At 69.8% G+C, this 54,975-nt stretch carries 53 protein-coding genes and 1 riboswitch; of the genes, 26 read left to right on the top strand and 27 right to left on the bottom strand.

The features are described from left to right. Positions 1-34: 34 nt before the first annotated feature. A complete protein-coding gene (locus IEW13_RS11635) occupies positions 35-442 on the top strand; it encodes a DUF2510 domain-containing protein (protein ID WP_188551095.1) in 408 nt (135 codons plus the stop codon). A 45-nt stretch (positions 443-487) separates the two neighbouring features. On the opposite strand, the gene IEW13_RS11630 is transcribed toward IEW13_RS11635, so the two are convergent. Next, entirely contained in the window at positions 488-1,030 is a 543-nt protein-coding gene (locus IEW13_RS11630; RefSeq protein ID WP_188551094.1) for a DUF1697 domain-containing protein, read from the bottom strand. A 145-nt stretch (positions 1,031-1,175) separates the two neighbouring features. Then, positions 1,176-1,859 carry a TetR/AcrR family transcriptional regulator gene (locus tag IEW13_RS11625; RefSeq protein WP_188551093.1) on the bottom strand — a complete coding sequence of 228 codons (684 nt, stop codon included), beginning with the start codon at positions 1,857-1,859 and terminating at the stop codon, positions 1,176-1,178. A 135-nt stretch (positions 1,860-1,994) separates the two neighbouring features. On the opposite strand from IEW13_RS11625, the gene IEW13_RS11620 reads away from it, so the two are divergent. Beyond that, complete coding sequence (locus tag IEW13_RS11620; protein ID WP_188551092.1) at positions 1,995-2,963, top strand: NAD-dependent epimerase/dehydratase family protein; 969 nt, start codon at positions 1,995-1,997, stop codon at positions 2,961-2,963. 251 nt (positions 2,964-3,214) lie between these two features. Further along, a complete protein-coding gene (locus tag IEW13_RS11615; RefSeq protein WP_188551091.1) occupies positions 3,215-4,588 on the top strand; it encodes an NAD(P)/FAD-dependent oxidoreductase in 1,374 nt (457 codons plus the stop codon). Positions 4,589-4,591: 3 nt separating this feature from the next. Here IEW13_RS11615 and IEW13_RS11610 read toward each other — a convergent pair whose 3' ends face one another. Next, entirely contained in the window at positions 4,592-5,134 is a 543-nt protein-coding gene (locus IEW13_RS11610) for an arsenate-mycothiol transferase ArsC (protein ID WP_188551090.1), read from the bottom strand. A 442-nt stretch (positions 5,135-5,576) separates the two neighbouring features. On the opposite strand from IEW13_RS11610, the gene IEW13_RS11605 reads away from it, so the two are divergent. Further along, the gene (locus IEW13_RS11605) at positions 5,577-7,271 is read left to right on the top strand and encodes an alanine/glycine:cation symporter family protein (protein WP_188551089.1); all 1,695 of its coding nucleotides are present in this window, start codon (positions 5,577-5,579) and stop codon (positions 7,269-7,271) included. A 299-nt stretch (positions 7,272-7,570) separates the two neighbouring features. Here the strand turns inward: IEW13_RS11605 and IEW13_RS11600 are convergent, their stop codons facing one another. Beyond that, positions 7,571-8,710 (bottom strand): zinc-binding dehydrogenase, encoded by a 1,140-nt coding sequence (locus IEW13_RS11600; RefSeq protein ID WP_229745111.1) that lies wholly within the window; start codon positions 8,708-8,710, stop codon positions 7,571-7,573. 284 nt (positions 8,711-8,994) lie between these two features. On the opposite strand from IEW13_RS11600, the gene IEW13_RS11595 reads away from it, so the two are divergent. From IEW13_RS11595 to IEW13_RS11575, 5 genes are all read left to right on the top strand, one after another. After that, a complete protein-coding gene (locus IEW13_RS11595) occupies positions 8,995-9,231 on the top strand; it encodes a hypothetical protein (RefSeq protein WP_188551088.1) in 237 nt (78 codons plus the stop codon). Next, complete coding sequence (locus IEW13_RS11590) at positions 9,228-10,715, top strand: purine-cytosine permease family protein (RefSeq protein ID WP_188551087.1); 1,488 nt, start codon at positions 9,228-9,230, stop codon at positions 10,713-10,715. The genes IEW13_RS11595 and IEW13_RS11590 overlap by 4 nt, the downstream gene beginning before the upstream one ends. Positions 10,716-10,847: 132 nt before the next feature. Then, the gene (locus tag IEW13_RS11585; protein ID WP_188551086.1) at positions 10,848-11,948 is read left to right on the top strand and encodes an alcohol dehydrogenase catalytic domain-containing protein; all 1,101 of its coding nucleotides are present in this window, start codon (positions 10,848-10,850) and stop codon (positions 11,946-11,948) included. Positions 11,949-12,025: 77 nt separating this feature from the next. Continuing rightward, positions 12,026-12,685, top strand: a complete 660-nt coding sequence (locus IEW13_RS11580; RefSeq protein WP_188551085.1) for a TetR/AcrR family transcriptional regulator — start codon at positions 12,026-12,028, stop codon at positions 12,683-12,685. 182 nt (positions 12,686-12,867) lie between these two features. Next, complete coding sequence (locus IEW13_RS11575; protein ID WP_188551084.1) at positions 12,868-13,587, top strand: type 1 glutamine amidotransferase; 720 nt, start codon at positions 12,868-12,870, stop codon at positions 13,585-13,587. A gap of 33 nt (positions 13,588-13,620) precedes the next feature. On the opposite strand, the gene IEW13_RS11570 is transcribed toward IEW13_RS11575, so the two are convergent. After that, on the bottom strand, positions 13,621-14,589 hold the full coding sequence (locus tag IEW13_RS11570; RefSeq protein ID WP_188551083.1) for a glutamate racemase: 969 nt from the start codon (positions 14,587-14,589) through the stop codon (positions 13,621-13,623). A gap of 265 nt (positions 14,590-14,854) precedes the next feature. Here IEW13_RS11570 and IEW13_RS11565 point away from each other — a divergent pair, with 265 nt between their 5' ends. Beyond that, entirely contained in the window at positions 14,855-15,268 is a 414-nt protein-coding gene (locus IEW13_RS11565; protein ID WP_188551082.1) for a hypothetical protein, read from the top strand. 235 nt (positions 15,269-15,503) lie between these two features. On the opposite strand, the gene IEW13_RS11560 is transcribed toward IEW13_RS11565, so the two are convergent. The 8 genes from IEW13_RS11560 to IEW13_RS11525 all read right to left on the bottom strand — a co-directional run bounded on the left by IEW13_RS11560 (position 15,504) and on the right by IEW13_RS11525 (position 24,789). Then, complete coding sequence (locus IEW13_RS11560) at positions 15,504-16,529, bottom strand: zinc-dependent alcohol dehydrogenase family protein (RefSeq protein ID WP_188551081.1); 1,026 nt, start codon at positions 16,527-16,529, stop codon at positions 15,504-15,506. A 127-nt stretch (positions 16,530-16,656) separates the two neighbouring features. Continuing rightward, complete coding sequence (locus IEW13_RS11555) at positions 16,657-17,676, bottom strand: sugar ABC transporter substrate-binding protein (RefSeq protein WP_188551080.1); 1,020 nt, start codon at positions 17,674-17,676, stop codon at positions 16,657-16,659. Between the two features lie 71 nt (positions 17,677-17,747). Beyond that, the gene (locus IEW13_RS11550) at positions 17,748-18,773 is read right to left on the bottom strand and encodes an ABC transporter permease (protein WP_188551079.1); all 1,026 of its coding nucleotides are present in this window, start codon (positions 18,771-18,773) and stop codon (positions 17,748-17,750) included. After that, positions 18,770-20,311 carry a sugar ABC transporter ATP-binding protein gene (locus tag IEW13_RS11545; RefSeq protein WP_188551078.1) on the bottom strand — a complete coding sequence of 514 codons (1,542 nt, stop codon included), beginning with the start codon at positions 20,309-20,311 and terminating at the stop codon, positions 18,770-18,772. Before IEW13_RS11545 ends, IEW13_RS11550 begins: the two co-directional genes overlap by 4 nt. Before the next feature lie 149 nt (positions 20,312-20,460). Then, entirely contained in the window at positions 20,461-21,522 is a 1,062-nt protein-coding gene (locus IEW13_RS11540) for a zinc-dependent alcohol dehydrogenase (RefSeq protein ID WP_188551077.1), read from the bottom strand. Further along, positions 21,519-22,499: a phosphotriesterase family protein gene (locus IEW13_RS11535; RefSeq protein WP_188551076.1), complete on the bottom strand. Its 981-nt coding sequence runs from the start codon at positions 22,497-22,499 to the stop codon at positions 21,519-21,521. The genes IEW13_RS11540 and IEW13_RS11535 overlap by 4 nt, the downstream gene beginning before the upstream one ends. Then, positions 22,496-24,067: a xylulokinase gene (gene xylB / locus IEW13_RS11530; protein ID WP_188551075.1), complete on the bottom strand. Its 1,572-nt coding sequence runs from the start codon at positions 24,065-24,067 to the stop codon at positions 22,496-22,498. Before xylB ends, IEW13_RS11535 begins: the two co-directional genes overlap by 4 nt. Continuing rightward, entirely contained in the window at positions 24,064-24,789 is a 726-nt protein-coding gene (locus IEW13_RS11525) for an SDR family oxidoreductase (protein WP_188551074.1), read from the bottom strand. The genes xylB and IEW13_RS11525 overlap by 4 nt, the downstream gene beginning before the upstream one ends. A 166-nt stretch (positions 24,790-24,955) precedes the next feature. Here IEW13_RS11525 and IEW13_RS11520 point away from each other — a divergent pair, with 166 nt between their 5' ends. The 5 genes from IEW13_RS11520 to IEW13_RS11500 are packed head-to-tail and all read left to right on the top strand — an operon-like array spanning position 24,956 to position 29,078. Next, the gene (locus IEW13_RS11520) at positions 24,956-25,567 is read left to right on the top strand and encodes a glucose-6-phosphate isomerase family protein (RefSeq protein ID WP_188551073.1); all 612 of its coding nucleotides are present in this window, start codon (positions 24,956-24,958) and stop codon (positions 25,565-25,567) included. Then, complete coding sequence (gene eda, locus IEW13_RS11515) at positions 25,564-26,241, top strand: bifunctional 4-hydroxy-2-oxoglutarate aldolase/2-dehydro-3-deoxy-phosphogluconate aldolase (protein ID WP_188551072.1); 678 nt, start codon at positions 25,564-25,566, stop codon at positions 26,239-26,241. Before IEW13_RS11520 ends, eda begins: the two co-directional genes overlap by 4 nt. After that, positions 26,238-27,203: a shikimate dehydrogenase family protein gene (locus IEW13_RS11510; protein ID WP_229745110.1), complete on the top strand. Its 966-nt coding sequence runs from the start codon at positions 26,238-26,240 to the stop codon at positions 27,201-27,203. Before eda ends, IEW13_RS11510 begins: the two co-directional genes overlap by 4 nt. Then, positions 27,200-28,132: an NAD(P)-dependent oxidoreductase gene (locus IEW13_RS11505; RefSeq protein WP_188551071.1), complete on the top strand. Its 933-nt coding sequence runs from the start codon at positions 27,200-27,202 to the stop codon at positions 28,130-28,132. Before IEW13_RS11510 ends, IEW13_RS11505 begins: the two co-directional genes overlap by 4 nt. A gap of 55 nt (positions 28,133-28,187) precedes the next feature. Further along, entirely contained in the window at positions 28,188-29,078 is an 891-nt protein-coding gene (locus IEW13_RS11500; protein WP_188551070.1) for an SIS domain-containing protein, read from the top strand. Between the two features lie 145 nt (positions 29,079-29,223). On the opposite strand, the gene IEW13_RS11495 is transcribed toward IEW13_RS11500, so the two are convergent. The 3 genes from IEW13_RS11495 to IEW13_RS11485 all read right to left on the bottom strand — a co-directional run bounded on the left by IEW13_RS11495 (position 29,224) and on the right by IEW13_RS11485 (position 32,457). Next, positions 29,224-30,687 carry an APC family permease gene (locus tag IEW13_RS11495; protein WP_188551069.1) on the bottom strand — a complete coding sequence of 488 codons (1,464 nt, stop codon included), beginning with the start codon at positions 30,685-30,687 and terminating at the stop codon, positions 29,224-29,226. A 381-nt stretch (positions 30,688-31,068) separates the two neighbouring features. Beyond that, a complete protein-coding gene (locus IEW13_RS11490; protein ID WP_188551068.1) occupies positions 31,069-31,509 on the bottom strand; it encodes a SufE family protein in 441 nt (146 codons plus the stop codon). Between the two features lie 45 nt (positions 31,510-31,554). Continuing rightward, positions 31,555-32,457 carry a sulfurtransferase gene (locus IEW13_RS11485; RefSeq protein ID WP_188551067.1) on the bottom strand — a complete coding sequence of 301 codons (903 nt, stop codon included), beginning with the start codon at positions 32,455-32,457 and terminating at the stop codon, positions 31,555-31,557. A 232-nt stretch (positions 32,458-32,689) separates the two neighbouring features. Here IEW13_RS11485 and IEW13_RS11480 point away from each other — a divergent pair, with 232 nt between their 5' ends. Continuing rightward, the gene (locus tag IEW13_RS11480; protein ID WP_188551066.1) at positions 32,690-33,931 is read left to right on the top strand and encodes an alpha/beta hydrolase; all 1,242 of its coding nucleotides are present in this window, start codon (positions 32,690-32,692) and stop codon (positions 33,929-33,931) included. Beyond that, positions 33,924-35,111, top strand: coding sequence for an MFS transporter (locus IEW13_RS11475; protein WP_188551065.1), 1,188 nt, complete (start codon positions 33,924-33,926; stop codon positions 35,109-35,111). Before IEW13_RS11480 ends, IEW13_RS11475 begins: the two co-directional genes overlap by 8 nt. A 21-nt stretch (positions 35,112-35,132) precedes the next feature. On the opposite strand, the gene IEW13_RS11470 is transcribed toward IEW13_RS11475, so the two are convergent. After that, positions 35,133-35,471: a P-II family nitrogen regulator gene (locus IEW13_RS11470; protein ID WP_188551064.1), complete on the bottom strand. Its 339-nt coding sequence runs from the start codon at positions 35,469-35,471 to the stop codon at positions 35,133-35,135. An 18-nt stretch (positions 35,472-35,489) separates the two neighbouring features. Then, a complete protein-coding gene (locus tag IEW13_RS11465) occupies positions 35,490-36,728 on the bottom strand; it encodes an ammonium transporter (RefSeq protein ID WP_188551063.1) in 1,239 nt (412 codons plus the stop codon). A 269-nt stretch (positions 36,729-36,997) separates the two neighbouring features. Between IEW13_RS11465 and IEW13_RS11460 the strand changes: the two genes are divergently transcribed. Both IEW13_RS11460 and IEW13_RS11455 read left to right on the top strand, forming a co-directional pair. Continuing rightward, positions 36,998-37,636 carry a hypothetical protein gene (locus tag IEW13_RS11460; RefSeq protein WP_188551062.1) on the top strand — a complete coding sequence of 213 codons (639 nt, stop codon included), beginning with the start codon at positions 36,998-37,000 and terminating at the stop codon, positions 37,634-37,636. A gap of 6 nt (positions 37,637-37,642) precedes the next feature. Continuing rightward, complete coding sequence (locus IEW13_RS11455) at positions 37,643-38,263, top strand: OmpA family protein (protein ID WP_188551061.1); 621 nt, start codon at positions 37,643-37,645, stop codon at positions 38,261-38,263. Positions 38,264-38,460: 197 nt separating this feature from the next. Here the strand turns inward: IEW13_RS11455 and IEW13_RS11450 are convergent, their stop codons facing one another. The 5 genes from IEW13_RS11450 to IEW13_RS11430 form a co-directional block, all read right to left on the bottom strand. Continuing rightward, positions 38,461-39,462, bottom strand: coding sequence for a glycine betaine ABC transporter substrate-binding protein (locus tag IEW13_RS11450; RefSeq protein WP_188551060.1), 1,002 nt, complete (start codon positions 39,460-39,462; stop codon positions 38,461-38,463). Between the two features lie 280 nt (positions 39,463-39,742). Beyond that, complete coding sequence (locus tag IEW13_RS11445; protein WP_188551059.1) at positions 39,743-40,750, bottom strand: glycine betaine ABC transporter substrate-binding protein; 1,008 nt, start codon at positions 40,748-40,750, stop codon at positions 39,743-39,745. A 90-nt stretch (positions 40,751-40,840) separates the two neighbouring features. Continuing rightward, positions 40,841-41,710 carry an ABC transporter permease gene (locus tag IEW13_RS11440; protein ID WP_188551058.1) on the bottom strand — a complete coding sequence of 290 codons (870 nt, stop codon included), beginning with the start codon at positions 41,708-41,710 and terminating at the stop codon, positions 40,841-40,843. Next, a complete protein-coding gene (locus tag IEW13_RS11435) occupies positions 41,707-43,119 on the bottom strand; it encodes a quaternary amine ABC transporter ATP-binding protein (RefSeq protein WP_188551057.1) in 1,413 nt (470 codons plus the stop codon). Before IEW13_RS11435 ends, IEW13_RS11440 begins: the two co-directional genes overlap by 4 nt. Positions 43,120-43,694: 575 nt before the next feature. Beyond that, on the bottom strand, positions 43,695-43,973 hold the full coding sequence (locus IEW13_RS11430) for a hypothetical protein (RefSeq protein ID WP_188551056.1): 279 nt from the start codon (positions 43,971-43,973) through the stop codon (positions 43,695-43,697). Between the two features lie 311 nt (positions 43,974-44,284). Here IEW13_RS11430 and IEW13_RS11425 point away from each other — a divergent pair, with 311 nt between their 5' ends. After that, a complete protein-coding gene (locus IEW13_RS11425; protein WP_229745109.1) occupies positions 44,285-44,782 on the top strand; it encodes a MarR family winged helix-turn-helix transcriptional regulator in 498 nt (165 codons plus the stop codon). Between the two features lie 114 nt (positions 44,783-44,896). On the opposite strand, the gene IEW13_RS11420 is transcribed toward IEW13_RS11425, so the two are convergent. Continuing rightward, entirely contained in the window at positions 44,897-45,187 is a 291-nt protein-coding gene (locus IEW13_RS11420) for a DUF4235 domain-containing protein (protein WP_188551054.1), read from the bottom strand. 214 nt (positions 45,188-45,401) lie between these two features. After that, positions 45,402-45,514, top strand: a riboswitch (TPP riboswitch). A 30-nt stretch (positions 45,515-45,544) separates the two neighbouring features. Here IEW13_RS11420 and IEW13_RS11415 point away from each other — a divergent pair. From IEW13_RS11415 to IEW13_RS11390, 6 genes are all read left to right on the top strand, one after another. After that, the gene (locus IEW13_RS11415; RefSeq protein ID WP_188551053.1) at positions 45,545-46,177 is read left to right on the top strand and encodes an ECF transporter S component; all 633 of its coding nucleotides are present in this window, start codon (positions 45,545-45,547) and stop codon (positions 46,175-46,177) included. A gap of 137 nt (positions 46,178-46,314) precedes the next feature. Then, on the top strand, positions 46,315-47,952 hold the full coding sequence (locus IEW13_RS11410; protein WP_188551052.1) for an ABC transporter ATP-binding protein: 1,638 nt from the start codon (positions 46,315-46,317) through the stop codon (positions 47,950-47,952). Continuing rightward, positions 47,949-48,809: an energy-coupling factor transporter transmembrane component T family protein gene (locus tag IEW13_RS11405; protein WP_229745108.1), complete on the top strand. Its 861-nt coding sequence runs from the start codon at positions 47,949-47,951 to the stop codon at positions 48,807-48,809. The genes IEW13_RS11410 and IEW13_RS11405 overlap by 4 nt, the downstream gene beginning before the upstream one ends. A 266-nt stretch (positions 48,810-49,075) precedes the next feature. After that, positions 49,076-50,383: an NtaA/DmoA family FMN-dependent monooxygenase gene (locus tag IEW13_RS11400; RefSeq protein ID WP_188551051.1), complete on the top strand. Its 1,308-nt coding sequence runs from the start codon at positions 49,076-49,078 to the stop codon at positions 50,381-50,383. 3 nt (positions 50,384-50,386) lie between these two features. Further along, on the top strand, positions 50,387-50,965 hold the full coding sequence (locus IEW13_RS11395) for an NADPH-dependent FMN reductase (RefSeq protein WP_188551050.1): 579 nt from the start codon (positions 50,387-50,389) through the stop codon (positions 50,963-50,965). Continuing rightward, positions 50,955-51,470, top strand: a complete 516-nt coding sequence (locus IEW13_RS11390; RefSeq protein WP_229745107.1) for a flavin reductase family protein — start codon at positions 50,955-50,957, stop codon at positions 51,468-51,470. Before IEW13_RS11395 ends, IEW13_RS11390 begins: the two co-directional genes overlap by 11 nt. Positions 51,471-51,580: 110 nt before the next feature. On the opposite strand, the gene IEW13_RS11385 is transcribed toward IEW13_RS11390, so the two are convergent. The 3 genes from IEW13_RS11385 to IEW13_RS11375 all read right to left on the bottom strand — a co-directional run. Beyond that, positions 51,581-52,741: a M24 family metallopeptidase gene (locus tag IEW13_RS11385; RefSeq protein ID WP_188551049.1), complete on the bottom strand. Its 1,161-nt coding sequence runs from the start codon at positions 52,739-52,741 to the stop codon at positions 51,581-51,583. Between the two features lie 75 nt (positions 52,742-52,816). After that, positions 52,817-54,007: an aminotransferase-like domain-containing protein gene (locus tag IEW13_RS11380; RefSeq protein ID WP_188551048.1), complete on the bottom strand. Its 1,191-nt coding sequence runs from the start codon at positions 54,005-54,007 to the stop codon at positions 52,817-52,819. Between the two features lie 86 nt (positions 54,008-54,093). After that, on the bottom strand, positions 54,094-54,975 hold an 882-nt coding region (locus IEW13_RS11375; RefSeq protein WP_188551047.1), incomplete at its 5' end, for a LysR family transcriptional regulator.

The raw sequence follows: 54,975 nt of genomic DNA, 5'->3' as shown, positions 1-54,975 counted from the left end.
CGGGGCGCCGGCACCCGGCTGGTACGACGTGGGCGTGCCCCGGCAACTGCGCTGGTGGGACGGGCAGGCGTGGACCGATCGATGGCAGGTACTCAGGCTCCCGGGCCGTACCTTCCAGCTGGGCGTGGAGGGGAGGTCGCCGGGACGTGCTCAGACCGGTGCCATCGTCGCGACCGTCGTCGCGGGGCTGTGCTTCGCCTTCGTGTTCTTCGGCGCGATCATCTCGTTTCTGAGCCCCACCGGGCTCGGTCCCGGTGCGTCTGCACCCCTCTGGACGCAGGTGAGTGGATACCTGGTCCTGGCCGTGCCGCTCTGCGCCGGGATTCTCTTCGGGTTCCTCGCGGTCGTCCTGTTCCTGGAGTTCCGCGCGGTGCGCATGCATGAACGCGCTCGTAGCTCCGCGCTGCCCGGCCCTCCTGATCCGCGCCGCCGGATGGGGTGAAGCGGAGGCGGCACGCGCCGGCGCGGTCATGGCCGGTCAGGCGGATCAGGCCTTCAGCAGCTTCTCGACGGTGCGCAGGTTGCGGTTGGTCGTCGTCGACCGGTATCTGGCCTTCGCCACGAGCTTGGCCACTGGAGTGTCCGTGCTGCCGCCTTTGGGCGCGCGCCAGTAGATGACGCCGCTGCCGCGGGCGAGGGCGTCCCGTTCCGAGCGCAGGGCCTGGGCCGAGGCATACAGCTCGTCCAGTACCGCCTCATCGGATCCGAAGACGAGGTACGGATGGTGCTCGTCGTCCTGCCGGGAGAAGGGGTAGTCGCCGGCTCGGGACGCGAGTTCGTCCTGCGTGAGGAGAACGATCCACGCCTCGTAGCCGAAGCGCTCACTCAGCGCCTGCTCGATGGTGCGTTTGAGCACGTCCCGGTCATCAGCGGTGGGAGGGGCGCTGGCATCGAAGACGACATTGCCGCTCGCCAGCACGGTGGCGACGGCGCCGAAGCCGAGCTCGCCGAAAAGCGCTCTCAGATCCGCGCTCTTGATCGTGATCCCGCCGACGTTCACGCCGCGCAATAGCGCCACCCACCGCGTCATGGCTCACGACGCTACCAGCACGGTGAGCCTCGGGTAAGCCGCCGGAGAACCCGGTGACCGCTTGATCCAGATCAGGAGGCGCTGGCAGAACGTGAGTGAACGCCGCCGGTCCCCGGTGCGCTCCGCGATGGCCTGGTAGGGCGGTTCAGCGCAGGCCGGCGGCGGTTGCGAGGGCGGCCAGCTGCTCCTCGAACAGTTCCTCCGGCGCGCGGAAGGTGTTCTCGCCGTACTGTCCGAACACCTCGAAGCTGACGGCCCCGAACAGGCCTGTCCAGGCGGTGACGGCGGCGGCGAGGCCGGCAGGCGGGAGTCCGAGGCGGTACTCTCGGGCGATCTCTTCCAGGTCGGCGAGAAGGGCGGGACCGGGTTCCCGTTGCGGTACGTCCAGGGCACCGGCCTGCCATGCTGCGTCGAAGATCCGCACCAGGGCGACGATGACCCTGGTGCCTGGGCCGGTCGTGAGTTCCGCCGGGGCGTGATATCCCGGCACCGGGGTGCCGAAGACGAGCGCGTACCGCGCCGGGTTGGCCAGGGCCCAGTGCCGTACCGCGTGTCCCGCCGCAGCGTACTGCTGCCGTGGATCCGGGGGCTCCGCGATGGCGCTCTCCACGGCCTGGCCCAGCTCCTGGTAGGCATCGACGATCAGCAGGGTCAGGAGTTCGTCGCGGCTGGCGACGTAGCGGTAGACCGCGGAGGAGACCATGCCGAGCCCGCGTGCGATCTCCCGGAGCGACAGCCGCGCGGGACCCACCTCGGCCAGCTGGTCCCGTCCGAGCGCGACGATCTTCTCCAGCGTGCGCGCATGAGCGCGTTCTCGTGCAGTGGCCACGCCCTCAGCGTATCAAAAACCGAGAGCGGTGCTCTTGCTTTTTCGAGACAGTGAGCGCATAGTGAACTTTCGAGAGCAGTGCTCTCGGTATGGGCCGCCACGAGCCCGCACTCGAATCCGAAGGACGCGATTCCCATGACTGAAGCCACCCAGCCCCTCCGGCACGCCGTGCTCGGTGCCGGAGCCATCGGCGCCACCCTGTCCCTCATGCTCGCCGCGCGGGGTCACGAGGTCACCCTCATGACCAGGAGCGGCTCCGGCCCGGAGCACCCCCGGATCAGACGTCTATCCGGGGACGCGTCCTCGGCCGGCGATGTGGAGCGTGCGATCGCCGGTGCTGCTGCCCTGCACTGCTGCGTGCACCCGGGCACGTACTCGGCCGCCGCCTGGCGGCGCGAGACCCCGCCGGTGCAGGCGGCGGTGCTCGCCGCTGCCGGCCGCGCGGGCATTCCCGTCGTCTTCACCGAGAGCCTGTACAGCATGGATCGCGGCGAGCAGCCGTTCACCGAACCCGACGGCGTGCCGGCACTACCGGAGGCGGGGCTGAGCCGGAAGGGAATGGTGCGGCGTCACCTGATCGAGGAGCGGATGGAGGCCAGGACCCGGGTCGTCAGCATGGTCGCCTCGGATTACTTCGGGCCGCATGCGCTGCAGAACGCCCACGCCGGGGAGCGCATGATGCTCCCCGCCATACAGGGCGGAACGGCGCGGCCCATCGGCTCGGCCGACCTGCCGCACTCGTTCACCTATCTGCCGGACCTCGCCGCGGCGATGATCCGCGCGGCGGAGATGCCCGAGGCCAGCGGCGTCCTGTTCGCTCCCACCGGCCCGCCGGTGACGCAGCGGGAGCTCATCGCCGCCTATTGCCGGGCAGCCGGCACTGAGATGCCCCGCCTGGCGCCCCTGCCCTCATGGGCCATGCGCGCGGGCCGGTTCGTGCCGCCCCTGGGCGAGTTCGCCGAAATGCTCTACCAGTGGGAGAACCCCTACGTCATGGACTCCTCCCGGACCGAGGGGCTCTTGGGTCTGCGTCCGACCCCCTTGCTCCAGGCGGTGGAGGAGACGGTGGCGTGGTGGCGCGAACGCCTCCAGGACGCCGCGTAGAACGCGGTTCTACGCTCTGCCGCTCTGCCGGGGTGCCGGGGGTGCCGGGCCGTCGGGGTGCCGGCCACATGCAGGCGGAGAGGGACAGGGTATCTTGCCGCACTTTCATGCCACCCGGAAGGGACGTGAGGAGGCATCCGCCCCGGCCGGCGCACCCCTGCCACGGGGCGCCGGGGACGAGGCGCTAGCCTGATCCCGAAGAGTGTGAGAGGCAGCTCACACCGGGCGCCCGTGGCACGAGGAGCAGCACGATGATCAATGGCGAGGTCTCCCACTGGTGGCGGCAGATCGGCGTACCGGAGTCCCGGCCCTCCCTGCCGGGCTCCACGAGCGCTGATGTCACCATCGTCGGCGGGGGCTACACCGGCCTGTGGACCGCCTACTACCTGAAGAAAGCGGCCCCGGAGAAACGCATCGTCGTCGTAGAGCAGCGCTTCGCCGGTTACGGCGCCTCCGGCCGGAACGGAGGCTGGCTGACCAACTCCATCACTGGAGGCCGGGAGCAGTTCGCCGCCAGTCACGGCCGTGCCGAGGCCGAACGTTTCCAGCGGGCCATGAACGACACCGTCGACGAGGTGATCCGCGTGGCCGGCGAAGAGGGCATCGACGCGGACATCCGCAAGGGCGGCGAGCTGAACGTCGCCTACACGCCCGCGCAGGAGTCCCGCCTGAAGGAGTTCGCCGCCGCGGAACGCGGCTGGCGGAGCACCGATGCGGAACTGCTGGACGCCGCCGCGGCCACAGCCCGGGTGCGGGTCGAGGGAGTCCGCGCCGCCCTCTGGCATCCGCACGCCGCGCGCATCCACCCGGCCAAGCTGGCGCGAGGCCTGGCAGAGGCCGCCGAACGCGCCGGGGTGGAGATCTACGAGGGCACCCGTGCCCTCGAGATCCAGCCGCACCTGGTGCGCACCGGGCACGGAGACATCGACTCCGGCTACATCGTCCGCGCCACCGAGGGCTTTACCGCGCAGCTCAAGGGCCTGCGGCGCGCCTGGCTCCCGATGAACTCCTCCATGATCGTGACGGAGCCGCTACCGGCGTGGATGTGGGAGCAGATCGGCTGGGAGGGGCGGGAGGTGCTCGGCGATCTGGCGCACGTGTACATGTACGCTCAGCGCACCGCCGACGACCGGATCGCCTTCGGCGGCAGGGGAGTGCCGTACAAGTACGGTTCGCGCACCGACCTGGATGGACGGACGCCCGAGTCCACGGTCCGGCAGCTCGGCGCGCTGCTTCACCGGTTCTTCCCGTGCACCTCGACGGCGAAGATCGATCACGTGTGGTCCGGCGTGCTCGGCGTACCACGCGACTGGACGGCCACCGTCGGCCTGGACCACCGGACGCGGATCGCCTGGGCCGGCGGCTACGTGGGCACGGGCGTGAGTACGACGAACCTCGCCGGCCGCACCATCGCCGACCTCATCACCGGCACGGACAGCGAACTGATCACGCTTCCCTGGGTGGACCGCCGGGTGCGGAAATGGGAACCGGAACCGCTGCGCTGGCTCGCCACGCACGGACTCTACAAGGCCTACGGGATCGCCGATGCGAGCGAGATCGCAGGACGCGAGCGCACCTCGCCCCTGGCCCGGGTCGCCGATGTCATCACTGGACGGGCCCACTGAGCGTCACCGGGCGGCACTGAGCCCGCCGCCTCCCAGCAGGCGCGCGGCGAGATCCTTCACCCGCGCGTGGATGTCGTCCCGGATGAGCTCCATGCGCTCGCGGCCCTCGACGCCGCGCAGGCTCGGCTCGTCCGTCTCCCATCGCTCCACGGTCACGCCCTCGGGAGGCTCCACCTGCGCCTCGGACCCCAGGACCACCACATGGCCGAGTGCCCGCATGCGCTCGGCGGTCAGCTGTGAAGGGCGTTCCGCGGTGATGTCCACACCCATCTCGCTGAGCACTTCCGCCGAGAGCGCGTTGAGGGCGCTCCCCGGCGCGGTGCCCGCGGAATCCACGCGAACCGCCTCTGCGGCCCCGGCCGCGGCGAGCTCGTGCCGCATGAGCCCGGCCGCCATCTGGGATTTGCCGCCGTTGCGCACGCAGACGAAGAGCACCCCCGGGTTATCAGCGGACCTGGCCGCAGGAGCGATCTCCTCCTCGGCGGCACGCACGGGCTGACCGGACGTTCCTTTGTCCGGATGAGCCGGATCAGTCTGAGCGGTCATCTCGGGACACTCCTTCACGTTTTCCGTGCCGGCGGTCCGCGGGGCCGATCCACCGGTGTTCGCTGCGTTCGGCAGCAGACGTGCCGGGCCGTCGTCGCCGATGCGGTTCCGGCGTGCTTTCGGGCCGGCGGCCCGCTGTGATCCTATCGTCACGCCAGCGGCGGGCAATGGCCGATTTCCTGCCTCTGCGGACAAGTGTCCTTGATGCGGCGCCTGCTGCGATTTCGCCCCGGAGATGCAGTGCCATAGCACAATTCCTGCGCCTGTGCCGGGCGACCATTTCGACGGCGCTAAACCACCTGGTGAGAGGCGCATTTCCCGCCCAAACCGTCTGGCTGGACGGTTTGACGTGGGAAAACGCTTTGCTAGGGTCTAGTGTTTGTGGCGCGCCCGGCCTGTGCGTACGCCACTACTGTCCGCTATGTCAACGGTGCCGCATTTCATGACCTCGCATGAACGCGTCCATCTGTCCCAACTACAACTGAATGCGGGTGAGGCTCCACCGAGCAGCCCCACTCTGGACGAGAGAGTCGACAATCTCTTCGCGCCGATCGCCGATCGGCTCTCCGCCATCGTCTTCTTCGAAATCCCCCTCGGCCCCATCGGAATCCCCGTCGTCGTCATCTGGCTGATGGCGGCAGCGATCTTCTTCACTGCCTGGCTCAAGTGGCAGCCGCTCAGAGGGCTCAAGCACTCCCTCGACGTCATCCGCGGCAAGCGCAGCGCCAAGACCGACCCTGGCCAGGTGTCCTCCTTCCAGGCGCTCGCCACGGAACTCTCCGGCACGGTCGGCCTGGGCAACATCGCCGGCGTGGCCGTCGCCATCAGCCTCGGCGGTCCGGGCGCGGCGCTGTGGATCGTGATCTTCGGCTTCTTCGCCATGACGCTGAAGATGGCCGAGGCGACCCTCGGGGTGAAGTACCGGACGATCGACAAGAAGGGCGTCGTGTCCGGCGGCCCCATGTATTACCTGCGTGACGGCCTGAAGGAACTCGGCTGGCCCAAGCTCGGCCTCGGCCTGGCCATTTGCTACGCCGTCTTCACCGCCATCGGCGCCGTCGGGGCGGGCAATCTGTTCCAGGCGAACCAGGTGGCCGCGGCCGTCGTGAACGCCACCGGCGGCGAGGACAGCTTCTTCGCCGGGCAGCTGTGGATCCTCGGTCTCATGATGGCCGTGCTCACCGCGGTCGTCGTGCTGGGCGGCATCACCTCCATCGCCCGCTGGACCTCCAAGGTCACTCCGCTGATGGCCGTGCTCTACCTGGTGAGCACCGTCGTCATCATCCTGCTGCACGTCACCGAGCTGCCCGCCGCGGTGGCCACCATCTTCCAGAGTGCGTTCACCGGCGAGGGAGTCGCCGGCGGCGCGGTAGGCGTGGCGATCATCGGCATCCAGCGTGCGCTGTTCTCCAACGGCGGCGGCCTGGGCACCGCCGGTATGGCCCACGCGGCGGTCAAGACCAAGCATCCCGGCACCGAGGGTTACACGGCGCTGTGGGAGCCGCTGATCGACTCGATCATCATCTGCACCCTGACCGCCCTGGCCATCACCGTGACCGGCGCCTACCAGATGGAGACGGAGGACGGCAGCACCGCCGAGGGCGTGGCCATCACGCAGTCGGCCTTCGCCTCCGTCGCCGACTGGTACCCGTACCTGCTCACCGCCTGCATCGTGCTGTTCGGCGTCTCCACGCTGTTCAGCTACGGCTACTACGGGCAGAAGTCGATCGGCTTCCTGTTCGGCGGATCCAAGATCGCGGAGAAGGGCTACCAGATCTTCTGGGTGCTCGCCGTGATCGTGGGCGCCTCGGTGTCCCTGGACTCTGTGATCGCCTTCTCCGATGCGGTGTTCTTCCTGATGGTGCTGCCCAATCTGCTCGGCATGTACTTCCTGGCGAGAGTGCTCAGGCTGGAGATCCTCCGGCACCAGACCCGCACCGAGGTCGGCACGCTGGGCGAGATCCCCGACGACCTTCAGGTGGGCATGACCGGCAGCCACGACCCCACCCCGGAGCAGGTGGAGGCCGCGAAGGCGCGCGAGCAGCGCCGCAAGCGGAAGCTGGGGAAGGTCAGGGCAGGGTTCCGCCGCGCCCGGGCCGAGCGCGAGGACGAGACCGGAGACTCCGAGCCGGTCTGAGTTCCGCGGCCGCCCCGCGGCACCCGCGGCCGCACCCGGGTAACCGGGCAGGCTCGGCTTCCGGATACACGAAGGGACCCGCGGTGATCTGCACCGATCACCACGGGTCCCTTCGTGTCCTGCCGACGGTCCTGTGGCGCCTGCACGCTGCGCGTGCGCACCCGGCGCTGGTCCGCGGAGTGGACGCCAGGTAGTGCGGAGTGGACGCCAGCGGTAGTTCCCGGGCGGTGCATTAATTCCAGGCACGAGCTCACGCGGAATCAGCGCACGACCCGGGAAGCAGCGGACGCTGCCGGTGCCTACATCACCACGATGGCGCGACCGGTGATCTCTCCGCGTGCCAGTGCCTGGTAGGCCTCGTCGGCCTGATCGAGCGAATAGCGGCGCGTCACGGCCTCGGCGACGCGGTATCCGCCCTGCGCGGCCATGTCCACGACCTGGGGCAGATCCTCGCGGGTGCGCGCGCCGAAGGAGCCGACGATCGTCTGGCCGCGCCGCACCAGCGGGGTGATCTCGACCTCCGCGGCGGCCTTGCCGGCGGCGATCCCGACCGCGACCATCCGCCCGCCCTCGCGCAGCAGGGTCACGGCCTGGCTGAAGGTGGCCGGATGCCCGAGCGCCTCGAAGGCGACGTCGACGCCCTTGCCGTCGGTCAGGCGCAGCACCGCCTCCCGGGCGTCCTCCTGCGCGGAGTTGACCGTCTCGTCGGCGCCCAGATCCTTGGCCGCGGCGAGCTTGGCATCGGCGATGTCGATGGCGATGACCTTCGAGGCGCCCGCATGCTTGGCTACCTGGATGAGGCTGGAGCCGACTCCGCCGGTGGCGACGATGGCCGCGGTCTCGCCCGGCTGCAGCCGGGACTGGCGTACGGCGCCGAACGCGGTGAACGCCGCGCAGCCGAGGATGGCGCTCTCCTCCGGGGGCAGGCCCTCGGGCAGCGGTGTCAGGGCCGCCAGCGGCACGACCGCGTATTCGGCCAGGCCGCCCATCGAGTACATCGACAGCCGCGAGCCGTCTTCGCGGTGCAGCCGCGAGGTGCCGTCGAACAGATTGCCATTCAGGCGGTTCTCACCGAAGAACTTCTCGCACAGATCGTCGCGGCCCTTTTGGCACGGCTCGCACTCGGTGCACGGCATGATGAACGCGCCGACCACCGGGGTGCCCGGCTCCAGCACCCCGCCGCCGACGTGGGTGCGGGCTTCGTCGGTGCCCTCACCGATCCGGACGACGCGGCCGCTGATCTCATGCCCGACGACTGCCGGTCCAGGGAAGGCGACCTCGCCTTTGAGCACGTGCAGATCGGTGTGGCAGACGCCGCAGGAGATGATCTGGACCAGTGCCTCATTGGCTTTCGGTTCCGGAGTGGGAATGGTCTCGGTGTGCAGATGCGAGGTGGTGCCGTCCCACACAGCAGCCCGCATCGTCGAGGGAACGTTCATATCGCCATCTTTGCATGACCGTGCAAGAGCCGTCCGGGCGGGCCCGCGACGAGCGTCGTCATCGACGGAGGCGCCCGAGGCGAGTGGCGGGGCGCGGGGTGCGGCGCCTATCCGGGTGGGCGGCGGTACGAGTGACCACGGCCCGAACGCGTGCGGGACAGGCAGCTTGCTCCGCCGCCCTCATCACCACAGTCCGGGGAGCGAGACGTCACGGCGAGGGGATTGACTCGGGCTGTGATCGGCGCAACACTAAACCAAATCGAATTTGGTAAAGGAGTGCGAATATGAGCGCAGGCCCAGGCGAGTCACACGCTGCCCGCGGCGCCGATTTCATCGCGGCGATGACCGGTGCGGGGATGGAGCGCCCCGTCGCGGAGGAACTCGAACGCCGCATCCGCATCGTGGAGGAGGACGAGGCCGGCGACGAAGCCCGTCAGCCGCTCTCCGGCCGGGAACTCGGCGGGTACGTGCTGGTGACCGTCGCCATCTGCGGGCTCTCGGCGCTGGCGGTGATCCTGTGAGCGGCGCCGGTGCCGCGCGCGGCACGCGGCAGCGCTCGCCGGAGAAGGCGCTGGCCGAGGAGACCCGGTTCGGGACGTTCCCGCTGCTGCGCCGCGAACGCATGTGGTCCGGCCTCGACTTCACCTGGGTGAGCAGCTCCCTGGCCATCGCCACCTGGGCGTTCATCGTCGGCGGTTCCACCGCTCTGCTGGTGGGCTTCCGCGACGGCACGATCGCGATGATCATCGGCAACGCCATCGGCCTGTGCTTCATGGTCCTCGCCTCGACCGCCGCCTCCCAGCGCTACGGCTCGGAGCAGTACACGCTCCTGCGCGGCGCCTTCGGCGTGGTGGGCGTGGGCATCCTGGTCTTCACTGTCATCCTCATCACCGAAATGGGCTGGTCCTCGCTGCTGGCGGTGATGGCCGGCCGCGCCGCGAGCCAGATCACCGGCGAGGTCACCGGCGCCGAACTGTCCCAGTACGGGCCCCTCGTGACGGTGTGCGCCCTGGCGGCCATCGTCCTGGCCTGGCTCATCCTCTCCCGCGGCCCGGTCCTCATCGGCCGCCTCAACGCCATCGTCGCGCCCGGGCTGGCCCTCATCGTCGGTGCCATGATGGTGTTCCTCGTCATGAACACCTCCTGGGACGCGCTCTCCGCCGCCTCCCCGCTGGCGCCGTTCGAAGATCCGACCCTGAACTTCATGATGGCCGTGGAGTTCAACGTCGGCGTGGGCGTCTCCTGGTATCCCGTCATGGGCTCGCTGGCCCGTATGACCCGTTCGCGCAAGGCGGCGATGTGGCCGGCGTTCGGCGGGCTGTTCGTCGCCACCATCCTGGCGCAGGCGGTCGGGCTCGCCTCCGCGCTCACCCTCGGCGACTCCGATCCCACCGTGTGGATGGTTCCCTTCGGCGGTGCCGTGCTGGGCGTGGGCGTGCTGGCGTTCATCGCGTTCGCGAACGTCACCTCCATGGCCTCCATCGTCTATTCCACCGTCCTGGCGATCCGTCAGTCCTCCGGGCGCTTCCTGGTGCGGCTGCCGTGGAAGTGGCTCAGCGCCCTGTTCTTCGTGCTGCCGGGCATCATGGCGTTCTTCCCGCAGTTCATGTACGAGCAGTTCATGACCTTCGTGACGTATTCGGGTGCCTTCCTGACGGCGGTGTGCGGGGTGGCCCTGGCCGACTACTTCGTCCTGCGCCGCCAGCGGCTCGATCTGCGGGAGCTCCACCTGGCTCAGCGCGGCCGGCTCTACGCCTACCGCGGCGGGATCAACATCGCCGGGCTGGGTGCGGTCGCCCTGGGCGCGGTCTTCTACGTGTGGCTGTACGATCCGATCACCTTGGAGACCCAGGCCGCCTTCGCCTACGTCACCGCCTCGCTGCCGGCGGCGGTGCTGGCGGCCGTGGCCTACCTCGTGCTGACCGCCGTCCTGTATCCCCGGCGACCGCGCGTTCCCGCCGGTCACGCGGATGCCGGCGGCGCACCGGCTGGCAGAGGGGCGTGATCCGTGCCCGCGCGAATCCAGCACCATCTCAGTCGCCGGCAGGCTGCCCGCCTCGCCGCCCACGCATCGTCCATCCCGTCCGCCCGGCCCCGAGCAGATCGCTCGCCGGGCTCACACCAGGAGGCCTGAACCATGCCCATCACCGCACGCGCCGCGCTACAGCCGGACCCCGGCGCACGGCAGCTTGAGATCCGCACCGTCGACGTCGCCGAGCCCGGCCCGGGCCAGGTCCGGGTCCGGATGGGCGCCTCGGGTGTCTGCGGTTCCGACCGCCACGTGCTCGAAGGCGACTGGACGATGCCCAGCCCGACCGTCCTGGGCCACGAGGGCGCCGGGACCGTCGAGGCCCTCGGTGACGGCGTCACGGGATTCGCCGAAGGTGACCGCGTCGTGATGACCTGGTTCCAGCCGTGCCTGGCCTGCGCCGCCTGCCGTGAGGGACGCACCTGGGTGTGCACCGCGGCCAGCTCGGAGCAGTGCCTGCTGCCGGACGGCACGACGCCGATGTCCCAGGACGGCGCGCCCGTCTACCCGTACCTGGCCGTGGGGTCCATGAGCGAGTACGTCGTCGTGCCCCAGCAGGCCCTCGTGAAGATCCCCGAGGACGTGCCGTTCGACGTGGCGGCGCTCATTGGCTGCTCCGTGGCCACCGGCGTCGGGGCGGTGCTCAACGACGCGGAGGTCAAGGCCGGGCGTGGCGCGGTCGTCATCGGCGCTGGCGGCGTCGGCCTGTGCATCATCATGGGCCTGGCCCTGGCCGGGGCGAGCCCGATCATCGCTGCCGATGTGAACCCTGAATCCCTGGAACTGGCCCGCGAGTTCGGCGCCACGCACACGGTGCTCTCGGACGCCTCCCTGCCGGAGAAGGTACGCGAGATCACCGGGGAGGGCGCCGAATACGCGTTCGAGGCGATCGGCCGCCCGCAGACCATCGCGCAGATGCCCGCCTGCCTCAAGCGCGGTGGCACCGCGGTGATCGTGGGACTGCCCCCGCAGGACGCCCCCGTGCAGATCGACGCCCTCGCCCTGGCGGAGGAGGGCAAACGCCTGCTGGGCTCGAACTACGGCTCGACCGTGCCGGCCCGCGACTTCCCCCTGCTGGCGCGTCTCTACCTGGACGGCAAACTGCCGGTGGACCGTCTGATCACCAACCGCGTGGGACTGGAGGGCGTCAACGACGCCTTCGAACTCATGCGCCAGGGCGCCCGCGGCCGGAGCGTGCTGGTCTACTGAAGGACCCGCAGGCGGGGTGCGGCAGGCGCGGGAACGCCGCTGCGCCGCCCCCGCCGGTCCCGGATCGGAGCCGCCTCATGCCCCGCCCCAGCACCCGGATCCTGTCTCCGGAGATCATCGCCCGCGCCGCCTTGGACATGGTGCGCCGCGAACACGACTTCACCATCCCCGGCGTGGCCGCCCGCCTAGGGGTCAATCCCTCGTCCCTCTACCATCACGCGCCAGGCGGCCGCGCCGAGATCATCGCGCTCGTGCGCCGCGAGCTCTACGCGGGCATCGACTGCGCGGCGCTGCGCGACTCCGCCCGGCCGTGGCGCGGACGGCTCGCGGCGTGGATCCGCGAGTACCGCGCCGCTTCCGCCATGGCACCGGCCTCCGTCCCGTTGCTGGTCGGATCGGCGGTGGACGATGAGGCCACCCTGGAGATCTACGAGGCGCTCATGTCGATCCTCGCCGACGCCGGAGTGCCGCGCGCCGACTGGATCCCGCTGTCGGCGATGCTCGACGCGATCGTCATGGGCTCCGCCGTCGATGCCGGTGCCCCGGTGCCGCTGTGGCGGGTGCCCGAGGGCCCGGACGCGGCCGCGCGGTTCCCGTTGCTGCGCGAGGCCCTGCCCGGCGGCGACGGGCCCGAACGCCCCCTGCAGGGGCTCGACCTGGCTGTGGCCGCGGCCGTGGTGCAGGTGGAGCGGCACGCGCAGGCTACCGGCGACCGGTGCCGGCGCCACGACCACTGACGCCGTGCCGCGACCTGTCATCACGACCGTCGTCACGGCCCTGGTTTCCAGCTTGTGACCCCGGCGCCACCGGGGTCACAAGCTGGAACCGGGGTCGCCTGAACAACGAGGATGGGGCATCCCCCCGGCGCCAGGACGGCGCGCGGGCCGGTCGCGCCGGTCGCGGACGTACACTGACGAGCATGGTGCGAATTCTGGTGATCCAGCACGAGGACGGCGCCGATGCGCGGCGCTTCGGAGACTGGCTCGAGGAGGCCGGCGCGGAGCTTGAGGTCCTGCGCCCGGATCGCGGGGACGCCGTGCCGGCGGACCTGGACGGCTACGACGGGCTCGTGGTGCTCGGCGGCAGCTCCGGCCCGGAAGATGACGAAACGCATCCCTGGCTACCGGCCACGCGAGCGCTGCAGCGGCTGGCCGCCGAGGCCGAGGTGCCCTCCTTCAACATCTGCCTGGGCGCCCAGCTCGCCGCCGTCGCGCACGAGACGGAGGTGTTCCGCCGTCGCCGGCCGCAGGTCGGGATCATGGAGGTGCATCGCCGGCCGGAGGCGGCCGAGGACCCGGTGTTCTCCGCGGTGCCCGAACGCGCGAAAGCGGTGCTGTGGCATCAGGAGGAGATCGCCGCGGTGCCCGAGGGTGCCGTGCACCTGATGGACGGCACAGATGCCCCGGTCCAGGCGTTCCGGGTCGGCGCGTGCTCCTGGGCCACGCAATTCCACCCGGAGCCCGATGAGGAGATCGTGCGGCTGTGGGCCGAGCAGACCTCCCTGACCACGCAGGCCGGCCGGCAGGCGGAGGAGATCGTCGAGGAATACCGGGCGCAGGCTGATGAGATCGAGGCCTCCTTCCGGCCGGTGGCCGCCGCGTTCGTGGAGTACATCCGCCAGCAGCCGCCCGGGCGGTGAACGGCTCCGGCCTGCCGATCCAGCGCGGAGAGATCAGGCCAGGAGCCTGCGCCCCGCTGGGAAAGCGCGCAGGGCCTCGGGCAGGGGGCCGGGCCGGCCCGAATGCAGTACCGCGACCACGCGTCCCGTGCCGGCTGCCGGTCCCGTCATGCCATCCGGGTCGCCGACGGGCCGAGCGTCGGCATCGAGTGCGTCAGGACGGGGCGCATCAGAACCCGGTGGGCCAAAGCCGGGCGCATCGAGGCTGAGCGTGCCGGGGCCTGGCGCATCGGGGCTGAGCGCATCGGCGCCCGGGGCATCGGCGCCCGCCGGGGCGAGGCGGTTCAGTGCCGCGGTCGCTTCCCCGTCGCCGATGATCCCCTCCGCGGCGAGCCGGCGGACGGTCTGCCGTGCCACCGGCTCGGGCGAGTCCAGCACCGCGGTGCCCGGCGGCAGCGCCGCAGCGATCCGGTCGGCCACCAGCCCGTAGTGGGTGCAGCCGAGGACGACGGCCCGGGCGTCCGCCGGGGTGCGGCGTGCCGCGGCGGCCACGGCCGCGGTGATCCCCGCCTCATCGGCGGCGTCGATGGCGCTCGCCAGGCCCGGGCAGGCGACCTCGGTGACCGGCAGGTCCGCCGCGAACTGCGCGATGAGCCGCCGCTGGTAGGGGCTGCCGGTGGTCGCCTCGGTGGCCCACACCGCGAAGGGCCCGCGCAGCCGGGATGCGGAGCGCACTGCGGGGACGGTGCCGATGACCGGGACGTCCACGGCGGCCCGCACGGCATCGAGCGCGTGCACCGACGCCGTGTTGCACGCGATCACGATGGCCTGCGCGCCCTCGCCGAGCGCCGCGTGGACGGACGCCAGGGTCCGCTCGACGATCCGGGCCGAGCTCAGGGCACCGTAAGGGCTGTGATCGGGGTCCATCGCCAGCACGAGTTCCACTCCCGGCAGGGCGCGGGCCAGCGCATCGGCGTAGCCGGTCAGGCCCAGACCGGAGTCCACGAAGCCCACACGAGTCACGAACGCGTTCCTTCCCGCCCCGCCGGAAGACCCGGAAGACCCGGAAGACAAGGGCACCGACAAGCATAGGAGATCATCGGCGCGGACGAGTGCTGGCAGCGGGGAAGGCCGTAGGAAGCGCGGTGCCGGACGGGCAGCCGGGACGGATGGAGGTGTGGCGCGCCGACCGGTGGGCAGCCGGGCGTCGAGGGCGGCAGTACGTGCCCGAGGGCGGCAGTAGACTCGAGGCGTTGCCCAAGGCGGGCAGTGCGAAAAGGAGATAGGTATGGGAAACAAGATCGCCACCGCGGCTCTGCGCGGCGTCACCGGCGCCTTCATCCTGAACTCGGGCCTGGGCAAGCTGCAGCTGGACGAGGAATCCGCCGCAGGTTTACGGGAGTTCGCCTCCAGCGGCATTCCTGCCCTGAAAGAGCTCGATCCCGCGACCTTCAAGAAGCTGGTGTCCTATGGCGAGATCGCCGTCGGCTCGGCGCTGTTGCTGCCGTTCGTGAACAAGCGCCTGGCCGGCCTGGCGCTGGGTGCCTTCTCGGCCGGCCTGCTGGCGATCTACTTCCGCAATCCGGCGCTGACAGAGGAGGACGGCGTCCGCCCCAGCCAGGACGGCACCGCGATCGCCAAGGACGTGTGGATGGCGGGCATCGCCGCGGCGCTGATCTTCGGTCCAAGCGACAAGAAGTAGCCCCACGCTGAGCTACGCGGGGCAGTTCCGGGGGAACGCCGCGCGGCCAGCTCGCTGATCGGTGTCGACCCGGATCGTGCCCGACGGGCGTCGGGAAAGGCCGTCGTCGAACAGCATCGCCTTCGATCAGACAGTATCGCCCTCTCTAGGAGCAGTCCTAGAGAGGGCGATCGTCTGTGAGAGCCGCCAGCCGTTCGCACGGCGCCGGCGGTACTCGGCGTAGAGCTTGCTGGCCCTAGGATCCCGGCTGGATCACGGCCTTGATGCAGGCGCTGTCGCCCACGGCGTTCAGCGCCTCGGCGTACTCCTCCAGGCCGAAGCGATGGGTGATCACTCCCGTCGTGTCCACAGCACCGGAACGCAGCACCCCGATCGCCCGGTCGAAGGAGAACTGCTGTGCGAAGGAGCCCTTGACGGTCAGCTCCCGCCGGAACACCTCGTAGGAGGGAACCGGCCATCGCGCGCTCTCCGCGGTCATGCCGTACACCATGATCGTGCCGCCGGTACGGGTGAGCGGCACGGTCAGTTCGAGCACGGAGGTCGATCCGGTCGCATCGATGACGATGTCGAAGCCCTCGGGCGCCCGGCGCTCCAGCGTCCGCAGGGCTGCGGCCGGATCCTGCCGGTCCATCCGGACCACCGCATCGGCACCGCGCTCCAGGACCAGGTCCAGCTTCGGCTGCGAGGGCGCGGCCACCGTCAGATCGCCGACCCCGCCGAGCGACTTCAGCAGCTGCGCCAGGATGATCCCGGTCGGTCCCGCGCCGAACAGCAGCGCCGAGGCGCCCGGCGCCGGATCCAGGACGTCCAGGCCGTGCACGACGCAGGCGGCCGGTTCTGCGAACACGGCGACGTCCGGGACCAGATCGTCCACCGGGAAGCAGCGCGCCGCCGGCACCGTGACCAGCTCGGCGAAACCGCCCGGGGCGTTCACGCCGTAGGCCACCAGCCGGCGGCAGTAGGCCGGGCGGGCCCGGCGGCAGTCCGCGCACGAGCCGCAGGCCACCGTGTTGTCCACGGCCACGCGGGCGCCCACGGCGATGTCCTCGACGTCACCGGCGGCGTCAACGACGGTCCCGGTGAACTCGTGCCCGGGCACCAGCGGATAGACCGGCCCGAACTCGCCCTTGTGCAGATGCAGGTCCGTTCCGCAGACACCGGCACGCTCCACCCGGATGAGCACTTCGCCGGCGGCGGGGACGGGATCGGGCACCTCGCGGACCTGGTAGGTCTCAGGTGCCGAGTAGACGACGGCTTTCATCTTCTCTCGCTTTCCTCGTAGCGCACAGATACGGGCACAGATATGGGCACGGGCCGGCACCCGCCGGCACAGACGCGCGATGCGACCGTGCCGATGCGTGCCGGCCCGCGTGGGACGGGTGGACGGATCAGAAGACGCTCTCCGGATCGTAGAACTCGTCGACGTTGTCGCAGTCGATGCCGGCGGCCTGGGTGAACTCCTCGGACTCGAAGTCCTCGGCGGTCGCCTGGCCGGTGGCGATCTGGATGGCGATCTCCATGCTGCGCTCGGCAGCCAGATCAGGCGAGTTCAGGCCGGTCGAGACGTACTGGCCGTCGCAGCCGCCGTTCTGGATCTCCTCCAGCGCCTCCTTCTGGCCGTCGGCCGAGGCGGCCACCAGGGTGTCCTCGTTGCCCTGGTCGCGCAGCACCGTCAGGGCGCCGAGCGCCATGGCGTCGTTGAGGCCCAGGATCAGGTCCACATCGGGATTGGCCGAGAGCATGCTCTCGGTGGCCGGAACGGCGCGGTCCTGCGCCCAGACCGCGGGCGTCTCGGCGACGATGTCGTATTCGATGCCGCCGTTCTCCAGGCCTTCGAGGAAGCCGGCCTGCCGGGCCGGGCCGACGATCTCGTCGTTGGCGCCGCCGTTGAGGATGGCCACCGTGATCTCCTCGCCCTCCTCGAAGCGCTTGGCGGTCAGCTCACCGGACATCCGGCCGCTCTCGTGGTTGTTCGAGGTGACCGAGGTGACGCCGACGTCCGGGATGCCGGTGTCGACGAAGATCAGCGGGGTGCTCTCGGCGATGGAGTCGAGCTGCGCGCGCTGCGTCTCCGGGCTGATGGCGTTGATGATGATCGCATCGACGCCCTGGGCCTGCATGGTCTGAGCCTGGTCCAGCTGCGTCACCGGATCGCCGGAGGCGTTCTGCACCTGGAGGCTGAAGCCCTGCTCCTCGGCCATGCCCTCCATCATGTCGACCATGGCGGAGTAGAACGGGGCGTCCAGCTGCCGCTGGAGGAAGCCGATGGTGATCTCCGAGACGTCCTTCTCCTCGCTGGCCGAGGCGCCGCCGACGTCGTCCGTCGAGCCGCAGGCGGTCAGCGTGAGCACGGCCCCGGCGGCGATGACGCCGGCGAACCGGTGGAACGGGGTGCTGCTGCGTTTCATGTTCTCCTCCGTGTTTCGACTGCCGGACCTCTGTGTCCGGCGGGTGGGTGAGAGCGCGCCGGCCGGCGCGCTCAGGTGCTGGCGGGTACGACGGCGTTCTTGCGCTTCCGGCGGGTGAAGCTGACCGTCGTGAGGATGATGGCGAACAGGATCAGGCCGCCGCGGAAGGCGTCCTGCATGTACGTGGAGACGTTCAGCAGGACCAGCAGGTTGGTGATCACGCCGAGGATCAGCGTGCCCACGACCGCGCCCAGGACGCGTCCGCGGCCACCGGCCAGGGCGGCGCCGCCGATGACGACCGCCGCGATGGCGTCCAGCTCGTACAGATTGCCGGCGGTGGGGGTCGCGGCGCCGACGCGCGCGGTGAGCAGGAAGCCGGCGAAGCCGACCATGGCGCCGGCGAGCATGTACACCAGGAACAGGGTCCGCTCGACCGGGATGCCGGAGGCGCGGGCGGCGTCCTTGCTGGAGCCGATCGCGTAGATGCGCCGGCCGAAGACGGTCCGCTTCATCAGGAAGCCGATCACCAGCGCCAGGCCCAGCCAGATGAGGGCGATCAGGGGGACCCCGGCGATGGTCGTGGTGGCGATGACGCGGAAGTTCTCCGCCGCGGGCGTCACGGGCGAGCCCTCGGTGGTGGCGTACACGATGCCGCGGGCCAGTGCCATCATGCCCAGTGTCACGATGAACGGCTCGAGTCCCCGGAAGGAGACGAGATATCCGGTGAAGGAGCCGCACAGCGCCCCGACGACGACGGCGACGAGGATCGCCAGGACGACGCTCTGGCCCCCGTAGAGCATGGCGCAGGTGACGCCGGCCAGCGCCACCACCGAGCCGACGCTGATGTCGATGCCGGCGGTGACGATGATCATGAACTGGGCCAGGGTCACGATGCCGATGACGGACACCTGGACCACCAGATTGGTCAGGTTCCTGGGCGTGAAGAACGCGTCGGTGCTGAATGCGGCGACGATGAGGAGGAGGACCAGGATGATGATCGGGTACTGGTCCTTCACCCAGCCCCATCCCAGGGAGGGGCGGGTGCCTCCGGACGGCGTCTTCCTGCCCGCCGTCTCGGTTCCGGTGGCTGTGGTCATGCTGCTTCTCCTCCCAGGGCGGCCCTGATGATCTGATCCGTCGCGCTGTCCTGCGAGGCGTGCTCCGAGACGATCCGGCCGTCGCGCATGACGAGCACGCGGTGGCACAGGGAAAGGAGCTCTTCCGCCTCGCTGGAGACGACGATGACGGCTTTGCCCTGCTCGGCCAGCCGCCGGATGATGGTGTAGATGGTCAGGCGGGCACCGATGTCGATGCCCTTCGTGGGCTCGTCGAGCACCACGACGTCCGGGTCCGCCTCCAGCCATTTGGCCAGGCAGACCTTCTGCTGATTGCCCCCGGAGAGGGCGACCGTGAGGCCTTCCGTGCCGCCCTTGACGGCGTACTCGTCGATCAGCTCGCGGGTGCGGGCGCGCTCCTTGCCGAGGTCGATGACGCCCAGGGAGGAGTACGCCCCCAGCGTGCTGAGCGTCATGTTCTGCCCGTTGGCGAAGCTGGGGATGAACCCCTCGCGCTTGCGGTCCTCCGAGACGTAGACGATCCCGGCGGCGATGGCGTCGCGGTTGGACCGGAACGTGCGGGCCTTGCCGTGCAGTTCGATCGAGCCGGATTCGGTCTCCTGGTTCCCGGAGATCGCCCGCGCGACCGAGCTGCGGCCGCTGCCGACGAGCCCGTACAGACCCACGATCTCCCCGGCGGCCACGTCCAGGTCGATCGCCCGTGCGGCGCCGGCGTAGAGCGAGTCCACCCGCAGCACGGGTGCTCGCTCGGCCTGGGGGAGCGGCTGCGGCGGTTCGAGCGCCATCACGGATTCGCCGATCATGAGGGTCATGACATCGTCACGGCTCACCTCGCTCGCCACCACGGTGTCCACCAGGGCGCCGTTCCGGAGCACCGCGATGCGGTCGGCCATCGCGAACACCTCGTCCATGCGGTGCGAGACGAAGATGACGCACACGCCCGCCGCCCGTTCCCGGTCCACCAGGGCGAGGACGTCCTTGAAGTGATCCTCGGTGGTGGAGGCGGTGGTCTCGTCCAGGATGAGGATCCGGTGTGGGTTCACCTGGGTGCGGCTCAGCGCGAGCATCTGCCTGGGGCCGGGACCCAGCTGCCCGGCACGGGCGGAGAGCGGCACATTGCGCATCCCCACCGCGGCGAGCGCCTCGAGCGTCTGCTCGCGCCGGTGCCGGCGCACCAGGTTCCACGGGCGGTTACGGCCGGCTTTGCTGATCTGCGTGAGCCAGACGTTCTCCTCCACCGTGAAGTCCTCGATCACGAGGGGCTCCTGGTGCATGAACAGCACGCCGGCGTCGATGGCGGAGGACGGATCGGTGATCTCCCCGTCGTAGCCGGCGACGGTGACGCCGCCGGCCGTGGGCCGCTCCTGGCCGGCCAGGAGCTTGGAGAGCGTGGACTTGCCGGCGCCGTTGGCGCCGCAGATCGCCAGCACCTCGCCCGGATAGGCCTCCAGGGTGACGTCGTCGAGGGCGGTGACGCCCGGATACGTCTTCGTCAGATGCGAGATCCGGAAGGCCGGTTCGGCGGTGGCGGGGCCACCGCGGTCGTGTTCGTGTTCCATAACGCCCCTTTGCGTCCGTGCGTGCGTGGTCGTCACGCCCGGACGGTCGTGTCGTGTGGTGCTGTGCGCCGCGGCGCGGGCCGCGGCGTCGGTGCTGTGTTCTGTTCGGCGTTCTCTCCGGCGGCCGCCTCGGGCACGCCCGCCGGCGGTCAGCCGGTGATCAGGACTTTCACCGTCTCCCGCTCGCGTGCCGCGGCGAACGCCTCCGCCGCCTGCGCCAGGGGGAATGTGCCGGAGATGAACTCGTCCTCGGGCACCCCGCCGCCGGCGATGATCCCGGCGGCCTCCTGATAGTCGGCGGGCAGATAGGTCGCGGCGCCCTGCACGCGGACCTGGCGGTCCTGCACGATCGGCAGCGGCAGGGCCGTCCCCTCGGAGGGCACGCCGACGATGACGACGGTGCCGCCGCGCTGGGCCAGCTCGACCGCGAGCCCCAGGGTCGGGGTGGCGGCGACGCAGTCGAAGACGATGTCCGCGCTCTCGCCGAGTTCGCCGCGTACCGCGGCGGCGATGTCGTCCCGCCCGGCGTCGAGCGCGGCCGCGGCGCCCAGGCGCAGCGCCCGCTCGCGTTTCGAGGCGGACAGGTCCGTGACGACGACGCCGTCGGCACCCAGATGCCGTGCGGCGATCAGCACCAGCAGGCCGATCGTGCCGGCGCCGAGGACGACGACGCGCTTGCCGCGCAGATCGCCGCCGTGGTTCCTGGCTGCCTCGCCGGTGAGCCCGGAGGCGGCCAGGCGGACGGCATGCACGGGTGTGGCCAGGGGCTCGATCATGAGGCCCTCGGCGTCGCTGAGCCGTTCGTCGATCCGGTGCAGCCGGTTGGCCGGCACGGTGAACAGGTCCGCCATGCCGCCCTGCTCGTAGCCGCAGCCGAAGAAGCGCAGGCGCTCGCAGAGGTTCTGATCGCCCCGGCGGCATGGCTTGCACTCCCAGCACGGCAGGGTGGGCTCGACGATGACCCGGTCGCCGGGGCGCAGCTGAGCGTCCTCGGGTGCCGCCTCGACGATCCCGACGACCTCGTGCCCGGGCGCGTAGGGCAGCGGGACCCAGGGATGGTGCCCGGCGACGGCATGCAGGTCGCTGCCGCACACCCCGGCGGTGCGGAGGGAGATGAGTGCCTCCCCGGCAGCAGGTACCGGCGCCTGGACGTCCTCGATCTCGATCCGGTCGGGGGCGGGCACGATGACTCGGCGGATGGTGCGGCTCATGCGTACCTCTCTGGGTCGGTGCCGGTGCTCTCCGGCGCATCGTTCATGGTGAAGGCGGCGGCGGGATTGGCCACCAGGAGCCGGTCGGCGGCGTCGTCACCGATGACCTGCCGGAGCCGGGGGAGGAAGCGCCGCGGGAGATACGCCATGCCGGGCATGCCCGCATAGCTGGTGAAGCGGCTCCGGCGCGCGACGTCGCCGCCGATCAGGATGCGGTCGCCGGCTCCGGCCGCGATGGCTGCGCCGATGGCGTCGATCAGCATCGCCTCGGGCCATTCCTTCAGGCGGGCGGCGCCGTCGCAGCCCAGGAAGGCACCCCGCGAGGCCAGTTCGGCGAAGAGGATCCGGTCCGGGCTGCGGTCCATATGCGCCAGGATCACCCGGGAGGGCGCCACCCCGAGCGCGGCGAGGCGGTCGAGCACCTCGTGGGCGGCGCTGCCGTGCTCCAGATGCACCATCACGGCGGCACCGGTCCGGTGGTGGGCCTGCGCTGCGGCCTCCAGCACGGTGGACTCGAAGGCGGAGACGGACCAGTAGCCGATGCCGGTCTTGATGAAACCGGCACGGACGTCCGTGGCGGCGGCAGACGGCGAGCCGGGCTCGTCCTGGGCCGGCATGCCCTCGGTCAGGTCCCGCACGAAGAGCGCCGCCAGCGCGCCGGCGTCCAGCTCCCGCAGCCAGTGGCCGGAGGGGTAGTGCGCCTCACGGTGTGCTCCGGTCGCCGCGACGATGGTCAGGCCGGAGCCGCGGGCGACGCGTGCGAGCGCGGCGGGGCGCCGGCCGATCCCGATGGGGGTGGCGTCGACGACGGTGCGCAGCCCGGCCGCGTGCACCAGGCGTGCCTCGGCCAGGGCGCGTTCCTCGTCGTCCAGGTCCTCTCCCGGCAGGAGGGCAGTGGTGTGGAAGAAGTGCTCGTGGTAGTCGGCCGGACCCAGGGAGCCCGGCGCGACGTCCCCCTGCACGGTGCGGACGATCATGCCTGCTCGAACCACCCTTCGAGCCGCCGGTACGCGTCGAGGAACCGTTCGTACCGGCGGTCCCGCTCGGCGGCGGGAAGGGCGGGCGCGAGCGGCTCGCCCCGGTGCTCGCCCAGGAACGGCCGCAGATCCTCCGCGCCGATCAGGCCGCTGCCGAGCGCGCCGATGGCGGCGGCGCCGAGGGAGGTCGCGTGATCTCCGATGTCGCTGGGGGTCACGCTCAGCTGCCAGGTGTCGGCGAGGATGCCCCGGACGACCTCGGATTTGCTGGCCCCGCCGATGACGTCGGCGGCGTCGAAGGCGTGGCCGGCGTCGGCGAACGCCTGCAGGCCGGTCCTGAGGTTGAAGGCGACGCCTTCCAGCACCGCGCGGGTCATGTGCCCGCGGCCGTGGGTGATCGTCAGGCCGGTGAAGGTCGCCCGGACGCTGGGGTTCCAGTACGGGGCGCGCTCGCCGAGCAGATGCGGCAGGAAGAACAGCCCCTCGGCGGCGGCCTGAACCCGTGCGGCCTCGGTCAGCAGCGGTCCGTAGGGGTCGTCGCTGCCGTCCCCGAGGACGCCGGCGATCCACTCCAGCGCCGCGCCGCCGGTCTGCATCGTCGCGGTGGGCACATAGGAGCCGGGCAGCACGTGGGTGAAGGTCATGGAACGCATCAGCGGGTCGTGCAGCGGCTGCGCGCTGGCGAAGGACACCCACGAGGACGAGCCGAGGTAGGCGTAGAGGCCGTCCGATTCGTCCAGCCGGCCGGCGCCCAGGGCGCCCATCGGGCCGTCGCCGCCGCCCAGGACCACGCGGGTGCGGGGGGACAGGCCCGTCTCCGGCGCCAGCTCCGGGAGGAGGGGGCCGATGTCGGTGCTGGAGGCGACTACCTCGGGGAAGATGCCTGCATCGAGCCCGGAGGCCTCGATCAGCTCCTGGCTCCACTGCCCGCCGCGCTGGTCGAAGGCGTTCGTGCTGGAGGCGTCCGAGGGGTCGGTCACGTGCACGCCGCAGAGACGCCGGACCAGGTAGTCCTTGGGGTTGAGGAACGCGACGGCGCGTTCGAGGGCCTCCGGCTCGTGATCGGCGATCCACATGAGCTTGGAGAGGGAGTAGGTGGGGTTGGCGCGATGGCCGGTGATGGCGTAGACGCGCTCCATGCCGACGCGGTCGAGCAGTCGCGCGCACTGGGCCTTGGATCTGGTGTCCGCCCAGATGATGGCCGGCCGGGTGGCCTGCCCGTGTGCGTCGATCAGCACGGCGCCCATCATCTGCCCGGAGAAGCTGACCGCCCGGACCCGCTCGGGTGATTCGCCGAGCCGGTCCAGCAGCGTCCGGTTGGCCTGGCAGAACGCGTCCCACCAGCGCTGAGGGTCCTGTTCGGCGCGGCCGTCCTCGGAGAATCCGGTGGGGTAGCCGACGGTCACCGAGCCGAGGATGCGGCCCTCGCGGGTGACCAGGGAGGCCTTGTCGCCGGTGGTGCCGAGGTCGTGGGCGATGACGAGATCGGCGTGCACGGAAGGGCTGGGAGAGCCGGACGGGCCAGGGGCGCCGGATGGACCCGGGGTGCCGGAAGGGGAGGTGATCATCGCAGCGAGTACCCTCCGTCGACGACGAGTTCCGTCCCGGTGCAGTAGGAGGCGCGGTCGGAGAGCAGGAACTCGGCGGCGTCGGCGATCTCCTGCGTGCTGGCGAACCGGCCCAGGACGGTGCCGGCGCGCCAGCCCTCGTGCATATGCGCCTTGAGGCTGTTGAGCGGCGTGTCCACGTATCCCGGAGAGAGGGCGTTGACCCTGACGCCGCGCGGGCCCCACTCCACGGCGAGCGACTTCGCCAGGGCGGTGACGGCGGCCTTGGAGGAGTTGTAGATGCTCTGCCGCTGGGGGTAGTTGACGACCAGGTTCCCCGACATGGAGGAGATCAGCACGATCGAGCCGGTGCCGTGGTCAAGGAGCCGCCGGCCGAAGGCCTGGCAGGCGGAGAAGGTGCCGTGGAAGTTCACGCCCATGACCCGGTGCACCAGGTCCTCGGGAAGGTCCTCGGCGGCCACGTCGTCCTCGACGATCCCGGCCGCGCAGATCAGGTCGATCGGTCCGGGGTCGTCCTGATAGACGGTCTCGACGGCGGCATCGACGCTGTCCCGGTCGAGGACGTCGCACGGGACGAAGACACCCGTCCGGGTCTGAGCGCCCTCGCGGTCGAGCACGTACACCCGGCGGCCGAGCCGCTCCAGATGCGCCGCGATGGCCTGTCCGATCCCGCCGGCGCCGCCGGTGATCGCCACGCATCGGGACGAGCTCTGCTCCGTCATCTTTCCCCCTTGAAATCACGGTCTCGCAGCCATCATAAAGTAGTGACGCTACATATGTATACCCCGTTTTGCGCCGTAGTGCCCGATATGGGGCCGGATATGCCCTCAATTGCGGCTGATACTGTAGCGTTACTACGAAGTTGTTTTCAGCGGAGAGGACACTCACATGGACCAGAAGGACCAGCCGGACCACCCTGCACGCGTCCAGATCAGCCCGGACGGCGTGATGACCGGCCGCACCGGCCGGTACACCAAGCACCTGGGGGACATGGACGGGGTGTACCGGGACGCCGAGGCGTACCGCGCCGCCCTCGCCGGGCGCGGCCCGGACGAGCTGGTCTACCAGGTCGACTCCCAAGACTACGGAGCCCACGAGGGCGCCCTGACCATCGGCACCTCGACCCTGCTGCCGGGACGCTACGGCCAGGAGTTCGCCGTCACCCGCGGTCACCTGCACCGGATCGCCAACCGCGCCGAGCTCTACCACTGCCTCTCCGGGCACGGTGTCATGCTGCTGGAGACCCTGGACGGCCAGACGGAGGCGGTGGAACTCACCCCGGGCGTGGCCGTGAACGTGCCCGGCGACTGGATCCACCGCAGCGTGAACGTCGGCGACCAGCCCTTCGTCACCCTCTTCACCTACGCCACCGATGCGGGCCAGGACTATGAGCTGATCGCCCGCGCGGGAGGCATGAAGACCCTCATCGTCGACGACGGCGCCGGCGGCTGGAAGGCCGTGCCGAACCCGGACCACCGCGGCTACACGGAGAGCCGATGAGCGCCGGCACGACCCCGGTACCGCCGGCGGCCGTCGATGCGGCACTCGGCCCCGTCCGGGTCCTCCCCGTCGTCTCCCTGGACGACGCCGCTGCGGCCGTGCCGCTGGCGGAGGCGCTGGCCGAAGGCGGTATCACCGCCGTGGAGATCACCTTCCGTACCGCCGAGGCCGCTAAAGCCATCGAGGCCATCGCGGCCTCCTGCCCGCAGACACGCGTGGGCGCCGGTACCCTGCTCACCCCGGACGACGTCCGGCGTGCCGTGGACGCCGGTGCGCGTTTCGGCATCAGCCCCGGCTGGGACCCCCAGACGGAGGCCGCCGCGGCAGAGGCCGGCCTGCCCTACATCCCCGGCGTCGCGACCGCGGCCGAGGCCCAGCAGCGCCTGGCCCAGGGGTATCGGACCCTGAAGTTCTTCCCCGCCGAGGCCGCTGGCGGCCGGGGCGCGCTGCGGCAGCTGCTGGCCCCGTTCCGCCGGCTGGAACCGTCGTTCATCCCGACCGGCGGCATCGGCCCCGGCTCTCTCTCCGACTGGCTGTCCATCCCCGGGGTGCGCGCGGTGGGAGGGAGCTGGCTGGCTCCGGAGAAGCTCATCGCCGCCGGCGACTGGAACGGCATCGCCGCCCTCGCCTCGGACGCCGTCGCCGCGTCCTCACCCCGAGAGGATCTCCCGTGACAGAGACCACCGCACTGACCTACACCGCCTCGAGCCTGCGTCCGGCCGCCAAGCCGACGTTCTACTTCATCGGCGTGAGCACCGGGCAGTCGTCCATCCGCCGGGTCTTCCCCGTCTGGGCCGAGCATCTGGGCCTGGGCGATGTCGATTTCGCCGGAATCGACCTGCCCCTGCACGCCGATCCAGCCGACTACCGCCGTGTCGTGGAGTTCCTCAAGCACGACGAGCTGAGCCTGGGCGCGCTGGTGACCACCCACAAGCTCGACCTGTACCACGCGGCGCGGGACCTGTTCGACGAATCCGATCCGCTCGCGCTCCTGATGGACGAGGTCAGCTGCATCTCCAAGCGAGACGGCCTGTTCCGCGCCCACGCCAAGGACCCCATCACGGCGGGGTTCGCGATCGACGCCATCACGACCGAATGGGAGGGGCGCACCGCGTTCCTGATGGGCGCCGGCGGCTCGGCCATCGCGCTGAGCTGGCACCTGAGCCGCCCGGAGCGCGGCAGCAACGTCCCGGACCGGATCATCGTGAGCAACCGCAGCCAGGACCGCCTCGACGGCCTGCGGGAGATCTACTCCTCCTTCGGCACCGAGGTGCCGCTGCAGCTGGAACTCACGCCCGAGCCCGGCGACAACGACCGCATCGTCTCCGCGCTCCCGGCCGGCAGCGTCGTGGTCAACGCCACGGGACTGGGCAAGGACGCGCCGGGCTCGCCGCTGAGCGGTGAGGCGCTGTTCCCGGTGGACGGCATCGCCTGGGACCTGAACTATCGCGGCGATCTGGTCTTCCTGGACCAGGCGCGGGCGCAGCAGCAGGAGCGCCGGCTGCGCGTCGAGGACGGCTGGGTGTACTTCATCCACGGCTGGACCCGGGTCATCGCCGAGGTGTTCGACACCGAGATCCCCACCTCCGGTCCTGATTTCGACGTCCTCTCCGACCTGGCGGCGGCGGCCCGATGACCGCCGGCCCGGGGCGCGTCCTGGTCACTCCGCGCTCGCTGACCTCGCAGGGTCTGGACGCGGTCCCTGAACTGGCGCCTCTCCGTGCGGCCGGGTACGAGCTGGTGAGCGGTCCCGCGGGGCAAGCGCCCGGCAGGGACCAGCTGGAGGCGCTGCTGCCCGGTGTCGTCGGCTGGCTGGCCGGCGTCGAGCGGATCGACGGTGCCCTGCTGCGGGCGCATCCGCAGCTGCGGGCGATCTCCAGGAACGGGATCGGCACGAACGCGATCGACCTCGCCGCCGCCGAGGAGTGCGGCATCAGCGTGCTCACCGCGCGCGGCGCCAATGCGCAGGGCGTGGCCGAACTCGCCCTCCTGCAGATGCTCACCGCTCTGCGCGGCCATCTGGAGGGCATGGCGGCGCTGCGGGCCGGCGGCTGGTCCCGGAGCCCGGGCGCGGAACTGAACGGCAAGACCGTGGGCGTGATCGGCATGGGCGCCATCGGCGCGCGGGTGGCCAGGATCGCCGCGGCTTTCGGCGCCGCCGTCGTGGCGCACGATCCGGTCCTGACCTCGCACCAGGACGCCGAGCTCCTTCCCCTGGAGGAACTGGCGGCCCGCGCCGATGTGATCACCCTGCACTGCCCGCCGCGGGAGCGGCCGCTGATCGACGCGGCGTTCCTTGCGCGGTGCCGACCGGGCCTCATCCTGATCAACACGGCCCGGGAGGGCCTGGTGGACGCCGCGGCGCTGCTGGCCGCGCTCGACGGTGGCCAGGTCGCGGCCTATGCGGTGGACGCCTTCGACGTCGAGCCGCCGCCGGCATCGGCGCTGTTACGGCATCCTCGCGTCCTGCCCACGCCTCACCTCGGTGGATATACTTCCGAGAGCGTGAGCCGCGCCACCTCCGCCGCGGTGGGCAATCTCCTCGCGGCGCTGCGCGGAAGCTGAGCCGGTGCGTGCGACCGCCACGTCACCACGACATCGAACAGGTGATGACGCGACGATGACAGCTCCACTCGTCCAGCAGATCTCGGACGCGCTGCCGCACCTGAGCCGCGCCGAGCAGCGGGTCGCCCGCCATGTCCTGGCCCACCCGGAGCAGGTCGTCGACTCGACGCTCGCCGCCGTGGCCGCCGCCAGCGAGGTCAGCGAGCCGACCGTGATCCGGTTCTGCGCCAGCATGGGCCTGTCGGGGTTCCAGGACTTCCGTCGCCGGATGACTCAGTTCCTGGCGCTCGGCGTGCCGGCGACCCATTCGGCGATCGAGTCCGACGACTCCGTCACGACGGTGACCGGCAAGATCTTCGATCACACCATCTCCAGCCTGGGCCACACCCGCCAGACCATCGACGCAGCGGCCATCGAGGAAGCCCTCGGGGCGATCCTGGCCGCCAGCAGCCTGCACTTCTACGGGATGGGTGCCTCGTCGACGATCGCCTTCGACGCGGCCCAGAAGGCGCCGCTGTTCAACAAGCCGTGCAATGCGCTCGCGGACGGTCACCAGCAGTTCATCGAGGCGGCCTCCGCGCAGCCGGATGAGCTGTTCTTCCTCATCTCCTATACCGGTCGCACGCCGGAACTGCTCCGGGTGGCGGAGGAGGTCGCCGCCAACGGCGCTCGGAGCGTGGCGATCACCGGTTCGGAACCGAGCCCGCTGGCGGAGACGGCGAACATCGTGATCCGCACTCCCACCCTGGAGAACACGGATCTGTACACCCCGACGATCAGCCGGATCGCCGGCCTGGTCGTGATCGACATCCTGGCCACCAGCGCGGCGATGCACGGCGGGCCGGACCGGCTGGACCGGCTGACGGAGATGAAGGCCAAGCTCGCCGGGCTGCGCAGCGCCGGCGCCGCCCAGGCAGGGGAGGACGCGGTCCGCGAGGACGGGTAGCCGGGGGACGGCTCGCCGGGTACGGGTGGAACTACGGTGCGCCGGGACGGACCGGTTTGCGCCAGCGTTGCGCCGGCCGCGGAGAGGGCCGTAGACGACGATGGGGGTCTCTAGGGTTTTTCCTAGAGACCCCCATCGTCGGAGGCTATCCGGCGGAGGAGCGCCCAGCGCGGGCGGCGATCTTCGCCTGGAGATCCCGCTCGGCGTTCGGCCCGGCCTTGACGCCGCCCGGCAGCCGGAACAGGAACACCAGGCCCAGCGCCCACCACAGACCGAACATGATCCATGGCTGCGGATCCAGGAAGGCGGGCATCCCGGGCAGGTACAGCACCAGCATCGCCGCCGTGGTCACCACCGCGGCCACGCCGATGACGGTGCCGCCCAGCGAGCCGGAGCCGCCGATGCGCAGCGGCCGGTCCATCGCGGGCTCGCGCCTGCGCAGCACCAGGAAGACGATCGCCACCAGCAGGTAGGTGACCACGATGCTCGGCGAGCCGGAGTCCACCAGCCACACCAGCATCGACTCACCGAAGAACGGCGCGATCACGGACAGCGCGCCGATGAACAGCAGCGCGTTGACCGGGGTGCCGTTCTTCGGGTGCAGCACCGCGAACCAGCGCGGCAGCATGCCGGAGTTGGCCATCGCCCAGATCAGGCGGGAGGCGCCGATGAGGAAGGCGTTCCAGGAGGTGATCAGGCCCGCGATGCCGCCGGCCACGACGAGGTTGCCCCAGAACTGATGGCCCAGCAGGGCGGCCATCGCATCGGCGGTCGCCAGGTCCAGGGTCAGCAGCTCGGAGGCGGGCAGCGCCAGCGAGGTGGTCAGGACGATGGCGATGTAGAACGCGGCCGCCATCACCACGGAGATCACCACCAGGCCCGCCACCTTGCGCGGCGGGAGTTTGACCTCCTCGGCGGACTGGGGGATGACGTCGAAGCCGACGAACAGGAACGGCACCAGCACCAGCACGGCGATGATCCCGCCGCTGCCGCCGGTGAAGAGCGGCTGCATATTGGCAGGCTCGCCGCCGAAGATCGCGCCGACCACCATGACGAGGGCGACCACGATCAGGAACAGGATCACCGAGGTCTGCAGCAGGCTGGCCTGCTTGATGCCTCTGATGTTGAGCGCGGTCAGCAGCACCGCGGTGCCCACGCCGATGAGCGCCCAGACCAGGTACACCTCCGATCCCGCGATGGTCCACAGCGGGATGGAATGCACCTGCGGGATGATGTAGGCGATCGAACGGGGGATCGCGACGGCTTCGAAGGCGACGACGGAGATGTAGCCGCCGACGATGCCCCAGGAACCCAGCAGCGCCGCGCGGGGCCCGAGCCCGCGCATGAGGTAGTTGTGCTCACCGCCGGCCAGCGGCATCGCGGAGACCAGCTCCGAGTACACCAGTCCGACCAGCACCATGATGATGCCGCCGATGACGAAGGCGCTCACGGCGCCCAGCGTGCCGGCGTCGTCCAGCCACCGCCCGGTCATGGTGATCCAGCCGAACCCGATCATCGCGCCGAAGCCGATGAAGAAGGTCTCGATCCTGCCGAGTGAGCGCTTGAATCTCAGTTCTGTGCCTGGTGGTTCGTCCGTGGCTGAGGCCATGATCCGCGTGTCCTCCCGTTGTCGTGTCAAAAGGCCGCCTGTGCGTTTCCTCACAGCGGTGGCAAGAGAACATTATGCGCCTTCTGTTTCCGCTGAGTGACAAGACGCGCGCGACCGCCGCGGTATCCCGAGAACGACAGACGCCAGGGCGCGGAGGCTCGCCGCGGAGGCAACGGCTCGCTATCGGCGCAGGCGCGGAGCGGTGAGCGCGATCCGAAAGACCACGGCTGTTTCGAATTCCTGCTCCTGATCAGCAGCGGGTTCCCAAAACAGCCGTGGTTTTCTCCGGACGCCCCAGCTGTGAGGCGCGTGAAGAAGCGGCTTGCAGCCGGTGGTGAGCTTGCTGTTGGTGTTGAGGCTGCCGAGCGACCGGTCGGCGATTCAGCCGGCGAGCCGGTCCACCTGGGCCTTGATCCGCGCCAGGAGCCCGGTCATCCCATGCAGCCGCAGAGGCGAGATGAGCTGCGTGAGGCCCAGGGAGAACGCGAAGTCGCCCGGGATGCTGCGCACCTCATCGGCGCTGAGCCCGTCCAGGCCCTGAGCCAGGACCGAGCCGAACCCGCGGGTGGTCGGCGCCTCGGCGGGGGCGCTGATGTACGGGTGCACGTGGCCGTCCCGCAGCTCCGTGACCACGAAGACCGGTGACTGGCATTCCGGGACGGGTTCCATCAGCTCGGGATGGTCCCGGTAGCGTTCGGGCAGTTCCGGCAGTTCCTCGGAGAACTCCAGGAGCAACTGCAGCCGCTCGGATGGCGGCGTGGAGGTGAAATCCTCCACGATCTCCTGCAGCTGGACGGGCAGTGCGGTGGTGTCCTCGCTCATCCCTCCAGGGTAGTCCTCGGCGTCCAGGGTAGTACTCAGTAGTCCTCAGCGGCCGGGGGCCTCACCCGGCTCCGCGCCCTGCACCACCGGAACGCCCACGAGGGAGCCCCATTCGGTCCAGGAACCGTCGTAGTTGCGGACGTTCTCGAATCCGAGCAGGTGGGTGAGCGCGAACCAGGTGTGCGAGGACCGTTCGCCGATGCGGCAGTAGGCGATCACGTCATCGCCCTCGGACAGCCCGGCCTCGCCCAGGTACAGCTGTTCCAGCTCCTCGCGCGTGCGGTAGCCGCCGTCCTCGGCGACGGCCCTGGCCCAGGGCACGTTCGCCGCGGTGGGAATGTGCCCGGCGCGCAGGGCGCCTTCCTCCGGGTAGTCCGGTGCGGTGGTGCGCTCGCCGGCGTACTCGGGAGCGGAGCGCACGTCCACCAGCTTCTCGGTGCCCAGCGCCTTCAGAACCTGGTCCCGGAACGCCCGCACCCGGGTGTCGTCCCGTTCCACGACGGGGTACTCGCTGGGGGCGATCTCGGGGCGTTCGGTGGTGTACTCGCGGCCCTCCGCCTCCCACTTCGCCCGGCCGCCGTCGAGCAGCCGCACATCGGGGTGGCCGAAGAGGGTGAAGACCCACAGCGCGTAGGCCGCCCACCAGTTGTTCTTGTCGCCGTAGATGACGACGGTGTCGTCCCGGGAGATGCCACGCGAGGAGAGCAGCCGCGCGAAACCCTCGCCGTCAACGTAGTCCCTGGTGACGGGGTCGTTGAGGTCCGTGTGCCAGTCGATCTTGAGAGCCCCGGGGATGTGGCCGGTCTCGTAGAGCAGCACGTCCTCGTCGCTCTCGACGACCTTCAATCCGGGCTCGCCCAAGTGCTGGGCGAGCCATTCGGTGCTGACCAGCCGTTCGGGGTGCGCGTACTGCTGGAACTTGGGATTCGGATCAGCGGCGATGCCCATCGGGGTCTCCTTTGTACGGTGCCATGCGGTCTGGGGCCGGCGGCCGGTGCCGCCGGGGTGCCTGAAAGATCGTGCTGGCAGTGACTATAGGCGCGGGTGCGGACGCTCTGGAAGGAGCGGGAGACACACTCCGTCATGAGCACGCTCCGCCCCGGCCCGCGGCCGTTCCCGGGAGAGAAGCTACCGTGAGAGTCGACAGGACCGGACGGGATGCGACACGGCGGAGGTGAGGATGGAAGCGCGCTGGGAACCGGATGTGCTCGGAGACGGCTATGAGGCGACGGTCCTCGACCTCGGGCATGACGAGGAGGGGCCGCTGCACGCCACGCTCGTGCGATACACCCCGCCGCGCACACCGCGCGTCCTGATCCGGCGGGCGGCCGCCGCACTGCTGCGGCGCGCTCCCGGTCAGGACGTCCTCCCCTTGGCCGATGCCGACGTCCTCTATGTGCATGGCTGGAACGACTACTTCTTCCAGACCCATGTGGCCGAGGCGTTCGCCCGGCTGGGTGCGCGGTTCTTCGCCCTGGATCTGCGGAAGTACGGGCGGAGCCTACGGCCGGATCAGACGGCGGGCTTCGTGACCGACCTGGCCGAATGCGATCAGGAGATCGAGATGGCCCTCGGCCTGATGGAGACCGCTGCGCGTGGCCGCAGGCTCATCCTGATGGGGCATTCGACCGGTGGTCTCATCCTCTCCCTGTGGGCGCACCGGCACCGGGGCCGGGCCGATGCGCTGATCCTGAACTCGCCCTGGCTGGAGTTCCAGGCGGCGGCGACGGGCCGGAAGATCCTCGCCCCGCTCGTGGAGGTCCGCGCGCGCCGGGACCCCAGGGCGCCGGTGACGTCCATCGTGCTGGGCAACTACGCGACGTCGATCTCCGCGGAACGGCGAGGGGAATGGACGTACAACACGGAATGGAAGCGTGATCGCCCCGCCGAGCCTCGTGCCGGCTGGCTGGCCGCCATCTTCGCTGGTCAGGCGCGCATCGAGGACGGGATCGACGTCGGCTGCCCGGTGCTGAGCATGATGTCGAGCGCCTCGACGCTGCGGTCCCGGTGGACGGAGGCGATGATGCGCACCGACTGCGTCCTGGAGGTCAACCACATCGCGCGGGCCTCGCTGAAGCTCGGCCCCGCGGTGACGGTGGTGCGGCTGGAAGGTGCCATCCACGATGTGTTCCTGTCCGCCGCGCCGGTGCGCCAGGAAGCGGAACGGCAGATGGTCCGCTGGCTGTGCGGCTACGGGCGGATGCCGGGAAGCGCCGCCCGCCGCGCCGCGGCCGCCTCCCCGGTCACGGACATCGCTCCTGCCGGCGGATCCCCGGAGGCCGATGGCGTAGCGTCCGGGAACCGTGGCTCGTCCTCACCTGCCGGAACCGACCCAGCCGGCAGGATAGACCGGGCCGGCAGGATCGACCGGACCGGCAGGACTGGGCGCGGCCCCGGGAATACGGCGGACGCCGATGCCTGAGGCGACCGCCGTACCCGGCCCGGCCTGGCGCGTCCTCGCTCTGGGCGTGGCCGCGCAGGCCGCCGCCACCTTCGTCATCTCCACGCCGGCGTACCTCATTCCGTACCTGCATCTGGGCACCGGTATGTCCCTGGCCCAGGCGGGAGCGCTGGCGTCGGCGCCGAACGTGGGCATGGTGCTCACGCTGGTGCTCTGGGGCGCGCTGGCCGACCGGTACGGCGAACGCTGGGTGATCGCCGCCGGGATGGCGCTCACCGGGGCCGCGGCGCTGGGGGCCGCGGCGGTCGACGGGATCCTGCTGCTGGGAGCGGTGCTGCTGCTCAGCGGCGCGGCGGCCGCCAGCATCAACGCCGCCAGCGGCCGCGTCGTCGTCGGCTGGTTCCCGCTACGGCGCCGCGGTCTGGCGATGGGCATCCGGCAGATGTCCGTGCCGCTGGGTCTCGCGGTGGCGGCGGTGGTGGTGCCGCCGCTGGCCGAGCGATACGGCACAGCCGGGCCGCTGCTGGCCGGGGGCCTTGCCTCGGTGCTGCTGGCGGCAGCCTGCGCGGCCGGCATCGCCGATCCGCCGCGGCCGCCGCGCAGCGCCACCGATCCGCCGCCGGGGAACCCCTACCGCGGGAACGCGTTCCTGCTGCGCATCCACGTGCTCTCCGTGCTCCTGGTCATCCCGCAGTTCACCCTCTCGATCTTCAGCCTGGTGTGGCTGATCGCCTCGATGGGATGGAGCCCGGCGGCGGCCGGCATCGTGGTGGGAATCTCGCAGCTGGTGGGAGCCTTCGGCCGGATCGCGGTGGGAGTGCTCTCCGACCGGGTCGGCAGCCGGGTGCGGGTGCTCCGCTGGGTCGCGGTGAGCGCCGTGGCGGTGATGCTGCTGCTGGCGCTGACGGACGTGGGCGATCTGGGCGTCGTGGCCGGGATCGTGCTGGTGCTGGCTGTCACGGTCAGCGTGGCGGACAACGGCCTGGCCTTCACCTCGGTGGCCGAGGCGGCCGGCAGCGGCTGGGCCGGGCGGGCGCTCGGCATCCAGAACACCGGCCAGTTCATCGCCTCCTCGGCGCTGGGGCCGGTGGCAGGCGCGCTCATCACCGCGGTGGGCTACCCGCTCACCTTCGCCCTGGTGGCTCTGGCGCCGCTGCTGGCGATCCCGCTCGTGCCCCGGCAGGACAAGCACCGGCGCTGAGCCGGGGACGGGCCGCAGGACTCAGATGGCGCTTTCGCCGGTCTCGCCGGTGCGGACGCGGATGGTCTCCACCACGTCCGTCACCCACACCTTGCCGTCGCCGATCTCCCCGGTCTTGGCGGCACGGGTGATGACGGCGAGGGCATCGTCCAGGCGCCCGTCCCCGACCAGCAGCTCGATCCGGATCTTGGTGCGGAACTCCACGGTGTAGGCCGTCCCGCGGTAGTACTCCGTGCGACCAGCCTGGGCGCCGTGCCCTTTGACCTCGGTGATGGTCAGCCCGGTGAACCCGGCTTCCGCCAGCGCGGCGCTGACCTCGTCCAGGCGGGTGGGCTGGATGACGGCGGTGATGAGCTTCATGGGTGGTCCCCTTCCGGGTCAGAGGGTGTCACGGGCATAGGCGGTCTCGGCGTGCAGGGCCCGGTCCAGGCCGGCGGTCTCGTCGTCCTCCGAGACCCGGATGGGCCGGATCCGGTTCATCACCCAGGCTATGGCGTAGGTGACAGTGAAGGAGTACACGAGCGTCACGGTGATCGCGACGATCTCCCGCCAGATCAACCCGGGGTCCCCGCCGAGGAAGACGCCGGCGGTCTGGGCGGGGGCGCTGGCCGAGCCGAAGAACACCACGAACATGGCGCCGACGATGCCGGCGATGCCGTGCACGGCGAAGACGTCCAGGGAGTCGTCGATGCGGTGCTTGCGTTTCCACATGATCGCCCAGGCGGCGGCCATGGCGGAGAGGAACCCGACGAACAGCGCGCCGAGCGGGCTGACGGCATCGGCCGAAGGAGTGATCCCCACCAGCCCGGACACCATGCCGGTCACCAGGCCGAGCAGGGTCGGGTGACCGTCGCGGATCTTCTCCACCAGCATGAAGCCGAGCATGCCGGTGGCCGCGGCGATGGCGGAGGTGAGGATCACGTACTGCGCCAGGAAGTTGGCCCCGCCTGCGGTGCCGCCGTTGAAGCCCATCCAGCCGGCCAGGATCATGCCGCCGGCGATGACGGTCATGGGGAGGTTGTGCGGGCGGGTCTCGGTGTTCTTCCGCGCCCCCAATACCAGGGCGATGGCAAGGCCCGCCGCGCCGGCGTTCATGTGCACGGCGGTGCCGCCGGCGAAGTCGTGCAGCCCGAGCTGGCTGCGCATCCAGCCGCCGATGTACCCGCTTTCCTCATCGGTCTCGGTGAACACCCAGTGCGCCATCGGCGCGTAGACCAGCGTCACCCAGAGGACGGAGAAGACCAGCCAGGACCCGAAGCGCATCCGGCCGGCGGCGCCGGAGGCGACGAGGGCGACGCTGACGGCGGCGAACAGGATGTAGAACGCGCCCCAGAGCGGCCCGCCCTCGCCGTCGTCCTCGAAGAACCCGCCGTAGCCCAGGTACTCCAGCGGATTTCCGATGAGACCCAAGCCGCCCACGGAGTCGCCGACGACGAGGCCGTGGACGTAGACGATGTAGATCACGGTGGTCACCGCGAGGGTGCTCATCACCATCATCATCATGTTCAGGACGTTCTTCCCGTCGAGCATCCCGCCGTAGAACAGGGAGATCCCGGGGAAGAAGAAGGTCACGAGGGCGAAGCAGGCGAGGATCCACGCGATATCGGCTGGACTCATGGCGGGCCTTTCCCATGCGGCGAGTGCGGATGTGTGAGGAGTCGGGAGAGAGCGTCGTAGTGAGCACGGTATGCGTGAGCTGTTTCATCTGAGTTAAAGCGGTTCGCTGCCGGTGTAACGTTCCGTGCCGTGCGGTGTTACGCCGGTGGTAGCGTCCTCGCACCGGGCTTCCAGGACGGCCTGTCGCAGGCCTGTCACAGTCGTGGTCGTCCCGCTGGCGGTCATGCAAGACTGGAACGGCACCGAGCTGTCTATCCAGGAGCCCTGCCGTGACGTATGCACCGTCTCGCCCCTCGCCCCGGCTGCTGCGCGCGACCGTCGTGTCCGCCGCCCTCAGCGCCCTCATCGCCGTGAGCGCATGCACGGGAGGGGACGGCGATCAGGCGGAGCAGGGCGGTCAAGGCCAAGGGGGCGGCCAGGGAACCCAGCAGGGCGCCTCGGCGTCCGGCGAGCAGCAGTCCGCCCGTGAGCTGGGGGACCTCGGCTCGCGTGAGGGCATCGTGGACCGGGTGCCGGCGACGGTCGTGCTGAGCAGCGTCAGCGCACAGGGGCAGACCCTCACGGTCACCTTCACCGTCACCAACGACTCGGAGAGCGACCGGATGTCCATCGGCAGCGCCTTCAGCAACGATCTCGACGACACCTCCGGGGACGCAGGGCAGTCTTCCGCCGAGCGCAACAGCGTCGACGGTGTGTACCTCACCACCGAAGAGGGCAAGCGCTACCTGGTGGGGCGTGGGGAGAACGGCATCTGCGCGTGCAGTTCGGGGCTCTCGTCCGTCTCCGTCGACCCCGGTCAGTCCTACACGCTCTCGGCGACGTTCGCCGCCCCGCCGGAGGAGGTCGAGACCGTCACGGTTCACATCCCCGGCTACGGCGCGTTCGAGGGCGTGGGCATCGCCCGCTGAGCCGTGATGCGCTTTCTCACCGAGACCCGATGGCAGATCCTGGGCACCGCCGTGCTCCTGGTCGTACTGCTGGGTGGCATCGCGGTGACTCTCCTGGTGCGCACCGCGACCGGTGGCGGCGAGGAGGAAGACGCCACCATCGAGCTGGACGGCGTCGTCTACCCGGTGGAAGACCTGGGTGCGCCGGTGGAGGACCTCGTCCCCGGCGGAGAGGATCTGGCCCTGCCGGTCGAGGACCTGGAGTTCGGCGAAGCCACGGAGTCCGGCGGACTGACGGTGGAGGGGGACACGTTCGTGCTCTCCGCGGAGGTGCTCTTCGACTCCGATCAGGACACGCTCTCCGATGAGGCCAGCGAGGAGCTGGAAGAGCTCATCCGGCGCCTGCGGGGCTTCGACCCGCGCCGCCTGCGGGTGGTGGGGCACACCGACACCGACCACACGGCGGAGTACAACCAGGACCTGTCCGAACGGCGCGCCGAGACCATCGCCGAAGCCCTGCGTGAAGGCCTGGGACCGAACGTCTACGTCGACTCAGAAGGACGCGGCGAGACCGAACCGGTCGCCGACAACGACACCGAAGAGGGCAAGGAACTCAACCGCCGCGTGGTGGTCAGCATCGAGGAATGACCGGCCGCTGGGCGGGCATCCGGGCCGGATGGCAGGGGCAGGACAGCAGAACGCCGGGCAGCTCCTCTCGAGCTGCCCGGCGTTCGTCTCGGCAGCCGGTGCTCCGCGTGGAAAGCGCCTGCCCGCGCGATCCAGCGGGCGAGCGCCCGTCTGCGCGGGACGCCGCGGGCCCGCGCAGGCGGGCGCGCCCGTGCGGCTCAGGCCAGAGTGCCGGCGCGGAGCTGGTCCGCGTAGTCCGGGTTCTCCTCCAGCCATTCGGCCACGGCGGCATCCGGATCCTCGCCGCCGTAGTGGTCCTCGCTCATCATGAGGCTCTGCAGGCTGGAGAACTGCTCCTCGTCCAGCAGGATGTTCTTCAGCAGCTGTGCCGCGTAGGGGTCGTCCTCGGTGAAACCGGTGCGCGAGGTCAGCCACAGTGACTCGCCCTCGCCGAGCGCGGCATCCGGGTCCTCCAGGTCCCGGACGGGCCAGGCGTCGTAGGCCCAGTGCGGATGCCACAGGGTCACGACGATGTTCTCCCCACTCTCCACGGCCGAATCCAGCTCAGCCAGCATCGCCGGGGTGGAGGAGGTGATGAACTCGTAGTCCTCCAGGCCGTAGCCCGGGATGACCTCGTTCTCGACCCGCTGAGTCAGGCCGGCGCCGGGCTCGATGCCGACGACCCGGTTGCCGTACTCGGCGGCGAACTCGGGCAGATCGGCGATGCTCTGGGCCGGTGAGTCCTCATTGACGGCGAGGGTGTTGACGGCGTGCTCGTAGTAGCAGCCCTGAGCCTCCAGGTCGTCGCCGTACTGGTCGATGTACTCCGCGTGGGCCACCGGCATCATGGTCGAGGTCAGGACGTCGATGTCGCCCTGCGACGTGCCCAGGAACGCAGGGCCGGCATCGTGTGCCTCCATCACCGGGGTGTAGCCGGCCTCTTCCAGGAGGGCCTTGGCGAGATACCCCACGGTGACCGTGTCGTCCCACCCGTTGATGACGGCAATGGAAATCTCGCCGCCCTCGGGTTCCAGCTGGCTCAGATCGACCGAGTCCTCGCTGGGATCGCACACATCCCACGCGGAACCGCCGCCTTCCGCCGCGCCATTGTCATCGGCGGGGGCCTCGCCCTCTCCCGTGTTCGTCGCCCCGCAGCCGGCCAGGAGCAGAGCTCCGGCGGCGAGGAAGCCGCTTGCCTTGGACAGATTGGCCAGTTTCATGGTTGCTCCTCCTTGGTGTCGTTCTTCCTTCCGGACGCCCCCGCCGGCCGGGCCGGCATCGTCCAGCCGCCTGCCTCCGCGTCCCGCAGGGCGTGACAGGGCATAGCAGGGCGTGCCGGAGCATGAGGCATCCGGGTACTCGCGCCCGTGGCCGGCGGCATGAGAACGCCGGGCGGCTCGTCGCGGGGACGAGCACTGCCCGGCGTCTCATGTCACGCGGAGCGTGCGGCTGTGCGCGGTATCAGGCGGTGCGCACAGACTGTGGTGCTTCCAGGCTGGTTCAGCCCAGTTCGCCGGCGCGGAGCTGATCCGCGTACTCCGGGTTGTCCTCGAGCCATTCGGCCACCGCGGCGTCATGGTCCTCGCCGCCGTAGTGCTCATCGCTCATCATGAGGTTCTGCAGGCTGGCAAGCTGGTCATCGTCCAGCACCAGGTTGTTCAGCAGCTGTGCCGCGTAGGGGTCGTCCTCGGTGAAACCGCCGCGGGAGAAGTTCCAGATGACCTCGGTCTCGCCCAGGGCGCCCTCGGGGTCCTCCAGGTCGCGGACGGGCCAGGCGTCGTAGGCCCAGTGCGGGCGCCACAGCGTCACCAGGATGTTCTCGCCGCTCTCCACGGCGGAATCCAGCTCGGCGAGCATCGCCGGGGTGGAGGAGGTGATGAACTCGTAGTCCTCCAGGCCGTAGGTCGGGATGACCTCTTCCTGGGTGATCTGGGTGAGGCCAGCGCCGGGCTCGATGCCGACGATCCGGTTGCCGTACTCATCGGCCAGATCCGGCAGATCGGCGATGCTCTGAGCCGGCGAGTCCTCGTTCACCGCGAAGGTGAGCACGGCATTGTCGTACCAGCAGCCCTGCGCCTCGATGTCGTCGCCGAACTGCTCGATGTAGTCCGCGTGGGTCAGCGGCAGCCAGGTGTCGGTGAGCAGGTCGATGTCGCCCTCGGCCAGGCCGGTGTACCCGGGGCCGGCCTCGTAGCTGTCGATCGTGACCGAGTAGCCGTCCTCTTCCAGGACGGCCTTGAGCAGGTGCGCGGTGGCGTAGGACTCGTCCCAGCCGGTGAAGGCGCCGATGGTGAGGTCGCCGCCGGCGGGGTCGAGTTCGGTCGCATCGGCGGATGTGGCACCCGGCGTGCAGTCGCCCCAGGCGCTGCTGTCGCCGCCTTCCGGTGCGCCGGCCTCCTCACCGCTGCCGGCCTCGCCGCCACCGGTGTTGCTTGCGCCGCAGGCCGTCAGAAGCAGGGCTGTGGCGGCGGCGAAGCCGCCGGCCTTGGACAGATTGGCCAGTTTCATGGTTACTCCTCCTCGATTTCCTTCTTCGTCGTCACGCTGCGAGCACGTTGCTGGGTGCTGTGCGCCGTGCCCCGTGTGTCGTATGCCGGTTCAGGTGCTCGCCTTCAGGGCGCGTGCCAGCGGCGAGCGATGCCCCAGCGCGGCGGTGACCCGGTCCAGGTAGACCGCCACGATCACCACGGCCAGGCCGGCCTCCACACCGAGCGGCACGTTCACGCGGGACAGCGCGCCCACGATCTCGCCGCCCAGGCCCTGAGCGCCGACCATCCCGGCCAGGACGACCATGGACAGGGCGAGCATGATCACCTGGTTGATGCCGGCCATGATGGTCGGCATCGCCAGGGGCAGCTGGATCTTGCGCAGGATCGACCAGGCGGTGGCGCCGAAGGCCTGACCGGCCTCCACCACCTCGTGGTCCACCTGGCGGATGGCCAGCTCGGTCAGCCGCACGCCGGGCGGCATGGCGAAGATGATGGTGGCGATGATGCCCGGGACCTGGCCGATGCTGAACACCGAGATCACGGGTACCAGGTATGCCAGCGCCGGCATCGACTGCATGAAGTCCAGGACCGGCTTGACCACCAGCGAGACTGCTCTGACCTTCGCCGCCAGGATGCCGACCGGGATCGCCAGCAGGATCGCCATCACGCAGGCCACCAGCACGAGGGCCATCGTCTGCATCGCCGGCAGCCACAGGTCCAGGGCCCGGATCAGGTAGAAGCCGATGGCGGTCACCACAGCGAGCTTCCAGCCGCTGGCCAGCCAGGCGACGGCCGCGAAGATGGCGATCATGATCAGGAAGATCGGCGTCGCCAACGTGTATTCCAGGGAGCCGTAGAGCAGGTCCAGCAGCCAGCGGACACCGCCGATGAGGCCGCTCAGGGCGCTCTGCAGCCACCGGATGACCTCATGGACGAAGTCACCGAGCGGGAACCGCGGGTTCAGGGGATCGAAGTTCACAGCCCGTCCTCCTTCCGCTCAGTGGCGGTGGCATCGCTCGCGGCATCGTCCTCCAGGCCGGGGGCAGGGCCGGTGAGTGACTCATCGGCGCCCAGGTCCTCCTGCGGGACGGCCTCGGCAGCGAGGTCCTGTGGCGAGGCCTGGGCCTGCCCGGCACCGTGATCGCCGTTGACCTTCTCGCCGGCGTGCAGTTCGCCGGAGTCGTCGATGACGGGGATCTCCCCGGTGTCCGGGCCGATGCTGGCCATGGTCTGCAGCAGGGCGACCCGGGGGATGACCCCGATGAGGCGTTCTTTGTCATCGGTGACCGCGAGCGGCACGATCGACGAGGATGCGGGCGCGAAGAGCGACGACAGCGGGTCGTTCTCGTTCACGCGCAGCACGTCCTTGGTCTCGATCAGCGGGGTGATGGACTTCTGCCCCTCCCGGGCGGCGCGCACCACCTGGCGGTCGCGGACGAGCCCGAGCAGCTTGCGGTGCCGGTCGGTGACCAGCAGCGCGGCGACCTTCTGCTCCTGCATGGTGTGCAGGGCCACCCGCGGGCCGACGTTGGACTGGACCACGGCGTTCGGCCGTTCCATGACGGATCCGGCGGTGAGCACGCGGGTGCGGTCCACGTCCTGCACGAACTGGGCGACGTAGTCGTTCGCCGGTTCGGTGAGGATCTCCTCGGACGTGCCGATCTGCACGATCCGGCCGTCGCGCATCACCGCGATCCTGTCTCCGAGGAACATAGCCTCGTTCAGGTCATGGGTGATGAACACGATGGTTTTGCTCAGGGTCTCCTGCAGCTCGATGAGCTGCTCCTGCATCTCGCGGCGGATCAGCGGGTCCAGGGCGGAGAAGGCCTCGTCCATCAGCAGGATGTCGGTCTCCGCCGCCAGGGCGCGGGCCAGGCCCACGCGCTGGCGCATGCCGCCGGAGAGCTGATGCGGGTATTTGTCGCCCCAGCCGCCCAGGCCCACGGTGTCCAGCCAGGTGTCGGCGCGTTCCATCCGCTCGGCCTTGGGCACCTTCTGCATCTCCAGGCCGTAGGCGGCGTTCTCCCGCACGGTGCGGTGCGGCAGGAGCGCGAAGTGCTGGAAGACCATGGAGATCTTGTCCCGTCGCGTGGCGCGCAGGGTGCGGGCGTCCATCTTGGCGATGTCGCTGCCCATGATCTTGATGGATCCGGTGGTGGGCTTCCACAGGCCGTTGATGGTGCGGATGAGGGTGGATTTGCCGGAGCCGGACAGGCCCATCACCACGAAGATCTCGCCCGGCTCCACGGAGAAGCTGGCATCGATCACCGCGGCGGTGCCGAGCTGGGTGAGGTCCTTGCGGTCCGCACCCGCTTCCAGCCGCTTGACGACTTCCTGCTCCCGTTTCCCGAAGACCTTGTAGACGTGTGAGGCCTCGATATGTGACACTCGCGGTCCGCCTCTCCTTCAGTTCTGTTCTCTATACGTCTCGTGTCGTCTCATGCGGCGTTCGGCGCGTGGGCCGGCGGGGCGCGGTGCTTCCTCGCGGGAGGCGCGTCAGGTGGTGACGGGCGCCGCCGGTGGGCCGCTATGGGCCCCGGGCAGGGGGCGCCGTTGTCGTGAGGGACGTGGGCGTCGGGTTCGCAATGAGCGTCCAGCCGGTGTCAACGCAGCTCACAGCCCCTGCCGGCTCATGACTCTATCGAAGAGCCCTGGGCTGAATGTTGCGGTTCATGCGCCGATGCGGCTCAACCACGCCGGGATGGTGCGAAACTGCTCCGGCTGAACTGGGCCGTTGTGTATTGCGCAACGTTATCCCATTGTTACACTTCGACGCCTTGCGTCACCGTCGAGGTGACGAGCAGGTGGCGGATGCCGGGCTGGAATTTCGATGCTGGTGAGAGGCCTGCCGGCGGCGTGAAGCGGCGCTCTTTCCGGCAGGGATTCTTGTGTGATGTTCCCCGCGTGACACGGGGTCGCGGGCGGTTGGCCGATGGGGCCATGCGAGCGATCCTGCTGGCGGGTCAGGGTTGCTGGTTGCCGCCGGGCCTGTCGCTGTGGTCCGCAGGGCCGGGGTCGGGGTCACTGCCGCCTGCTGGATCTGGGCTCGTGTCTGCGACCAGGTAGCTCGTGCCGTCCGGGTTCACGATGCGCCGCAGCTTGAGGCGATGAAGGTCCTCGCGCCGCTGCTCCTCGGAGCGCTCGGAGCGCCCTGCGCCGCGGCTGATCTGAGCGGGACCGAAGAACATCCGGGTGCGATTCATCGCCCGCAGGAATCTGTTCTGCCGCGGCTTGTCCGCCATGTCTGTCTCCTCCGATCGCGATGGGGCCCGCAGTGTTGCGCGCGAGGCCCTGCGGTAATGATTAGTATACTAATTAATATTCCGGCCTCACGGCATAGCGTCACCATGGTGTGCTGCTCGTGCTGTGTTCCCGCCGGCCGGCCCTGTGGCCTGAGCAAGGGGCGGAGCCCCGACCACGAGGACGGTGCGCCAGGACAGGCTGGAGCGGGGGCAGGTGGAACAGGACAGGTGGAGCAGGACAGAGGGGCGCCAGGTCAGCGTGGATCAGGGCGGGCCAGGGCAAGGCACGATCGAGACGGGGAGACATGCGGGTGGGTGCGCAGCGGAATGAGCCGCGGGATGAGGTCTCGCGGGCCGAGGACGCTCTGGCCCTGGAGCATCAGCTGTGCTTCGCCCTGACAGTGGCGGCCCGCAGCGTCGTGGGAGCCTACCGGCCAGTGCTGGAGCAGCTCGGCCTGACCCACCCGCAATACCTGGCGATGCTCGCCCTCTGGCAGCGCAGTCCCCGCTCGCTCAAAGAGCTCAGCCGCGAATTGGCTCACGAGCCGGCGACGCTCTCGGTGCTGCTGAACAGGCTGCAGGAGCGAGGGCTCGTCACCCGCACGCGCAGCGACGGCGACCGCCGCAGCATCCTGGTCGACCTGACGGACGAGGGCGCGCGGATGCGGGAGCGGGCGGTGGCGATTCCCGGCATCATGCTCGAGCGGCTGGGCCTCGATCGTGCCGGGCTCGAAGAGCTCAATAGCCGCATGCGCAGCCTGATCGACGCCGCTGAGCAGGCGTCTCACCGCCCGGCCCCGCCGATCTGACCGGCAGTCCCACGCCGGCGCGCCGGCGTTCACCTCGTCAACGCAGAAACGCGGAGATGCCAGCGGCGCCGGAAGGCCGGGCCCCGAACCGGGACACCGGACTCGAAAGAGGCGTCAGGGTCCTTCGAGGGTCCGGTACTGCTTGGGCAGCCCCTGCTCACCGAAGCGTTCCCGGACGAAATTCGCGGCGGCGCGCTCGACGAGCAGCTGTACCACGGCGATGCCCACACCGGAGACGATCGTCCATGCCAGCGCCTCCGGCAGCCCTACGCCGGACTGCTGCGGGTTGACCGGCGCCGGCCGGTGAGTCGTCTTCTCCCAGGCCTTCGTGAGGACCTTCCGCGCGGCGATCCCCGCCAGAGCGGCTCCACCGGTACCGACGACTCTCCAGGCGATCTGTGACATGGTCCCTCCCAGGAACGTGATCGGGATGACTGGTTCGCTCCGAGTCTACGCGGGACGTGGCCGCTGCCGTCGCGCCGGCTGCCCGCAACGGCGAGCGACCCCGGTTCGTGCTGACGGGCCCGGCTGCAACTGGGGTCGCCAGCACGAACCGGAGCCAGCACCGGGGTCTGCGCCTATCCGGCCACGCCGGTGTGCGCCGTGTTCTATAGTGGAAGGCGACCGACAGGGGAGCGCCCACAAGGGGGCGCTGAGATTGCGCCCCATAAGGCGCTGACCCTCGAACCTGATCCGGCTAGCACCGGCGTAGGGAGTCGAGATTCTCGTCACCCCTCCTGCTATCGATGTACAGGAGGACGTATGTCATCCCATGCTGCCCGCGCGCAGTCACAGCCTGAGCCCACCGCACCGCAGCCCGGCCGTTTCCGCTGGCGAGTGGTCGACATCGTCGTCGCGAGCGTCGTCGCCGTCGCGACCGGTGTCCTGTTCTGGATCTGGTCTAGCTCCTGGTCGGCGATGTCCGTTCCGTTCGCCGCCTTCCCGCCCGCCGCCGGGCTGCTTACCGGCGTGTGGTGCCTGGCCGGACCGCTCGGCGCGCTCATCATCCGCAAGCCCGGTGCCGCGCTCTACTGTGAGCTGCTGGCCGCCACCGTCTCCGCGCTCATCGGTACTCAGTGGGGCCCCCAGGTGCTCATCTCCGGGTTCATCCAGGGACTGGGCGCCGAGCTGGTGTTCCTGCTGTTCTTCTACCGTCGCTTCGGCATCGGCGTGGCGATCCTGGCCGGTCTGGGCGCCGGCCTGTTCCTGGGCGTGAGCGAGAACATCATGTACAACGTCGAATGGGCGTTCACCTGGCAGGCGGTCTACACCGTGACCGCTTCCGTCTCCGGCGCACTGCTCGCCGGTCTCGGCGCGTGGCTGCTGGTCAGGGCGCTGGCCGCATCCGGGGCGCTGTCCGCGTTCGCGGCCGGCCGTTCCGCCAGGGAGGTCTAATGGCCGCCGGCGCCCGCCCGACGGCTTCGCGCCGTCCGCCTCGGGCGACTGGAGCCCGCCTCAACCGGGCCAGCCTGGCGAAAGCGCGTCTGACGGCCTCGTGCGCCTGGCTGCCGCCAGCCTGAAGGGAGTCGCAGATGACCGTGCGTAACCCAGACGGCACCGGTGTTCCGGAAGCAACGGGCCAGGACCTGGTGTCCCCGGACGCCAGACCGCCGGAGGTCCTGGTGCGGCCGGCTCGGATCGAAGCCCGGGGCTTCTCCTGGCGGCATGCCGGACGGAAGGACCCGGCGCTCAGCGGGCTGGACCTGGTGATCGAACCGGGCGAGAAGGTCCTCATCGCCGGTGCCTCCGGCTCGGGGAAGTCCACGCTGCTGCACGCGCTCGTGGGACTTCTGGACGACGAGGCCGGGCACCGTGGCGGTGAGCTCCTGGTGGACGGCGCGCCGCCGGACCCGCGCAGCGGCCGTGCCGGCCTGGTCCTGCAGGACCCCGATGCGCAGGCGGTGCTCTCCCGGCTCGGCGACGATATTGCCTTCGGCCTGGAGAACCAGCGCTGGCCGGTGGAGCGCATCTGGCCGCGAGTCCGGCAGGTGAAGGACCTGGTCGGTCTGGGACAGCAACTGGACCATCCCACCGAGGCGCTCTCCGGCGGGCAGAAGCAGCGGCTCGCCCTGGCCGGGGTCCTCGCCTACGCGCCGGGTCTCGTGGTCCTGGACGAGCCGACCGCCAATATCGACCCCGTCGGCGTCCCCCGCCTGCGGGACGCCGTCCTGGACTCCTGCCGGGAGACGGGGGCGACGCTCGTGCTGGTGGAGCACCGCATCGGCGCCTGGGCGGAGCATATGGACCGGCTCATCGTGCTGGGTCCGGACGGTGTGCTCGCCGACGGCTCGCCGGAGGGGGTGCTCCAGGACGCCGGGCTGCGTCCGGTCCTGGACGCGGCGGGGGTGTGGTACCCGGGGCGGAGCAGCGCCGTCCTGGTGGAGGCTGACGGGATGCCGGGCACCCCTGCCGGTGCTGGGAAATGCCAGGAGGGCACCGCGGCTCCGGAGGTACTCCTGGAAGCCGAGGACCTGGCGGTGGCGCGGACGCTGCACGGCCCGCCCGCGGCCACCGGCATCTCCCTGCGGCTGCGTGCCGGCCACGCCGTGGCGCTCATCGGCGCCAATGGTTCCGGGAAGTCCACCGCGGCCCTCACCCTGGCTGGATTCCTGCCGCCGCGCGGCGGCACGGTGCGGGCCCATCCAGCACTGCTGCGGCATCGCGCGGTCCAGCCGCCCCGGGGCAGGAAGGCCAGACGCCGGCGGGACTCCTCGGACCCCGCGCAGTGGCCGGCCGTGGACCTGGTGGCACGCATCGGCTACGTCTTCCAGGAACCCGAGCACCAGTTCCTCGCCACGACCGTCAGGGACGAACTGGCCCTCGGGCTGCGCCGGACCGGTGCCGGGCACGAGGCGGAGACCGTGGACCGGCTGCTGGAGGAACTGCGGCTCACCAGGCTGGCCCAGGCCCACCCCCTGACGCTGTCCGGGGGTGAGAAGCGGCGGCTCTCGGTGGCGTGCATGCTGGCCACATCGCCGCCGGTGCTGGTCCTCGACGAGCCGACCTTCGGGCAGGACGCCCGCACCTGGGACGCCCTCATCGGGCTGATCCGGGCCCGTCTGGAGGAAGGGTGTGCCGTGCTGACGGTCAGCCACGACCACGCCTTCGCCAGAGCCCTCGGCGCAGAGGCGCTCAGTCTCGGGGTCGAGGGAAAGGAGCGGCGGCGATGAGCGCCACGACCATGGTGGAGGGCACGACGGCCGCGCCGAGCGGCGCGGGAGTGCCGGCACCGGGAACGGATCTGCTCGTCCCGGTGCGGCGGCGCACCCTGATGGTGCGCACCCACCCGGTGGTGAAGCTCGGCTGCGCCTTCGCCGTGACGCTGACGGTGCTGCTGAGCGTGGACATGATCTCCGCGGGGGTGCTGCTGGTGGCGCTGCTGCTGGCGCTGCCCTTCTCCGGGCTGGACATGCGGGTGCTGTTGCGGCGGCTGTGGCCGATCCCGGTGGCGTGCGTGCTCAGCGGCTACGGCACCGCGCTGCTGGCACCCGCCTCAGGGACCGTGCTGGTGGACTGGGGGCCGCTGGGGTTCTCCACAGGTTCGATCCTCACCGGTGTAGCGATCGCGATGCGCGGCATGGTCCTCGCCCTCGCCGGGGTGCTGGTGTTCGCGACGACGGACCCGACGGATCTGGCGGACGGGCTGGCGCAACGGTTGCGGCTCTCCCCGCGCTTCGTGCTCAGCGCGCTCGCGGCCTTCCGGCTGGTCGGGCTCGTGATCGCGGACTGGCGGGCGCTGAGCATGGCCAGACGCGCCCGCGGCGTCGAACGGGCACGGGGGCCGGTCGGCATCGTCGCCGGGTTCTTCGCCCTGGCGGCGGCGTTGCTGGTGCAGTCCATCCGGCGGGGCACCCGGCTGGCGGCGGCGATGGAGGCGCGCGGCTTCGGCGGGAAGCACCGCAGCTGGGCGCGCCCCTCACTGCTGCGCCCTCGGGACGCGGTGATGCCCGCGCTCACGGTGCCCCTGTGCGCACTGGCGGCCGGCCTGGCCGTTTCCCTCGGCACCTGGAACTTCATCTTCCTGTGAGCCGGGATTGTGTAGCTGCGCCTCACGATATCGGGTTGAACCCTTTAATAGACCCCGACGTTATCTTGCGTATGCTGATAGTGGCATAGGTCACAGTGTAGTCACCTGCGGTGATGTGAACCGCTCGATTGCTTTCTGGCGGAAACTGCTGTGACCGAGGGGCGCTTTTCGCGGCTTCGATCGGGACCTCTATGAACGCATCATGACCGCGGGAATCTCGCTGTGGCTCCCAGGAACAATTTCCGGGAAGGGACGCAACGACGACAATGACCGCTCCAAAATTTCACCTTGGCTGGTTCCTTCAGGAGTCGAGCATTCAAGCATGGGGAAAACCCTGGACCGGCAACATCGACAAAGAGTGGGCAGACGCGAGCCTCTTCAAGGTCCTGGCGCAAGAACTCGAACGGGCCTGTTTCGACTACATCCTCATTGAGGACGGCGGCAGCATTAGCGAAGCGTACGGTCAGTCGCTGGACTTCGCGCTCAAGAACGGGCTTTCTGTACCGCGTCACGAGCCCGCAGCCTTGGCCGCCACGCTCCTGGAGATCACCTCCCGGATCGGCATCGTGACCACCCTGGGCACCTACGCCTACCATCCCTACCCGGTGGCGCGCATCATCGCCACCCATGATCTTCTCTCCGGCGGCCGGGGCGGCTGGAACGTGGTCACCGGTGGCCCCACGCACCCCAACTGGGGTCTCAACGAGGTCCGGCCGCATGACCTGCGCTATGACGAAGCCGATGAGTACGTGGAGGCGGTGACGCGGCTGTGGGACTCCTGGGAGCCCGGCGCCATCGTGGCCGATCGTGAGAACGGTGTGCTGGTGGACCCGGAGAAAGTCCACCACGTGAACTTCGAAGGTAAGCACTACCAGACGCGCGGCCCGCTCAACCTTCCTGCGCTCTACGGGCGCCCGGTCATCGCCCAGGCCGGTGGGTCCCCGCGTGGCCGGGAGTTCGCCGCCACTCACGCGGATACCGTGGTGGCCAGCCTCAACTCCGCAGCGGATATGAAGGTTTTCCGCGATGACATCCGCGCCCGCGCGGAAAAGAACGGCCGCAACCCCGATGACGTCAAGGTCCTCTTCCTGGCCTCGCCCATCCTGGGGGAGACCAATGAGGACGCCGCCTTCCGGCATCGCCGGCAGATGGAGTACATCGAGACCCACATCGAGAAAGATCTGGCCAAGTTCGCCCAGTCCACCGGCATCGACTTCTCCGCCATGGACTTGGACGCCCCGGTGGAGGAGCTGCACACCGAGGGGCACCAGCAGAACGTGGAGCAGTTCATGAAGCACGCCGCCGGCGGTAAGACGCTTCGCGAGGCCGCCGTAGAACGGTTCCAGAACCGCTGGCAGCTGGGCCTGATCGGCACCTCCGCGCAGGTGGCGGAGAAGATGGGCGCCATGATGGAGGAAGTGGGGGGAGACGGCTTCCTCATCACGCTGCCGGATATGAGCCGCCGGACCATCGCGGAGATCGTGGACGGTCTGGTGCCGGAACTGCAGCGGCGCGGGCTAGCCCGTATCGAGTACACGCACGAGCGCCTCCGCGATACCCTGCTGGAGTTTTAGACCATGACACCGTCAGAGACCACTCCTGCCACGGTCACCGCGCCCGCCGGGCTCACCGCCGTGACCGTCGTGGGAAACCCCAAGAAGGACTCACGCACACGTGCCGCCGCGGAACGCGTTGCCGCGCAGCTGGGTGCACAGAACCACACCATCGAGCTGAGCGAGCTGGGGCCGGGCCTGCTGGGCTGGGGCGATCCGGCGATAGCACAGGCCGTGAGCGCCGTTCAGGGCGCGGACCTCGCGATCTTCGCCTCGCCCACGTTCAAAGCGGCCTACACCGGTCTGCTGAAGCTGTTCCTGGACCAGTTCCCGGGCGGTACGGGCCTGCAGGACGTCGTGGCGGTCCCGCTCATGCTCGGCGGCAGCCAGGCGCACTCCCTGGCGCCGGAGCTCACCCTGCGCCCGGTGCTCTCGGAGCTGGGCGCCACCTGTCCGGCGGCGGCGCTGTATCTGATCGACTCGCAGTATGAGACCGATGGCGCGCTGGAAGCCTGGGTGGAACGCTGGGGCGGAACCGTCGCAGCCGCGTGCCGGGCTGCCGGCAGCGTACGGGAAGGAGAAGGATCCGACGATGGCCGGTGAGACGACGATGCTTGAAGCAGTCGAGGGCTTGGACTCTGGGGTGCTGCGCACGGCGTTCTCCGGGTTCCCCTGCGGGATCGCGGCACTGTCCGCGATGACCGAGGGAGCCCCCAGCGTGCTCATCGCCTCCTCCTTCACCGTGGGGGTCTCGATGGAGCCGCCGCTGGTGATGTTCGCGGTGCAGAAGACCTCCACCACCTGGCCGCAGCTGGCCGAGGCACCCGTCATCGGCGTATCCGTCCTGGGGGAGGCCCATGCGGACAAGACCCGCCAGCTGGCCGCCAAGAACAAGGCCGAACGGTTCCGCGGGGTGCAGACCCATGCGGGAGAAGACGGGGCGCTCTTCCTTCATGAGGCACCCGTCTGGCTGTCTTGCGGAATTGAGCACACCTATCCGGCAGGCGATCACGACATCGTGGTGCTGCGGGTCCTGCGGGTGCGCGTGGACTTCAGCCACCAGCCGCTGCTGTGGCACCGCTCCCTGATGGTGCCGGTCAGCCGTTGAATCTGCGCTGCTGGGTCAGCGTTCACTGAGTTCCTGAGTCAGCCTGGGCCGCTGAGTCCGGATGTGCAGAAGAGGTGCCCCTCTCGCACGGGGAGCACCTCTTCTGCATCTCAGATCAGTTCGAAGAGTTCCCGTGGTGAACCGGTGAGGACCTCCGCGCCGGATTCGGTGACCCGGAACGTCTCACTGATCACGTAGCCGAAGTCCTCGTCGATCCAGTTGCCGAGCATGAGGTGGAACGTCATATCGGGCTTCAGGACCGTGGGATCGCCGAGCTTCAGGCTCGCGGTGTTCTCAGCCCAGTTGAGCCCCACGGCATAGCCGCAGCGTGACTCTTTCACCACTCCCCGGGCTTCTGCCGCACTGTAGAACGCCTCGGCCACATCGCCGCATGTCCGGCCGGGCGCTACCGCCGCGAGGGCTGCCTCCAGGCCGGCCACCTCGGCATCATGAACACGACGAAGCCGGTCCGGTGCGCGGCCGAGGACGAATGTCCGCATCAGTGGCGCCACATAGCCGTGCCGCATTCCGGAGAGCTCGATATTCACCTGCGAGCCGGCCTGCAGGACATCATCCGCCCATGGGATGTGCGAGGTGCCTGTCCGCGGTGTCGCACACAGGAAGAACGACGCCAGGGCGGTACTCGCCAGTCCATCCGTGCCCCTGACCAGCTGAGCGATGATCTCCGCGGCCGCCTCCGCTTCGGGAACTCCCGGGCGGAGCACTTCCGCCGCACGTGTGACGGCGGCATCCGTGATGGCACCGGCCTGGCGCATCATCTCGATCTCCAGATCGCTTTTCACCGCCCGGACCGTGGCGATCACGCCGGTCACGTCGTGAAACCGCGCCGCGGGCAACCGCGCCCGAAACTTCTGAGCTGCCTGCGCTGGAACTTCGAGTCCGACACCAGAGCTGGAGACTCTGCTGTCTCCCAGGAAGTCGATGACAGCGTCAAAACCGTCCTGCTCTGGATTGCCCACCAGATTCTCGGCGTACCCGATGACGCCACCTTTCCCCAGGTGGGTCTGATAGAGAGCAGCGGGGGCATCCATCCGGCGCAGGATAAAGACCGGGTCGTCGGCATCGCTGAGCACGACCACGGCTTGCGGAACATAGCCGGACTTGGCTGTATAGCCGGTCAGATAGGCGATGTGCGAATCGTCGGAGGTGACCAGGGCGCTGAGATCCTGTGCGGCCATTTTCTGCTTGACCGCGTTGACGCGGCGCCGGAACTCAGCCTGCGGAAAGGGCGGTGCGGGCACTAAAGCCATGAACGGCTACCTCTCTTCTGTTTAAGTTGTGAAGCGCCGGCTATGAGGTTCTTGCGGTCTTTCCTTAGGGCGGCGTCAGCGCTGCACGAGCACCCGCTTCAGCCGGGCCACGCCCTCGTCGATGCGTTCCGGGGTGGAGGTGGCGAAGCACAGCCGCAGGGAGTCCTGGAAGCGGCCGGTGGCGGAGAACGCCGGACCCGGGATGTAGGCGACGCCTTCGGCCAGAGCCGTCTGGAACAGTGCTTCTGTGTCCACGTCCGACTCGGCGAATGTCACCCACAGGAAGAACCCGCCATCGGGATCAGTGGCGCGCGCAGTGTCCCCGAAGTACCGTTCCAGGGCGGCGCGCATAGCGTTCTTCCGCTCGTGGTAAAGGCCCAGGACGCGATCCACGTGCGGCTGCAGATGGCCACCGGCAAGGAAATCCGTCACAACGCGCTGGGTGGGCACGCTGGTGCAGGTGTCCATGGCCTGTTTGGCGTTGACCAGCAGCGGCCGCAGGCTCGGATCCGCGTCCACCCATCCGATGCGCAGTCCGGGCGCCAGGATCTTGGAGAAGGTCCGGACCGAGAAGATTCGGGGATTGCCCGGATCGATCTCGCTGAAGGACGGGATGGATGCGCCCTCGAAACGGAGCATGCCGTAGGGGTCGTCGTCGATGATGACCGCTCCCCATTCCGCAGCGAGTTCCAGCAGGTGCTCGCGGCGCCGGCGTGAAAGGGTGACGCCGGAGGGATTCTGGAAGTTCGGGATCGTGTAGATGGCCTTGGGTATGCGACCGGACTGTGCCACCAGTTCCGGCAGGACCTCCACCACCAGGCCATTCTCATCCAGGGGTGCTTCCAGTGGCACGGCGCCGTAGGACAGTGCCGTGGCGTTGCCATTGGTGTAGGTGGGACCTTCCACGATCACCGTATCGCCCGGATCCACAAACAGCTTGCAGGCCAGGTCCAGGCCCTGCATGGCACCTGTGGTCACAGTGATCCGTTCCGCCGTCCCGGAGAGACCTTGGGCGGCCTGAAGCTTGAGGATCTCGTCGATCAGATCGGGTTCGCCCTCCGTGGCGCCGTAGCTGTACTTGTCCGGCACGGTCCGGGCGGCTAGCCGGTCCATCAGTTCCACCGGCATCAGATCGTCGCTGGGAGCGCCCATGGCGAACCGCACGATGTCGTGCTGCTGGCTCGCCAGAAGCGAGGTGGACGAATCGATGATCGAGCCGATCAGATCGGAGGTCCGTGCAGCGAGAGGAAGAGTGCGATCAGCCATGGTGTCCTTTGATGTCAGCGGGTTTCGCCACCAACATAAGCAGCACGGATCACGCAAGAAAAGTACTGATTTATAACCAGCTTCTGTTAGCTGTGCTTAATCTTGCTCAGGGACCCGTTGGTGTCCAGGTGAGCTGCCAGAGTGTCGCGACAGGCCTCGATGGCCGGACGCTGCTCGGCACCAGCGCGGCACACCAGGGAGATCGTCCGGTGCTGTGGTGTCCCCGGCAGGGCTGAAGGCTTCAGATCCGCACCCTCATGCTGGATCAGCAGGTCGGGCAGGAATGCCGCTGCCAGACCTTCCGTAACCATCCGCAGATGGAACAAGAGATTGGCGGATTCATATGCGACATCCGGCTCGAAACCCCGTTCACGGCACACTCGCCGGACCCAGGCATGGGCTTCGGAACCGCTGGGTTCGAGGATCCATTTCACGTGCTTCAACTCCTCCAGCTTCGCGCTCGGAGTCGCTCCCGGCAGGTAGGCGCGGATCGGATCGTGGGTGAGCAGATCGGCGTGGAGGGAATCCGGAACGGCCTCGGAGGTGCCCGGATAACTGTCGACGACGAGGGCATCGATGCGCCGCGAGGACAGCAGCGAAAGACCCTGCTCAGGCTCCACCTGGCGGAAACGTATGTCCAGCGCCGGATGCTGATGGTTCAGGGCAGCGATGACTCGCGGGATGGTGGTCAGGCTGATACTCGCGAATGCCGCTAGGCGCAGAGTCCCGCGCACCTGGGTGTCACTGGCCGCCAGTCCGGCTTCGGCGCGTTCCAGGATGGCGAGGATCTCATCGGCGTGCCGGACGAGCTCTTCGGCCGCCGAGGTCAGCAGGACTCCGCGGCCCACCTTCTGTAGCAGCGGCGCACCGGCTTCCTTCTCCAGCAGGGAGAGTTGCTGGGAGACGGCGGAAGGCGTGTAGGACAACGCGTGTGCTGCGGCGGTGATGGTGCCCCGGAGGTGGGGACT

Origin of the sequence: Sediminivirga luteola, assembly GCF_014639315.1 — a bacterium.
Lineage (GTDB): Bacteria > Actinomycetota > Actinomycetes > Actinomycetales > Brevibacteriaceae > Sediminivirga > Sediminivirga luteola.
Note: the sequence above shows the minus strand (reverse complement) of the source record. Positions and strands in the feature narration are given on the sequence as shown.

What these genes read in the sequence shown, in the direction of transcription:
- IEW13_RS11630 (WP_188551094.1), bottom strand. Translation starts at nt 1,030, where the DNA reads ATGACGCGGTGGGTGGCGCTATTGCGCGGCGTGAACGTCGGCGGGATC.
- IEW13_RS11620 (WP_188551092.1), top strand. Translation starts at nt 1,995, where the DNA reads ATGACTGAAGCCACCCAGCCCCTCCGGCACGCCGTGCTCGGTGCCGGA.
- IEW13_RS11615 (WP_188551091.1), top strand. Translation starts at nt 3,215, where the DNA reads ATGATCAATGGCGAGGTCTCCCACTGGTGGCGGCAGATCGGCGTACCG.
- IEW13_RS11610 (WP_188551090.1), bottom strand. Translation starts at nt 5,134, where the DNA reads ATGACCGCTCAGACTGATCCGGCTCATCCGGACAAAGGAACGTCCGGT.
- IEW13_RS11605 (WP_188551089.1), top strand. Translation starts at nt 5,577, where the DNA reads ATGACCTCGCATGAACGCGTCCATCTGTCCCAACTACAACTGAATGCG.
- IEW13_RS11600 (WP_229745111.1), bottom strand. Translation starts at nt 8,710, where the DNA reads ATGAACGTTCCCTCGACGATGCGGGCTGCTGTGTGGGACGGCACCACC.
- IEW13_RS11595 (WP_188551088.1), top strand. Translation starts at nt 8,995, where the DNA reads ATGAGCGCAGGCCCAGGCGAGTCACACGCTGCCCGCGGCGCCGATTTC.
- IEW13_RS11585 (WP_188551086.1), top strand. Translation starts at nt 10,848, where the DNA reads ATGCCCATCACCGCACGCGCCGCGCTACAGCCGGACCCCGGCGCACGG.
- IEW13_RS11580 (WP_188551085.1), top strand. Translation starts at nt 12,026, where the DNA reads ATGCCCCGCCCCAGCACCCGGATCCTGTCTCCGGAGATCATCGCCCGC.
- IEW13_RS11575 (WP_188551084.1), top strand. Translation starts at nt 12,868, where the DNA reads ATGGTGCGAATTCTGGTGATCCAGCACGAGGACGGCGCCGATGCGCGG.
- IEW13_RS11565 (WP_188551082.1), top strand. Translation starts at nt 14,855, where the DNA reads ATGGGAAACAAGATCGCCACCGCGGCTCTGCGCGGCGTCACCGGCGCC.
- IEW13_RS11560 (WP_188551081.1), bottom strand. Translation starts at nt 16,529, where the DNA reads ATGAAAGCCGTCGTCTACTCGGCACCTGAGACCTACCAGGTCCGCGAG.
- IEW13_RS11555 (WP_188551080.1), bottom strand. Translation starts at nt 17,676, where the DNA reads ATGAAACGCAGCAGCACCCCGTTCCACCGGTTCGCCGGCGTCATCGCC.
- IEW13_RS11550 (WP_188551079.1), bottom strand. Translation starts at nt 18,773, where the DNA reads ATGACCACAGCCACCGGAACCGAGACGGCGGGCAGGAAGACGCCGTCC.
- IEW13_RS11545 (WP_188551078.1), bottom strand. Translation starts at nt 20,311, where the DNA reads ATGGAACACGAACACGACCGCGGTGGCCCCGCCACCGCCGAACCGGCC.
- IEW13_RS11540 (WP_188551077.1), bottom strand. Translation starts at nt 21,522, where the DNA reads ATGAGCCGCACCATCCGCCGAGTCATCGTGCCCGCCCCCGACCGGATC.
- IEW13_RS11535 (WP_188551076.1), bottom strand. Translation starts at nt 22,499, where the DNA reads ATGATCGTCCGCACCGTGCAGGGGGACGTCGCGCCGGGCTCCCTGGGT.
- xylB (WP_188551075.1), bottom strand. Translation starts at nt 24,067, where the DNA reads ATGATCACCTCCCCTTCCGGCACCCCGGGTCCATCCGGCGCCCCTGGC.
- IEW13_RS11525 (WP_188551074.1), bottom strand. Translation starts at nt 24,789, where the DNA reads ATGACGGAGCAGAGCTCGTCCCGATGCGTGGCGATCACCGGCGGCGCC.
- IEW13_RS11520 (WP_188551073.1), top strand. Translation starts at nt 24,956, where the DNA reads ATGGACCAGAAGGACCAGCCGGACCACCCTGCACGCGTCCAGATCAGC.
- eda (WP_188551072.1), top strand. Translation starts at nt 25,564, where the DNA reads ATGAGCGCCGGCACGACCCCGGTACCGCCGGCGGCCGTCGATGCGGCA.
- IEW13_RS11505 (WP_188551071.1), top strand. Translation starts at nt 27,200, where the DNA reads ATGACCGCCGGCCCGGGGCGCGTCCTGGTCACTCCGCGCTCGCTGACC.
- IEW13_RS11500 (WP_188551070.1), top strand. Translation starts at nt 28,188, where the DNA reads ATGACAGCTCCACTCGTCCAGCAGATCTCGGACGCGCTGCCGCACCTG.
- IEW13_RS11495 (WP_188551069.1), bottom strand. Translation starts at nt 30,687, where the DNA reads ATGGCCTCAGCCACGGACGAACCACCAGGCACAGAACTGAGATTCAAG.
- IEW13_RS11490 (WP_188551068.1), bottom strand. Translation starts at nt 31,509, where the DNA reads ATGAGCGAGGACACCACCGCACTGCCCGTCCAGCTGCAGGAGATCGTG.
- IEW13_RS11485 (WP_188551067.1), bottom strand. Translation starts at nt 32,457, where the DNA reads ATGGGCATCGCCGCTGATCCGAATCCCAAGTTCCAGCAGTACGCGCAC.
- IEW13_RS11480 (WP_188551066.1), top strand. Translation starts at nt 32,690, where the DNA reads ATGGAAGCGCGCTGGGAACCGGATGTGCTCGGAGACGGCTATGAGGCG.
- IEW13_RS11475 (WP_188551065.1), top strand. Translation starts at nt 33,924, where the DNA reads ATGCCTGAGGCGACCGCCGTACCCGGCCCGGCCTGGCGCGTCCTCGCT.
- IEW13_RS11470 (WP_188551064.1), bottom strand. Translation starts at nt 35,471, where the DNA reads ATGAAGCTCATCACCGCCGTCATCCAGCCCACCCGCCTGGACGAGGTC.
- IEW13_RS11465 (WP_188551063.1), bottom strand. Translation starts at nt 36,728, where the DNA reads ATGAGTCCAGCCGATATCGCGTGGATCCTCGCCTGCTTCGCCCTCGTG.
- IEW13_RS11455 (WP_188551061.1), top strand. Translation starts at nt 37,643, where the DNA reads ATGCGCTTTCTCACCGAGACCCGATGGCAGATCCTGGGCACCGCCGTG.
- IEW13_RS11450 (WP_188551060.1), bottom strand. Translation starts at nt 39,462, where the DNA reads ATGAAACTGGCCAATCTGTCCAAGGCAAGCGGCTTCCTCGCCGCCGGA.
- IEW13_RS11445 (WP_188551059.1), bottom strand. Translation starts at nt 40,750, where the DNA reads ATGAAACTGGCCAATCTGTCCAAGGCCGGCGGCTTCGCCGCCGCCACA.
- IEW13_RS11430 (WP_188551056.1), bottom strand. Translation starts at nt 43,973, where the DNA reads ATGGCGGACAAGCCGCGGCAGAACAGATTCCTGCGGGCGATGAATCGC.
- IEW13_RS11420 (WP_188551054.1), bottom strand. Translation starts at nt 45,187, where the DNA reads ATGTCACAGATCGCCTGGAGAGTCGTCGGTACCGGTGGAGCCGCTCTG.
- IEW13_RS11415 (WP_188551053.1), top strand. Translation starts at nt 45,545, where the DNA reads ATGTCATCCCATGCTGCCCGCGCGCAGTCACAGCCTGAGCCCACCGCA.
- IEW13_RS11410 (WP_188551052.1), top strand. Translation starts at nt 46,315, where the DNA reads ATGACCGTGCGTAACCCAGACGGCACCGGTGTTCCGGAAGCAACGGGC.
- IEW13_RS11405 (WP_229745108.1), top strand. Translation starts at nt 47,949, where the DNA reads ATGAGCGCCACGACCATGGTGGAGGGCACGACGGCCGCGCCGAGCGGC.
- IEW13_RS11400 (WP_188551051.1), top strand. Translation starts at nt 49,076, where the DNA reads ATGACCGCTCCAAAATTTCACCTTGGCTGGTTCCTTCAGGAGTCGAGC.
- IEW13_RS11395 (WP_188551050.1), top strand. Translation starts at nt 50,387, where the DNA reads ATGACACCGTCAGAGACCACTCCTGCCACGGTCACCGCGCCCGCCGGG.
- IEW13_RS11390 (WP_229745107.1), top strand. Translation starts at nt 50,955, where the DNA reads ATGGCCGGTGAGACGACGATGCTTGAAGCAGTCGAGGGCTTGGACTCT.
- IEW13_RS11385 (WP_188551049.1), bottom strand. Translation starts at nt 52,741, where the DNA reads ATGGCTTTAGTGCCCGCACCGCCCTTTCCGCAGGCTGAGTTCCGGCGC.
- IEW13_RS11380 (WP_188551048.1), bottom strand. Translation starts at nt 54,007, where the DNA reads ATGGCTGATCGCACTCTTCCTCTCGCTGCACGGACCTCCGATCTGATC.